At 64.1% G+C, this 57,671-nt stretch carries 57 protein-coding genes and 1 pseudogene (1 of these 58 running past the window's edge); 29 read left to right on the top strand and 29 right to left on the bottom strand.

What is annotated here, in order from left to right; genetic code table 11:
* Window positions 1–509: 509 nt before the first annotated feature.
* The 7 genes and pseudogenes from LCM4576_RS04825 to LCM4576_RS04855 all read left to right on the top strand — a co-directional run bounded on the left by LCM4576_RS04825 (window position 510) and on the right by LCM4576_RS04855 (window position 9,167).
* Window positions 510–1,271, top strand: a complete 762-nt coding sequence (locus LCM4576_RS04825) for a Stf0 family sulfotransferase (protein ID WP_071030800.1) — start codon at window positions 510–512, stop codon at window positions 1,269–1,271.
* A 381-nt stretch (window positions 1,272–1,652) separates the two neighbouring features.
* On the top strand, window positions 1,653–2,060 hold the full coding sequence (locus tag LCM4576_RS04830; protein ID WP_071030801.1) for a DOPA 4,5-dioxygenase family protein: 408 nt from the start codon (window positions 1,653–1,655) through the stop codon (window positions 2,058–2,060).
* A gap of 302 nt (window positions 2,061–2,362) precedes the next feature.
* Complete coding sequence (locus tag LCM4576_RS04835) at window positions 2,363–4,402, top strand: hypothetical protein (protein ID WP_131803212.1); 2,040 nt, start codon at window positions 2,363–2,365, stop codon at window positions 4,400–4,402.
* Window positions 4,403–4,430: 28 nt separating this feature from the next.
* Window positions 4,431–4,982 (top strand): hypothetical protein, encoded by a 552-nt coding sequence (locus tag LCM4576_RS04840; RefSeq protein ID WP_131803213.1) that lies wholly within the window; start codon window positions 4,431–4,433, stop codon window positions 4,980–4,982.
* 49 nt (window positions 4,983–5,031) lie between these two features.
* Window positions 5,032–5,343 (top strand): annotated as a pseudogene (locus LCM4576_RS04845) (DOPA 4,5-dioxygenase family protein); the annotation flags it as partial.
* Between the two features lie 246 nt (window positions 5,344–5,589).
* Window positions 5,590–6,606 carry a DUF1837 domain-containing protein gene (locus tag LCM4576_RS04850; RefSeq protein ID WP_131803214.1) on the top strand — a complete coding sequence of 339 codons (1,017 nt, stop codon included), beginning with the start codon at window positions 5,590–5,592 and terminating at the stop codon, window positions 6,604–6,606.
* Window positions 6,603–9,167, top strand: coding sequence for a DEAD/DEAH box helicase (locus LCM4576_RS04855; protein ID WP_071030804.1), 2,565 nt, complete (start codon window positions 6,603–6,605; stop codon window positions 9,165–9,167). The genes LCM4576_RS04850 and LCM4576_RS04855 overlap by 4 nt, the downstream gene beginning before the upstream one ends.
* Window positions 9,168–9,510: 343 nt before the next feature.
* Here the strand turns inward: LCM4576_RS04855 and LCM4576_RS04860 are convergent, their stop codons facing one another.
* Window positions 9,511–9,693: a hypothetical protein gene (locus tag LCM4576_RS04860; RefSeq protein ID WP_071030805.1), complete on the bottom strand. Its 183-nt coding sequence runs from the start codon at window positions 9,691–9,693 to the stop codon at window positions 9,511–9,513.
* Window positions 9,694–9,979: 286 nt separating this feature from the next.
* Window positions 9,980–10,183: a hypothetical protein gene (locus tag LCM4576_RS04865; protein WP_071030806.1), complete on the bottom strand. Its 204-nt coding sequence runs from the start codon at window positions 10,181–10,183 to the stop codon at window positions 9,980–9,982.
* 223 nt (window positions 10,184–10,406) lie between these two features.
* Here LCM4576_RS04865 and LCM4576_RS37090 point away from each other — a divergent pair, with 223 nt between their 5' ends.
* Together LCM4576_RS37090 and LCM4576_RS04875 are read left to right on the top strand one after the other, a co-directional pair.
* Entirely contained in the window at window positions 10,407–10,778 is a 372-nt protein-coding gene (locus tag LCM4576_RS37090) for a DUF768 domain-containing protein (protein ID WP_071030807.1), read from the top strand.
* Entirely contained in the window at window positions 10,775–10,999 is a 225-nt protein-coding gene (locus LCM4576_RS04875) for a DUF768 domain-containing protein (RefSeq protein ID WP_071030808.1), read from the top strand. The genes LCM4576_RS37090 and LCM4576_RS04875 overlap by 4 nt, the downstream gene beginning before the upstream one ends.
* 323 nt (window positions 11,000–11,322) lie before the next feature.
* Here the strand turns inward: LCM4576_RS04875 and LCM4576_RS04880 are convergent, their stop codons facing one another.
* The 5 genes from LCM4576_RS04880 to LCM4576_RS04900 all read right to left on the bottom strand — a co-directional run bounded on the left by LCM4576_RS04880 (window position 11,323) and on the right by LCM4576_RS04900 (window position 16,022).
* Window positions 11,323–11,568, bottom strand: a complete 246-nt coding sequence (locus tag LCM4576_RS04880; RefSeq protein WP_071030809.1) for a MoaD/ThiS family protein — start codon at window positions 11,566–11,568, stop codon at window positions 11,323–11,325.
* A gap of 60 nt (window positions 11,569–11,628) precedes the next feature.
* Window positions 11,629–13,893, bottom strand: coding sequence for a xanthine dehydrogenase family protein molybdopterin-binding subunit (locus LCM4576_RS04885; RefSeq protein ID WP_071030810.1), 2,265 nt, complete (start codon window positions 13,891–13,893; stop codon window positions 11,629–11,631).
* 3 nt (window positions 13,894–13,896) lie between these two features.
* On the bottom strand, window positions 13,897–14,373 hold the full coding sequence (locus LCM4576_RS04890; RefSeq protein WP_071030811.1) for a (2Fe-2S)-binding protein: 477 nt from the start codon (window positions 14,371–14,373) through the stop codon (window positions 13,897–13,899).
* Window positions 14,373–15,233 carry a xanthine dehydrogenase family protein subunit M gene (locus LCM4576_RS04895; RefSeq protein ID WP_071030812.1) on the bottom strand — a complete coding sequence of 287 codons (861 nt, stop codon included), beginning with the start codon at window positions 15,231–15,233 and terminating at the stop codon, window positions 14,373–14,375. Before LCM4576_RS04895 ends, LCM4576_RS04890 begins: the two co-directional genes overlap by 1 nt.
* 252 nt (window positions 15,234–15,485) lie before the next feature.
* Window positions 15,486–16,022 (bottom strand): imm11 family protein, encoded by a 537-nt coding sequence (locus LCM4576_RS04900; protein WP_071030813.1) that lies wholly within the window; start codon window positions 16,020–16,022, stop codon window positions 15,486–15,488.
* A gap of 206 nt (window positions 16,023–16,228) precedes the next feature.
* On the opposite strand from LCM4576_RS04900, the gene LCM4576_RS04905 reads away from it, so the two are divergent.
* The 7 genes from LCM4576_RS04905 to LCM4576_RS37095 all read left to right on the top strand — a co-directional run bounded on the left by LCM4576_RS04905 (window position 16,229) and on the right by LCM4576_RS37095 (window position 23,546).
* Window positions 16,229–16,576 (top strand): VanZ family protein, encoded by a 348-nt coding sequence (locus LCM4576_RS04905; protein ID WP_041009356.1) that lies wholly within the window; start codon window positions 16,229–16,231, stop codon window positions 16,574–16,576.
* Window positions 16,577–16,690: 114 nt separating this feature from the next.
* Window positions 16,691–17,668, top strand: coding sequence for a GlxA family transcriptional regulator (locus tag LCM4576_RS04910; RefSeq protein ID WP_040980430.1), 978 nt, complete (start codon window positions 16,691–16,693; stop codon window positions 17,666–17,668).
* Window positions 17,669–17,802: 134 nt separating this feature from the next.
* Entirely contained in the window at window positions 17,803–19,122 is a 1,320-nt protein-coding gene (locus LCM4576_RS04915; RefSeq protein ID WP_071030814.1) for an aspartate aminotransferase family protein, read from the top strand.
* 16 nt (window positions 19,123–19,138) lie between these two features.
* Complete coding sequence (locus LCM4576_RS04920; RefSeq protein ID WP_083361319.1) at window positions 19,139–20,290, top strand: FAD-binding oxidoreductase; 1,152 nt, start codon at window positions 19,139–19,141, stop codon at window positions 20,288–20,290.
* A 208-nt stretch (window positions 20,291–20,498) separates the two neighbouring features.
* Entirely contained in the window at window positions 20,499–20,780 is a 282-nt protein-coding gene (locus LCM4576_RS04925) for a hypothetical protein (protein WP_244508267.1), read from the top strand.
* A 104-nt stretch (window positions 20,781–20,884) separates the two neighbouring features.
* Complete coding sequence (locus tag LCM4576_RS04930) at window positions 20,885–21,841, top strand: DMT family transporter (RefSeq protein ID WP_071030817.1); 957 nt, start codon at window positions 20,885–20,887, stop codon at window positions 21,839–21,841.
* A gap of 169 nt (window positions 21,842–22,010) precedes the next feature.
* Window positions 22,011–23,546, top strand: coding sequence for an alpha/beta hydrolase (locus LCM4576_RS37095; RefSeq protein WP_244510639.1), 1,536 nt, complete (start codon window positions 22,011–22,013; stop codon window positions 23,544–23,546).
* A gap of 19 nt (window positions 23,547–23,565) precedes the next feature.
* Here LCM4576_RS37095 and LCM4576_RS04940 read toward each other — a convergent pair whose 3' ends face one another.
* From LCM4576_RS04940 to LCM4576_RS04995, 12 genes are all read right to left on the bottom strand, one after another.
* Window positions 23,566–24,039: a MaoC family dehydratase gene (locus tag LCM4576_RS04940; RefSeq protein WP_244510641.1), complete on the bottom strand. Its 474-nt coding sequence runs from the start codon at window positions 24,037–24,039 to the stop codon at window positions 23,566–23,568.
* Complete coding sequence (locus tag LCM4576_RS04945) at window positions 24,036–25,328, bottom strand: NAD(P)/FAD-dependent oxidoreductase (protein WP_071030818.1); 1,293 nt, start codon at window positions 25,326–25,328, stop codon at window positions 24,036–24,038. The genes LCM4576_RS04940 and LCM4576_RS04945 overlap by 4 nt, the downstream gene beginning before the upstream one ends.
* Window positions 25,329–25,340: 12 nt before the next feature.
* Window positions 25,341–26,567: an NAD(P)/FAD-dependent oxidoreductase gene (locus LCM4576_RS04950; RefSeq protein ID WP_071030819.1), complete on the bottom strand. Its 1,227-nt coding sequence runs from the start codon at window positions 26,565–26,567 to the stop codon at window positions 25,341–25,343.
* A 59-nt stretch (window positions 26,568–26,626) separates the two neighbouring features.
* Entirely contained in the window at window positions 26,627–27,205 is a 579-nt protein-coding gene (locus tag LCM4576_RS04955; RefSeq protein WP_071030820.1) for an OsmC family protein, read from the bottom strand.
* Window positions 27,206–27,452: 247 nt separating this feature from the next.
* Window positions 27,453–27,701 (bottom strand): DUF1127 domain-containing protein, encoded by a 249-nt coding sequence (locus LCM4576_RS04960; protein WP_157901199.1) that lies wholly within the window; start codon window positions 27,699–27,701, stop codon window positions 27,453–27,455.
* A 206-nt stretch (window positions 27,702–27,907) separates the two neighbouring features.
* A complete protein-coding gene (locus LCM4576_RS04965; protein WP_071030822.1) occupies window positions 27,908–29,065 on the bottom strand; it encodes an ABC transporter ATP-binding protein in 1,158 nt (385 codons plus the stop codon).
* Window positions 29,058–30,200 (bottom strand): ABC transporter substrate-binding protein, encoded by a 1,143-nt coding sequence (locus tag LCM4576_RS04970; protein WP_040980449.1) that lies wholly within the window; start codon window positions 30,198–30,200, stop codon window positions 29,058–29,060. Before LCM4576_RS04970 ends, LCM4576_RS04965 begins: the two co-directional genes overlap by 8 nt.
* A complete protein-coding gene (locus LCM4576_RS04975) occupies window positions 30,197–31,042 on the bottom strand; it encodes an ABC transporter permease (RefSeq protein WP_071030823.1) in 846 nt (281 codons plus the stop codon). The genes LCM4576_RS04970 and LCM4576_RS04975 overlap by 4 nt, the downstream gene beginning before the upstream one ends.
* Window positions 31,039–31,917 (bottom strand): ABC transporter permease, encoded by an 879-nt coding sequence (locus LCM4576_RS04980; protein WP_071030824.1) that lies wholly within the window; start codon window positions 31,915–31,917, stop codon window positions 31,039–31,041. Before LCM4576_RS04980 ends, LCM4576_RS04975 begins: the two co-directional genes overlap by 4 nt.
* A gap of 158 nt (window positions 31,918–32,075) precedes the next feature.
* Complete coding sequence (locus LCM4576_RS04985) at window positions 32,076–32,762, bottom strand: ABC transporter permease (protein ID WP_071030825.1); 687 nt, start codon at window positions 32,760–32,762, stop codon at window positions 32,076–32,078.
* Between the two features lies 1 nt (window position 32,763).
* Window positions 32,764–33,486, bottom strand: coding sequence for an ABC transporter permease (locus LCM4576_RS04990; protein WP_071030826.1), 723 nt, complete (start codon window positions 33,484–33,486; stop codon window positions 32,764–32,766).
* Window positions 33,487–33,557: 71 nt separating this feature from the next.
* The gene (locus LCM4576_RS04995; RefSeq protein WP_071030827.1) at window positions 33,558–34,346 is read right to left on the bottom strand and encodes a transporter substrate-binding domain-containing protein; all 789 of its coding nucleotides are present in this window, start codon (window positions 34,344–34,346) and stop codon (window positions 33,558–33,560) included.
* A 372-nt stretch (window positions 34,347–34,718) separates the two neighbouring features.
* Here LCM4576_RS04995 and LCM4576_RS05000 point away from each other — a divergent pair, with 372 nt between their 5' ends.
* Window positions 34,719–36,044, top strand: coding sequence for an amidase (locus LCM4576_RS05000; protein WP_071030828.1), 1,326 nt, complete (start codon window positions 34,719–34,721; stop codon window positions 36,042–36,044).
* 145 nt (window positions 36,045–36,189) lie between these two features.
* Entirely contained in the window at window positions 36,190–37,167 is a 978-nt protein-coding gene (locus LCM4576_RS05005) for a LysR substrate-binding domain-containing protein (RefSeq protein ID WP_071030829.1), read from the top strand.
* A 3-nt stretch (window positions 37,168–37,170) separates the two neighbouring features.
* Here the strand turns inward: LCM4576_RS05005 and LCM4576_RS05010 are convergent, their stop codons facing one another.
* Entirely contained in the window at window positions 37,171–38,313 is a 1,143-nt protein-coding gene (locus LCM4576_RS05010; protein ID WP_071030830.1) for an aminotransferase class V-fold PLP-dependent enzyme, read from the bottom strand.
* 4 nt (window positions 38,314–38,317) lie between these two features.
* A complete protein-coding gene (locus LCM4576_RS05015; RefSeq protein WP_071030831.1) occupies window positions 38,318–39,319 on the bottom strand; it encodes an ornithine cyclodeaminase family protein in 1,002 nt (333 codons plus the stop codon).
* 434 nt (window positions 39,320–39,753) lie between these two features.
* On the opposite strand from LCM4576_RS05015, the gene LCM4576_RS05020 reads away from it, so the two are divergent.
* Both LCM4576_RS05020 and LCM4576_RS05025 read left to right on the top strand, forming a co-directional pair.
* The gene (locus LCM4576_RS05020; RefSeq protein ID WP_071030832.1) at window positions 39,754–40,887 is read left to right on the top strand and encodes an FAD-binding oxidoreductase; all 1,134 of its coding nucleotides are present in this window, start codon (window positions 39,754–39,756) and stop codon (window positions 40,885–40,887) included.
* A 24-nt stretch (window positions 40,888–40,911) separates the two neighbouring features.
* Window positions 40,912–41,265, top strand: coding sequence for a RidA family protein (locus LCM4576_RS05025; protein WP_071030833.1), 354 nt, complete (start codon window positions 40,912–40,914; stop codon window positions 41,263–41,265).
* 654 nt (window positions 41,266–41,919) lie between these two features.
* Here LCM4576_RS05025 and LCM4576_RS05030 read toward each other — a convergent pair.
* The 4 genes from LCM4576_RS05030 to LCM4576_RS05045 all read right to left on the bottom strand — a co-directional run bounded on the left by LCM4576_RS05030 (window position 41,920) and on the right by LCM4576_RS05045 (window position 47,528).
* On the bottom strand, window positions 41,920–43,236 hold the full coding sequence (locus LCM4576_RS05030; protein ID WP_071030834.1) for an HlyD family type I secretion periplasmic adaptor subunit: 1,317 nt from the start codon (window positions 43,234–43,236) through the stop codon (window positions 41,920–41,922).
* A gap of 3 nt (window positions 43,237–43,239) precedes the next feature.
* Complete coding sequence (locus LCM4576_RS05035; RefSeq protein ID WP_071030835.1) at window positions 43,240–44,985, bottom strand: type I secretion system permease/ATPase; 1,746 nt, start codon at window positions 44,983–44,985, stop codon at window positions 43,240–43,242.
* A gap of 12 nt (window positions 44,986–44,997) precedes the next feature.
* Window positions 44,998–46,422: a family 16 glycosylhydrolase gene (locus LCM4576_RS05040; protein WP_071030836.1), complete on the bottom strand. Its 1,425-nt coding sequence runs from the start codon at window positions 46,420–46,422 to the stop codon at window positions 44,998–45,000.
* A gap of 314 nt (window positions 46,423–46,736) precedes the next feature.
* On the bottom strand, window positions 46,737–47,528 hold the full coding sequence (locus LCM4576_RS05045; protein ID WP_071030983.1) for a pyrroline-5-carboxylate reductase: 792 nt from the start codon (window positions 47,526–47,528) through the stop codon (window positions 46,737–46,739).
* A gap of 124 nt (window positions 47,529–47,652) precedes the next feature.
* On the opposite strand from LCM4576_RS05045, the gene LCM4576_RS05050 reads away from it, so the two are divergent.
* The gene (locus tag LCM4576_RS05050) at window positions 47,653–48,096 is read left to right on the top strand and encodes an SRPBCC family protein (RefSeq protein WP_041010693.1); all 444 of its coding nucleotides are present in this window, start codon (window positions 47,653–47,655) and stop codon (window positions 48,094–48,096) included.
* Window positions 48,097–48,185: 89 nt separating this feature from the next.
* Window positions 48,186–48,416, top strand: a complete 231-nt coding sequence (locus LCM4576_RS05055; protein ID WP_040980475.1) for a hypothetical protein — start codon at window positions 48,186–48,188, stop codon at window positions 48,414–48,416.
* A 39-nt stretch (window positions 48,417–48,455) separates the two neighbouring features.
* Here the strand turns inward: LCM4576_RS05055 and LCM4576_RS05060 are convergent, their stop codons facing one another.
* The 3 genes from LCM4576_RS05060 to LCM4576_RS05065 all read right to left on the bottom strand — a co-directional run bounded on the left by LCM4576_RS05060 (window position 48,456) and on the right by LCM4576_RS05065 (window position 50,758).
* The gene (locus tag LCM4576_RS05060; RefSeq protein ID WP_071030984.1) at window positions 48,456–49,160 is read right to left on the bottom strand and encodes an SDR family oxidoreductase; all 705 of its coding nucleotides are present in this window, start codon (window positions 49,158–49,160) and stop codon (window positions 48,456–48,458) included.
* Between the two features lie 155 nt (window positions 49,161–49,315).
* Window positions 49,316–49,693, bottom strand: coding sequence for a GFA family protein (locus tag LCM4576_RS34460; RefSeq protein WP_071070883.1), 378 nt, complete (start codon window positions 49,691–49,693; stop codon window positions 49,316–49,318).
* A gap of 165 nt (window positions 49,694–49,858) precedes the next feature.
* The gene (locus LCM4576_RS05065) at window positions 49,859–50,758 is read right to left on the bottom strand and encodes an SMP-30/gluconolactonase/LRE family protein (protein ID WP_071030837.1); all 900 of its coding nucleotides are present in this window, start codon (window positions 50,756–50,758) and stop codon (window positions 49,859–49,861) included.
* 101 nt (window positions 50,759–50,859) lie between these two features.
* Here LCM4576_RS05065 and LCM4576_RS05070 point away from each other — a divergent pair, with 101 nt between their 5' ends.
* The 7 genes from LCM4576_RS05070 to LCM4576_RS05100 all read left to right on the top strand — a co-directional run bounded on the left by LCM4576_RS05070 (window position 50,860) and on the right by LCM4576_RS05100 (window position 57,235).
* Window positions 50,860–51,579, top strand: a complete 720-nt coding sequence (locus LCM4576_RS05070) for a FadR/GntR family transcriptional regulator (protein ID WP_052457644.1) — start codon at window positions 50,860–50,862, stop codon at window positions 51,577–51,579.
* Between the two features lie 15 nt (window positions 51,580–51,594).
* Window positions 51,595–52,797: a mandelate racemase/muconate lactonizing enzyme family protein gene (locus LCM4576_RS05075; protein ID WP_071030838.1), complete on the top strand. Its 1,203-nt coding sequence runs from the start codon at window positions 51,595–51,597 to the stop codon at window positions 52,795–52,797.
* Window positions 52,798–52,820: 23 nt separating this feature from the next.
* Window positions 52,821–53,798 carry a sugar ABC transporter substrate-binding protein gene (locus tag LCM4576_RS05080; RefSeq protein WP_071030839.1) on the top strand — a complete coding sequence of 326 codons (978 nt, stop codon included), beginning with the start codon at window positions 52,821–52,823 and terminating at the stop codon, window positions 53,796–53,798.
* A gap of 80 nt (window positions 53,799–53,878) precedes the next feature.
* On the top strand, window positions 53,879–54,856 hold the full coding sequence (locus LCM4576_RS05085; protein WP_040980483.1) for an ABC transporter permease: 978 nt from the start codon (window positions 53,879–53,881) through the stop codon (window positions 54,854–54,856).
* 4 nt (window positions 54,857–54,860) lie between these two features.
* Window positions 54,861–55,592: an ATP-binding cassette domain-containing protein gene (locus LCM4576_RS05090; protein WP_071030840.1), complete on the top strand. Its 732-nt coding sequence runs from the start codon at window positions 54,861–54,863 to the stop codon at window positions 55,590–55,592.
* Between the two features lie 10 nt (window positions 55,593–55,602).
* The gene (locus LCM4576_RS05095) at window positions 55,603–56,358 is read left to right on the top strand and encodes an SDR family oxidoreductase (protein WP_071030841.1); all 756 of its coding nucleotides are present in this window, start codon (window positions 55,603–55,605) and stop codon (window positions 56,356–56,358) included.
* A gap of 4 nt (window positions 56,359–56,362) precedes the next feature.
* The gene (locus tag LCM4576_RS05100; protein WP_071030842.1) at window positions 56,363–57,235 is read left to right on the top strand and encodes an aldose 1-epimerase; all 873 of its coding nucleotides are present in this window, start codon (window positions 56,363–56,365) and stop codon (window positions 57,233–57,235) included.
* A gap of 11 nt (window positions 57,236–57,246) precedes the next feature.
* Here the strand turns inward: LCM4576_RS05100 and dinB are convergent, their stop codons facing one another.
* A protein-coding gene (dinB, locus tag LCM4576_RS05105) for a DNA polymerase IV (RefSeq protein WP_071030843.1) crosses the window boundary here: on the bottom strand, window positions 57,247–57,671 show its final stretch. It continues 841 nt past the right edge of the window; the window shows 425 of its 1,266 coding nt (coding positions 842–1,266); its start codon lies beyond the right edge, outside the window; it ends in the stop codon at window positions 57,247–57,249.

Below are 57,671 nucleotides of genomic sequence, written 5' to 3' on the forward strand. Positions count from 1 at the left end.
CCAGGCCCAATCACTTTCCGCCACGGCCTTCAGTACTTCCAATCCATCGCACGTGGCTGGAGCCTACGAGATGTGTGAATCGCCTAGACAAAGTGGGGGAGAGGTGTCTCGGCGAAGCCGAGACGGAGAGGGGGCAGCACTGCCGTCCGCGATGTGGCACAACCTCCGTGCCGACCGACAAACCTTCACGCGCCTGACCAGGCAAGAAACGTAACCCGATCTCGCAAATTTCAGGATGGGTATAAAGCGGTAGGGCCGGCGCCTTGGCATAGCTTTCCGTCCAAAATTGCGTAAAAGAAATATTTTGGCCCGGCGGTTCGATGAAACGCTGGACCGCTCCGACGGGCTGCCGGGAGYGGCAGCCGCAGAAGAGGAGCATCGAGACGGACATAGGCCGGGAGTGGCCCGTCCGCGCGGGCAAAAATGAAGAGATGGCGGGAATGGAGCGCTGAGCCCGCGCTTCCTGCGGCATTACCGGCAGCGGGCAGCAAAAAGGGAGACAGGACATATTGAAGGGCGTTGCGGTTTTAACCGAGGGAAGAAGCGGTTCGAACTGGCTGGGAAGTCTCACCAACGCGACAGGCGTCATGGGCCGTTCGGGAGAATGGCTGAAGCAGCTTCATCTCGGTCCGGAGCCGCGCAGATACGATGTGCTCGAGGAAACGGTGATCCGTGAAGCCTCGACCRCCAACGGCCGCTTCGCCGTCAAGGTGTTTCCGCGCCATCTGAGCTGGTCGAAGGGCAAGTGCGGCAAGGACTTCCTCATGGAAGTTCGAAAGAACAACGATCTGGGCTTCATCCTGCTCGAACGCCGCGATCGGCTGAGGCAGGCCATTTCGTTCTACCGCGCCAGCGTTTCGCTCTTGTGGACAAGCCGCAGCAAGGGAGCCGAGTCTCCTGTTCCCTACAGCTTCGCCGGCATCAGCCAGGCTTTCTTCCAGATCGAGCAGAGCTACGCGTTCTGGCGGGCCTATGTGGACCTTTCGCAATTGCCCCACCGGCATTTCTTCTACGAGGACCTCCTGCCGGACCCGGGGCCCTATCTCGAAGCCGTCGCCGAATTGCTCGATGTGCCGGCGCCGGCAACCGTGCCGGTCTCGCAACTCAGAATCCAGCGCGACGACCTGACCGAGGATTGGGTGGCGCGCTTTCGGCAGGAAGCGGAAAAGAAGGGCGCCATCGAGGCGATCGAGGAAGCGCCGGTGCCGCGCACGCTGGAGAATTTCGCCCGCATCGCCATGAGGCGGCCTCTGAACAGAAGGCGATTCTGAGCGCCGCCCTTGAAGCGCGGGGCCCGTCGTCCGGGCTCTTTCCTCTCCCTCCGGAGGGCAGGGCAAATCGCAGATGGTAGCGCAGGCCCCCTCTCCGACCGCTTCGCGGTCACCTCTCCCCCATTTCATGGGGGCGAGGAAAGCCAATCRCCGAAGGCGCCGCCTTGAAAGCTTGGGTTCCTCGCCCCCACAAAGTGGGTACAAAGTGGGGGAGAGGTGGCTCGGCGAAGCCGAGACGGAGAGGGGGTCTGCGCCAGCGTATGTCATCACGCGCCAACCGCCCCGATGCTGAACAGTCTGTAGAGCGGCCAGCCGTTTCCAGGAAACGAAGAACCGCCTAGAGTTCCGCTCGGCACGACCRCCGGGGAGGGGAGCATCGCGATGAAAGACGTCAGGCAACTTGCGGAGATCGCCAGCTATCACGCCCACATCTATTACGGCGACGCGGCTGAGCGCCGGCAGGYCGAGTGGCTGCGCGAGCGCATCGGCGAACGTTTCCGCGTGCGTCTCGGCAACTGGCGCGACGAGCCGGTCGGCCCGCACGCTGAGGCCATGTACCAGGTCTCCTTCGCCACCGAGATCTTCGCCGCGCTGGTCCCCTGGCTGATGCTGAACCACGGGGGCTTGAGCATCCTTATCCACCCCAACACCACCAACCCCAAGCGCGACCACCTGATCGACCCGATCTGGATCGGGAAGGCGCTGCCGGTGAAGGGCGATGTGCTGGGCGAGGAAGACGAGGCGGAAGAGGCGCTGGAGGTGAATACCGAGCCGAGGCTGGGGGCGTGAGGAGTGGCGCTTCAGCGAGCGATGCATACTGGAGAGCCCGCGGCAACCGGACCAGCCATGTATGCATAATTTCTAAATTAGAGTGTGCAGCACGGCGTCTCTGTCCAGTTCATATCGGCCCGCGCAACGGGCGGCATAGTCCAGGCCGGAAGAGAATTTGACCACGGGCCGGCCGTTACTGGTGATGTGCTGAAAACACACCCTCGATAAAGGCTGCGGCGACCGGTTCTACTGCTTGCCAAACCGATGGCCAGCACATAAGCCTGCATATCTGCGATCATCGATCCTCGGGGGAGGGGCTTGTGGCGAAACCAAGACAGCTCGCGACGAAATGCGTGGCGTTGCGCCTTGGGGCCGCGATCCTCGCCATGCCGGCCGCCGATGCGCTCGCCGACAATGTCGTCGCGGACGACCAGGTCGTGCAAGGAAGCCTGTGCATCGGGTTCGACTGCGTCGACAACGAGTCCTTCGGGTTCAACACGATCGTCTTGAAGGAAAACAACACACGCATCTACTTCAACGACACGAGCACGAACGCCGGATTTGCCGCCAATGACTGGGCGCTGATTGCGAACGATTCCGCCTCCGGCGGCGCCAACTACTTCGGCATCCAGGATGCGACGAGCAACAAGATGGTGTTCCGCGTCGATGCGGGCGCTCCCGAGAATGCGCTTTATGTCAGCAGCTCGGGCAATTTGGGCCYTGGCACGTCCAGCCCGACTCTCGGGCTGCAGATAACCCGAGGCGACACGCCGGCGATCCGCCTGGAGCAGACAAACGCCGGCGGCTTCACGGCGCAGACCTGGGATATCGGCGGCAACGAAGCGAATTTCTTCATCCGCGACTCGACGAACGGCAGYCGGCTTCCTTTCCGCATCCGTCCGGGCGCGCCCACGAGCAGCCTTGACATCGCCGCGAACGGCAATGTCGGTCTGGGCACCGCTTCTCCCGACAGCAAGCTGCATGTCTATGGGGCCGCCAACCAGGATACGTTCGAGACCATCGGCGTGTCCTCGGCGGCCAACGCGGATGCGCTGACCTTCGGCTATGGCGGCGCCAGCTTCGGCGTCGGCACCTCGCTGATCAACGCGCATTCGGCCACCGGCTCGAGCGGCMGGCTTCTGCTTGCCACCGATGGCGTGACGCGCATGACCATCGACGCAAACGGCAATGTGGGCATCGGCACGACCGCGCCGGCCGCCGGCCTGGATGTCGTCGGCACCGTTCGCTTTGCATCGCTTGCGGGCTGCACCTCCGGCATCGGTACCAATGCCGCGGGCGATCTGACCTGCATCACCGGCGGCGGYGGAAATCCGCCCTATTACGACACGACCGCCTCCGGCGCGCAGCCGAACGCCAGCGGCACCAACTCCACCGCGGCCGGCTCCGGCAGCAACGCCAGCGGCACCAATGCGCTGGCCGGCGGCACCAACAACCAGTCGCAGGGCGACAACACCACGGTCATCGGCTCGAACAACAGCGTCACAGGCGACGACAGCGGCGCCTTCGGCACCGGCAACACCGTCAGGGGCAATGGCAGCTACGCGATCGGCGACCCCAATGTCGTCAATGGCGACAAGTCCTTCGTCTATGGCGACGACAATGCCGTCAACGCCCCGAACGTCGCCGGCAACGGCAACGGCATTCAGGTCTTCGGCTCAAACAACATCGTCGCCAGCACCGCCAATTCGTCGGGATCCGTGGTGATCGGATCGGGCAGCACCGTCAACGCCACGAACGCGCTCGCGCTCGGCAATGGCACGACGGTGACCGGCGCCAACGCGATCGCCATGGGATCGGGCGCATCCTCGGCCGGCCTGAACGCGGTTGCGATCGGCCCTGGCGCCAGCGCCGCCTATGCGGGCTCCGCCGCCTACGGCTCGGGCGCGGTCGCGACAAGGCAGAACGAGCAGGTGTTCGGAACCGCGGGCAACACCTATTCGATGCCCGGCCTGACGTCGGCGCAGAGCTCGTCGGCCCAGGCCGGCGCGATCGAGATCGTCACCACCGATGCCAACGGCCATCTCGCTTCCGTGACCCCGGGCGCGCTCGGCTTTTCCGATCCCGCGCAATTCAACAGCCTCAACTCCCGCATCGACAGCGTCGGCAGCCGCGCCTATTCCGGCGTCGCCATGGCTATGGCGCTGGCCGGCGCGCCGACCGTGCTGCCGGACGAAAAATTCGTCACCACCTTGAACTGGGGCACGTTCGAGGGCGCCAACGCCTTTGCGCTCAGCGCGGGCGCCCGGCTCGGCTCGCAACTCCAGCTCAATGGCGGCATCGCCTTCGATCCCAACCGGAGTATGGCCGGCGGGCGGCTGGGCTTGAGGATGAGCTGGTAGGAAGCGCCGGCGCGCCAGGATGATCCCGATGCGAACAGTCACGATTCTCCTGGCGGCGATGCTGGCCGTGTGCGCCGCCGCGCCCGGTCTTGCCCAGACGCAGACCCAGGCGCCGGCGCCGGGTAAGAAGAAGGCAGCGCCGACAGCACCGGCGCCCACTGCGCCCGCCTGGCCGGCAAACCCCGCGCAGGCGATCTACCTTGCCCGCAGCACGATGATGGCTCTCCAGCAGGCGGTGGAGACAGGCAACTTCACCGTGCTGAGGGACATGGGCTCGCCAGGCTTTCGTGCCCAGAACACCGCCGCYGACCTTGCGATCAGGTTCCAGCCGCTGCGCCAGTCCGGCGCCGACCTGACGGCGGTTGCCGTAATCGCCCCGCAGCTCTCCACGCCGCCCTTTCTCGATCCCCAGAAGCAACTGCACCTTGTCGGCCTGTTTCCCACGCAACCGCTGGAGATCGACTTCGACCTGTCCTTCGAAAACGTCGACAACCGCTGGCGGATTTCCATCATCGGCGTGACGACCGCCCCGGCGCCGAAAGGGCAGGAGGGTGGGGATAAGGGGAAGGCGGCGAAGTAGGGCGCGGCAGGGGCRGTGGCGATGGAGGAGAGCACGCCAGCGTTATGCCCGGCTGCGCGAGCGCATCGGCGAGCGTTTTCGCGTGCGTCTCGGCAACTGGCGCGACGAGCCGGTCGGTCCGCACGAGCAGGCCATGTACCAGGTCTCCTTCGCCACCGAAATCTTCGCCACCCTGGTCCCCTGGCTGATGCTGAACCACGGCGGCCTGAGCATCCTCATCCACCCCAACACCACCAACCCCAAGCGCGACCACCTGATCGACCCGATCTGGATCGGCCGCGCGCTGCCGGTGAAGGGCGAGGTGCTGGGCGAGGAAGACGAGGCGGAAGGGGCGCTGGAGGTGAATACCGAGCCGACRCTGGGGGTGAGAGAGTGGCGTAAGGGGCGCGGTGCGGAATTTCCTGATCGTCGCGATGCAAACAAAGTGGATCGACCGTTCACTGCGGGAAGGGCTGAATGTGGATAAGGAGCTGACGCCGACGTGTGGGAGGGAGGAACAAAGTTGGTCCGTGCCGGCGTAGATTGCGACGAGGAAAAGAGGTCGTGATCGACAAAACAATTGTAGATTCTGAATTGCACTTCATTTAACCTTTTTTTGGGGGGCAAGTTGAGCAGCAGCGAATCGGTCGGCGTCGACAGGGGAAAAGTGCCAGGGGTGGATACATCCACACTGGCTGAGGCCATGGATGCTCTTCTAAAAGATCATTCCGGCCTAGGTATTCGGCTAAAGCAGGTGCCGTTCGACTGGAATTCGGGGATGCACCGGCTAACTGGGAGCTTTCACTATATAACCTTTGCCGATGGTGTCCCTACCGTTCAGGCGTTTGTAGAGTACCTTTACGATTGCTTAATTCCTTATTGCTTGCCGAAGGGCAAGATTCGCGATGCACTGAAAGGCGTTGATCTTGCTGTTGACTTTTCTCGCGTCGTTAGACTTGGCGATGACGCCAAAGGCTTATTCATAAAAGCGAAAAACCAGCTGGAGTCCGGGGGCGAGCCAGGGGAGTTAATCTTATACGCGCTTCTGGAGTGGGTGCTCAAGGCTCCTCGGCTGGTCTCTAAGATGTATTTGAAGACCAACAATAATATGCCCGTCCACGGCACGGATGGGATTCATTTAGGTTACGACGAAGCAAAAGATTTGCTGACAGTTTATTTTGGAGAATCCAAAATATATCAGAGCTTTTCCTCAGCGGCCGACGCCGCGTTCACTTCAATGGCCGAGCTTCTGGCCAATGCAGGACAGATTTCACGGGAAATTGAAATTTTAAACAATTTATCGGACTTAAATAGTTTATCACCATCGTTCCAGRCCAAAATTGCAGAGTACATTAATCCGTATTCAACGTCGAAGCTGACGCTGCAAAAGCGCATCGTCCATGCGTGTTTGCTTGGCTTTGAATACGCCGCTTATAACCGTATTCTAGCACTTGAGCCAGATAAGGTCGCTCCGTCGTTCGAGAAGCAATACAGGAAGAGGATCGGCAGCGCGTGCCGCGTAATTGAACGTCACTACGGGAAACRCCTCCCGGTCACCACAAATTTGCACCTCTTTCTTTTACCATTTCCTTCGCTGAAGGAATTTAGAGCGGCGTTCTATGGAAAACTCGGGGTAGTAGCGTGAGCTTCGTGGAGGAGCTTTGCAAAACGATAGCTAGCGATGCTCGGTTCGCGGCCGACTATGAGTCCATTCTCCGCCAATCAATCTTAAGCGGCGCGGGCTTTGATCGTGGCAACGCACTTGAAGAGGAAACTCTCAGAAGACTGCTGCAAAGCGCGACGATTTTTGCACAATCCGAAGAGGCGGAGTGGAGGCAGTTCGCGTACCGTATTTGTATTGGGTCTCTGACCTATAGCGAAACCTTAGCTGGGATTGGAGCGGCTTCCAGGCTAATTCTCGCTCGGCTCAGCAACTACCCAGCCATCAAGTTTGCTTTCCGCGGTGATCCGGAGCCGAAATCCCTTACAGAAGGTGTCTTTCTAGAGATCATCGGACGGCGACTCGACAATACTGTCCAGATTGGTCAGCGCAATGCGGTCTTCACGGACATGCAAAGGGCTGTTTGGGGTACGCTAACGTCCGGCTCCTCACTCGCGCTTTCTGCGCCGACGTCAGCCGGTAAATCATTCGTGTTCTTGGCTTATGTCGAACAGCTGAAACGCACTAATCCAAATGCCAATCTCGTATACCTCGTGCCAAGTCGGGCGCTTATAAGTCAGGTTGCGGCCGATCTGYGTACCGTTGGCGCTGATAAGACCTTTGAGGTCACRACCGTGCCGATCCCAGTGGAGCCAAGTATCCTCGGCACTCCGATCTATGTTCTCACACCCGAACGGCTTCAGGTGCTCTTTCACACTGCGCCTGAACTAGRCTTCGACGTGGCGATTATTGACGAAGCCCACCTTATCGGGGAGAGTTCTCGTGGTGTGGTTCTGCATTCGGTTTTGCAGGATCTGCAAAGGCGTCGCCCTCAAATGCAGTTCCTATTCTCGTCGCCTCAAGTGCGAGAGCCGGCCGTCTTCGGTGACGTCGTCGGGAACAAGAGTGTCAAAGTTTTTAAAACCAAGGACTCTCCAGTCGCGCAAAACATTATACTGTTGAATGGCAGCGCGGACGATAATAAGAAGATCGATGTAATACTTTGGCGAGATGGGGAAAAGACTCAAATCGCGGAAGTTGTTGCGGAGATACCGATATATAATTCGCATGATAGGTTGATATATTTGAGCTGGGCACTTGGAATAAACTCACAAAGCCTAGTGTATGCTGGGGGCCCGGCTGCATGTGAGGACGTGGCGTTTAAGATAAAAGAGCTTTGGCAGGATCCARCAACCGCGAACGCCGCGTCTCAAATCTCTCCGAGTGAAGATTCACTTCGGGTCCGCAAGGAACTGGCTTCCTTCGCAAGGGAAGCGGTCCATCCAAGCTATATTCTGGCAGAGACGGTTGAGGGCGGCGTAGGATTCCACTACGGCCGCATCCCACCCTTGTTGAGGAACGCCATTGAAAGTGCATTCGCAGATGGGCATCTCGATTACATCGTTTGCACAAGCACGCTGCTTCAAGGTGTCAATCTCCCCGCGCGCAATATTTTCATGCAGAACCCTCACAAGGGCGAAGACCATCCCATTGYTCCTGTCGATTTTTGGAACTTAGCGKGGCGCGCAGGCCGCCTCGGCAGAGATTTCCAAGGCAACGTCTTCCTGGTGGACTACGAACAGTGGGAATCTAGCCCGCTCTCAGGGCCAAAAGATGAGCCGGTTAAGCCCTCGCTGGAGGCAACACTGACAGATGAGTCTGCAGAGCTTCTGGAATATATCTCGGCTACCGATCGGCCCTCGGGAGAGAGCCCTCATCTTGAGGCCGCTTTCTCGAAGTTGTTGCGGGATCGTCGGCAAGGGCAACTCGACGAGACGCTCGATCGCGTCAGTGGCTTATCACCGCAGACGCGAACGAGTTTGGTTTCCGCGTTAGCTGTGGCGGACGAGTTGATTAGTCTGGACACGCAAACGCTCGCGGCAAGCCCTCAAATTTCCGGGTTCCGGCAGCAACAGCTGTACGACTACATGTTGGGGAAGATTGGGGAGAAAGRCCCTGATTATCTGATTCCCCTCCATCCAAGTTCCGGCTGGGCAGAGGCGCTTAACAAACTGCGACCGGTTTTCRCTCGAGTGCATAAATATCTTGAGCTCAAGAGCGGTAGACATCACCTGTATTGGGCGCCCTTAGCTTTACGTTGGATGCGCGGCGAGCCGCTTCCGGTCATTATCGAAGGGGCTATCAGGTATCACAAAGGACTGGGCAAAAATCGATCCAACCGTACTATAATCCGCGAGGTGCTTACGGATGTCGAGAGTGATCTAAGGTTTAAGTACGTAAATCTGCTCGGCTGCTATACCGCAGTTCTAAGAGAGGCACTGATCGCCAGTGGCCATGGCTCGCATGTAGCAAAAATACCTGCGCTGACGCTTTACTTGGAACTTGGTGCCGCATCGCAGACGATGATCCAGTTCATTAGCCTCGGACTCTCGCGCCACACCGCGAATCTCTTGTCAGGGTTAACGATCAATCGTGACATGGACATCGGGGCAGCGAGAAGTTTTCTATCTAGACTCAACCCCGATGGTGCGGGCCTCTCTCCTTATGTCACTAACGAACTAAGACGGATTCTTCAGACCAGCTAGCCCAGAGCTGCTTCGGGAGGCCTAGTTAATGGTGCGTAGCAGGCGCGGAGCAATCTCCTCTGTGGAGGCAAATGGACGAAACGGCTGCAAGCCGTCAGGGGAAYGGGTGCTGCATTCTGTTAGCCTATCCCACAGCGAAGCGCGGCAGCAGGAAATCTCCGCCCCCTCCCGATAAATCGCCCCGGCGTCGCCACCGCGGTGGCGCGGTGGACCCAAGGCTCTGTCCCGGGATCCGTCAGCTGGCCGGAACAGCTCCCTCGATGTCGTGCTGGGGCCTTGCGGCGACAGCGCTGGGCGAGCCCMGAGGGTGACTTCGACCAAGGCCAGCTTCCGCTTGCCGCCCTCAACCCTCATCCTCGACCACAAACGAAAGCGCGATCAGGTCGTCGACGTCGATGCCGCCGTGGCCGTTGTCCAGCACGTCGGCGACCTTCTGAAACGCCAGCATGTCATCCGTGGTGAGCTTGGCTTCCCGCAGCCTGTCCTGCAAACCCGCCACCCTGGTTTCCAACGTCGTGGTGATCATGCTTGCCTCCGTTACTGTCCAACGCCGCGTTCCAGACGCCCAGCATCAGGCATGAGAACACCACCGGGCCGATGAACAGGCTGATGGCTACGCCCACGGCCGCGACAATGCCCATCGGCTCCGGTTTCGCGGTCATCGTTCTCCGTCCGTCATCGGCCGGGATGAGACTGAGAATGGAAAGGTCGCGGTGGTGCAGCGCGCTGTTGTCGTTTGCGGCGACCGCGAGCCGCTCCCGGAAAGCGAGCCGCGCCTCGRCAAAAGGCCCGCAGGAACTCAGCCGCATGGATCACGCCCCCGCAAACGTCGCCTTGTGGTGGCGTTCGAAAAGCGCCAGCTTGGCCGAGTAGCCTAGCCTGAGCTTGGCCTTGCAGGCGTCGCAATGGAAGGTGCTCACCGCCTTGAACCATGAACCATTCTTGATGATCGGCCGGCGGCAGTTGGGGCATTCATAGCGAAGACTGACGTCCCGCAACTCATCGGAAATCGACACTGTTCACCTCTGTCCCGGTTCTTGTTCTTTGATCGGATCGCCCGCCGCCTGTGGGCGGGCGGCGGGCGATCCAGCAGCCTGACGATGAAGGGACTGATTGTTCGTCAGTGCAGCCCCAATGAAGTCGTGGGGCTTATGTTTCACGCGATGGACCAATGCGCCGGCGCATGGGACCTCAGTCCGTATCAGCGGAACCTAATGTTGCTCGCGCGCTTATGGCCAAATGAGCAGGCGCGGTCTCGACTTCTTCGACAGATGGATGGCGGAGCATCTGCCGAACGTGCTGACGGACGATCCGCTCGCGGTGAGCGATCTCGCCGACGAGATGATGAAGGCGGCCAGGCGCGAAGGCATTCCGGCCAGCGAAATCGAAGAGGAAGTCGACAGCGTTTTCGAGGTGATCTTCGAGGCGCTGCAGCACCGCGAAGGCAGTTTGGGCGAAAGCGACCAGGCTGTCTTCGAATTGCTTTCAGGGCGCCTGGCAAAAGAAGCCGGCATCACCCAGGATCAGGCCGGCGCGCTGATCGAAACGATCGGGACCGACTGGGATGCGCTCCTCCGTGAGGCCMATTTTCTGAAAGAGCAGGGCGAATGAGCGAGCGTGGCGCGGAGTTCTTTGGCCGATGGATCACCGACAATGTGATGCGCGGCAAGGTGGGCGCGGACATTCTCTCGGTGGCTGAACTGACGACCAAGCTGTTTGCCGACGCCAAGGCGGCAGGAATTTCGGAGGAGGAGATCGAAGAGGAGGTCGGAAGCGCGTACGAAGCGATCCTGGCGGCAATAGTCGGCTCCARGGATGCCGGCAAACCCTAAAGCGCGTCGCAATCTTTCAGATTCRCGCCATGCGCTTTAGATTCTTGATTTAACGCATGTCTTTATCCCGAAACCGGTTCCCACTTCCGGGAGACATGCTTTAACGGCGGTCCGCGCTCGCCGGTCAACCGCCCGACGGAACATTAGTGAACGCTAATTATTATTCCTCCCATAGGAGGACCTGACATGAACAGCATCATCTATATCGTYGGACTCGTCGTTGTCATTCTCGTCGTGCTGAGCTTTTTCGGGCTTAGATGATAGCCCCGGGAGATCTGCGGGGGGATCCGCGGAATTAGCGACGGCGGCGGGCCGCTTGCTCTCTAGCCTCCAGCCAGCCGTGGCAGCAGGAAAATCTCCGCTCCCGGTGGCAGCTCTTTACTCCACGTATCGCGATAGATCGTCCCGTCGATCGCCACCGCGATGCCGCGATCGATCCACGGCTCGATCCCGGGATACTGTTCCGCCAGCTTGCGGAACAGCTCCCTGATGTCCTTGGCCTCGATGTCGTGCTTGGCCTTGCCTCCGGCGACGGTGCTGAGCGAGCCCCAGAGGGTGACCTCGACCATTATCTCCAGATCCTCATCGGGAGGTAGYGCGAGCCGAAAACCGACTCGCGCTTTTCAGCATCAGCCTTCCCGTTCCGCATCCAGCGCCGCCAGTATGCGCGGCGGGGACATCGGGATGTGGGTCATGYGCACGCCCACCGCGTTCGACACCGCGTTGGCGATCGCCGCCAGCGGCGGCACGATCGAGGTTTCGCCAACGCCGCGCACGCCATAGGGGTGGTTGGGGTTGGGGATTTCCAGGATCTGCGTGTCGATCATCGGCAGGTCGGAGCAGACCGGGATGCGGTAGTCGAGGAAGCCCGCATTCTGCAGCCGCCCGTCCTTGCCGTAGATATACTCCTCGTTGAGCGCCCAGCCGATGCCTTGCGCCGCGCCGCCCTGGTACTGGCCCTCGACATAGGTCGGGTGCACCGCCTTGCCGGCATCCTGCACCACCGTGTAGCGGATCACCCGGGTCGAGCCGGTCTCGGGGTCGACCTCGACGTCGCAGATATGGGTGGCGAAGGAGACGCCGGCGCCGTCGGCGACGAGCTCGCTATGGCCGGCGATCGGGCCGCCAGTCTTGCCGGAAGCGGCGGCGATCTCCTTCAGCGACAGCGGCGACAGGTTGCCGTATTTCTCGCCCTTGGCGATCGCATGGCCCTTTTCCCAGACCACGTCTTCCACCGGGATATCCCACATCTGCGCGGCGCGCTCGCGCAGGATCTTGATCGCGTTGCGCGCGGCCGAGATCGTCGCCATCGAGGAGGAGAAGGTGCCGCGGCTGCCRTCGGTCATGTCGTTGTAGCCCAGCGAAGACGTGTCGGCGACGATCGCCTTCACGTGGCTGTAGTCGATGCCGAGCTCCTCCGCCGCCACCAGCGACAGCGAGGCGCGGGACCCGCCCACGTCCACCGTGCCCACTGCCAGCGACACCGAGCCGTCCATGCCGATGTTCAGGTCCGTGCAGGTCTGGCCGCCGAAGTTGAACCAGAAGCCGCAGGCCATGCCGCGCCCCTGGTTGGCTTTCAGCGGCGCCTTCATGTGCGGATGGTTCTTCACCGCCTCCAGCGTCGGCCCGATGCCGATCGGCCCGTAGACGGGGCCGTAGGACGAGCGCGTGCCTTCCTGCGCGGCGTTCTTGATGCGGAACTCCACCGCATCCATGCCGAGCTCCTTGGCGAGCTCGTCCACCACGCTTTCCACGGCGAAGGCAGCCATGGGCGCCGAGGGCGCGCGATAGGCCGCCGTCTTCGGCCGGTTGACCAGCACTTCGTAGCCGACGGTCTTGACGTTCTCCAGCTTGTAGCAGGCAAACGCCGTCATCGCCCCGATCTCGGCCCAGGAACCGGCATAGGGGCCGCAGCTATAGCGCAGCGTCGCTTCCGCGGCGGTGATGGTGCCGTCCTTCCTGGCGCCGATCTTCACGTCGATCGAGGTGGCGCTGGTCGGGCCCGAGGCGCGGAACACCTCGTCGCGGGTCATCACCAGCTTCACCGGGCGGCCGGCCTTTCGGGAGAGCGCCAGCGCCACCGGCTCGGCCCAGACATGGGTCTTGCCGCCGAAACCGCCGCCGATTTCCGACGAGGTCACGCGCAGCTTCGAGGCTTCGAGCCCAAGCAACTGGGCGCAATGCTGGCGGTAGACGAAATGGCCTTGCGTGCAGACCCAAAGGTCGGCCGTGCCGTCGGCATTGACGCTCGCCACGCAGGCATGCGGCTCGATATAGCCCTGGTGCGTCTGCTCGGTCTTGAACGAGCGTTCGATCACGAAATCGGCCTCGGCGAAGCCCTTATGGACATCGCCATGGCCGAACTGCGTGCGCTTGGTGATGTTGGAGGGCTTGGCCGGCTTTTCCTCCAGCCCCTCGGTGAAGACCTGGTCGTTGATCAGCRGCGCATGGTGCTGCGCGGCCTCGTCGACATCGGTGACATGCGGCAGCACCTCGTAGTCGACCTCGATCAGCTTCAGCGCCTGGCGGGCGGTGCGGGCATCGATCGCCRCCACCGCGGCCACCGCATGGCCGTCATAGAGCGCCTTCTTGCGCGCCATCGAGTTGTCGAGGATGTCGTACATGGCGGCGTCGCCGTCGGTCAGGTCCGGCAGGTCCTTCGCCGTGATCACCGCCTTCACGCCGGCGAGCTTTTCCGCCTTGGACGTGTCGATGCTTTTGATCACCGCATGCGCGTGYGGGCTGCGCAGGATCCGGCCCACCAGCTGTCCGGCCATGTTGAAGTCGGCGCCGTAGCGGGCGCGCCCGGTCACCTTGTCGATGCCGTCGGGGCGGATCGGCCGCGTGCCGACGGAAGCGAATTTGCGTCCTGAAAAGCGCGGATCGAAATTCATGGATTACGCTCCCTTCATCACGTTGGCCGCGTCCTGGACGGCGCGCACGATCTTGTCATAGCCGGTGCAGCGGCAGAGATTGCCGGCCAGCCCAAAGCGGATTTCCTCCTCGGTGGGCGAGGGGTTCTTGGCCAAGAGGTCCTTCGCCRCAATCAGGAAACCTGGCGTGCAGATGCCGCATTGCAAGGCCGCGTGCTCCAGGAATTTCTGCTGCAGCGGGTGCAGCTGGTCGCCATGCGCCATGCCTTCGATGGTCTCGACCTTGCGGCCTTCGGCTTCCGCGCCCAGCACCAGGCAGGAGCAGACGAGGCGGCCGTCGACGATGACGCTGCAGGCGCCGCAGTCGCCGGTGCCGCAGCCTTCCTTGGCGCCGGTCAGGCCCAGCCGGTCGCGCAGCACTTCAAGCAGCGTCTCGTCGGGCTGGCAGAGATATTCGACGGCATCGCCGTTGATCGTGGTTGATACAGCTACACCGGCCATTATTTGCCTCCCGCACGCTTGTAGGCGATTGCCGCGACGCGCCTTGCCAGCACGCCCGCGACCTTTCGTCTGAATTCGATGGTGCCGCGCTTGTCGTCGATCGGACGGCAGGCGCCGGCGCAGATCTTGGCCAGCCGCTCCAGCGTTGCTTCGTCGAGCCTGGAGCCGATCAGCACCTGGCCCGCTTCCTCGACCAGAAGCACGGTGGGCGCGGCGGCGCCCAGCGCCACGCGGGCGGTCTTGATCGCGCCGTGATCGTCCAGCGTCAGGTTCACGCCGGCGCTCACCACCGCGATGTCCATCTCGGTGCGCGGAATGAAGCGCAGATAGGCGTCGCCCGCATGGTCAGGGCGCTTGTCGAGCAGGATCGCCTCGATGATCTCGCCCTTGGCGAGCGACGTGCGGCCCGGCCCGGTAGGCACGGTCTCAACCGCAATGGTGCGCTTRCCCGAAGGCCCGGCGACGACTGCCTTGGCGCCTGCAGCCACCAGCGCCGGCACGCTGTCGGCGGYGGGCGAGGCGTTGCAGAGGTTRCCGGTGATGGTGCAGCGGCCCTGAACCTGCTTGGAGCCGATCAGGTTCGCGGCCTCGACCACGCCCGGCCATGCCTGCTTCAGCGCCTTGTTCTCGCCCAGCACGGCGCAGGGCACGGCGGCGCCGATCCGGAAACCTTCCGCCGTCTCGGTCACGTCGCTCAGGCCGCCTATGCGCTTGATGTCGACGATCAGCTCGGGCTCGACGAAGCCGCCCTTCATCCTCACCAGCAAGTCGCTGCCTCCGGCCAGGATGGCGGCCGGTCCTACCGCCTTGGCGAGCTCGCCGACGGCATCTTCGATTGAAAGCGGACGTATGTAACGCATCGTCTCCCCTTGGTGATCGCTTTGTCAGCGACCGTTATAAAGCCTCTGGTTATAATGGCCATCCCGTTCGTGCATGTCCGGGTTGGGCCAGAGCCCTGTTCCAGATGCGCCCAGAGGCCGGGCCAGGGCAGCGCAGCCTCTTCCTTCTCCCCGTCACTATACGGGGAGAAGGTGCCCGGAGGGCGGATGAGGGGCGGCGCCGGCGTTGGTCATTGGCCGTCTCYGCCACAAACCGCAAAACTGTTATTCGCCTCAAGCAACCGCCGTTCCCGATGTCCATACCGGCTCGAACGAGACGTTGCGCAACCCGGCCTTGCGCACCCGCTCGACGAACACGTCGTCGACGAAGACCGGGGAAGCCCGCATCGGCAGCTTGAACACTTCCGCTGTCCCGATCTTCTCCGCGTCGAAGGCATAGCGCTCGATCGCCAGGATGTCGCCGTCGTAGAACCGCACGATCTGCGAGCGCGCCTCGTCCAGCGCGTCGATCACATGGGTGACGTTGAGCAGCCAGACCTCCTCGCCGCGCAGCGCCACCAACTCGCCGTAAGGGCGCAACGCATCCGCCAGCGCATCGACGGCCGGCCGGCGCAACAGCGGCGCATGTTCGCCAAGCCAGGGGAAATCGGAAGAGAGCCGCTCGCCTCCCTCGACGCGCCGCATCACCGGCGGCTGCCGGCCTTCCAGCGAGCGTCCGTCGAGGCCGAAGAACGCCTCGTAAGCATCGTCATCGACCGGCAGCACCCATTCCTGTCCTTCCGACACAGCGAATTGATGGATGGTCGTCATCGCCCGATGGCTCCGCCGTTCGACTGAAAATTGCGGCGCCCGGCGATCGCCGAAAGCGCGCTGGGAGCATGCACCGGCCCTGCGCGGCGTTCAAGGAAGCTCAGCCTGATTGCAGAGCAACGTCGGCTTCGGGCACCGCGCGGAACCAATCCGCGGYCKGGCGCCGGCAATATTGTTATCACGGCCAGYGGCCTGTAAGAGCGGGCATGACCTCCATTTCCCGTCTCGCCGCGTTCGTCCTGCTGGCTCTCATCACCTTCGCCACGCTGTCGCCCATCGAACTGCGGCCACACCTGAGCGACCCCAACATGGAGCGCGCTTTGGCTTACATCCTGCTGGGGCTGGCCCTGGCGCTCGGGTTTCCGTCCCGCGTGACGCAGACCGTGCTGTTCGTTTGCGCGGTGGCCGGCGTTCTCGAAGTCCTGCAGCTGTTCGACCCTGGCCGGCATGCGCGGGTTGTCGATGGCCTGCTCAAGGCGGCGGCGGGTATCGCGGGGATTGTCCTGGGGCGCTTCGTCATCGCGTTGGCGAGCCGGGCCGCCGAGCGGCGCTAGTCCCCGAGGTCGCGGCTCGATGATGTTTCGACCGGATGAAGGTCGGATTCAGAAGGCCCGGCCCAGCGATTTTCGCATAATGTCCGGTTAAACGATCGACGATCCCGGAAGCCGATGGCCAAGAAGTTCGCATTTCTTTTGGTGCGCGATTTCACCTTGTCGCCGCTGTCCCTGTTCATCGACACGCTGAGGCTGGCCGGCGACGAGGGCGACCGCAGCCGCAGGATCGAGTTCGACTGGGAGATCGTCGGCGAGCGCGGCCTGCCGATCCGGGCAAGCTGCGGCGTCGAATTGCTGCCGACCCGGGCGATGGGCAATCCCGAGGATTTCGACAATGTCGTGGTGGTCGGCGGCCTGCTCGACACCAACCGCAAGCTGAGTTCGGAAAAAGAGGCGTTTCTGCTGCGCGCCGCGCAGAAGGGTGTGCCGCTCACCGCGCTCTGCACCGGCAGCTTCGTGCTCGCGCGCTACGGTCTGCTCGACGGCTACAGCGCCGCCGTCAGCTGGTTCCACATCAAGGATTTTCGCGCCGAGTTTCCTGACGTGAACGCCCATGCCGACAGCCTCTATTCCGTCGACCGTGGCCGGGCGACCTGCGCCGGCGGCACCGGCGCCGCCGACCTCGCCGGCTATTTCGTCTCGCAGTTCATCGGCCAGAAGGCGGCGGAGAAGGCGGCCAAGATCCTGGTGCTCGACCGCATCCGCTCCAGCCGCGACGTGCAGCCGGTCGGCGACCTTTTTCCCGCGGCCGCGAGCCGCGCGGTGAAGCGGGCGCTGCTCCTGATGGAAAGCAATCTGCAGGAGACGCTCTCGGTCGCCGAGATCGCCGCCAGGCAGAACTGCTCGCGCCGCCAGCTCGAGCGCCTGTTCGGCGCCGAGCTCGGCATCGGCCCGATGGCCGCTTATCTCGCGCTGCGGCTGCATTACGCCAAGTCGCTGCTGGAAGGCAGCGACCTTGCCATCGGCGAGATCGCCTATCGCTGCGGCTTTCCCAATGCCGGCCATTTCAGCCGCGTCTTCCGCCAGCAGACCGGCATCACGCCGACCCATCTGAGGCACCCGAACCGCGCGGTCGCGGCGGCCGCAAAATGATGTGGACTTGCCATGACCCTGGTCGGGTCGCATGCCCGGTCTGGCTGATTGCGCCGGCGCGGAAACGAACCGTAGCTTCGTGACGAGCGGCGGTTGCGTCGCTGTTTCATTGGTCGAAGTCGCCTCGGAGAGCCATGCCGCAATATCCCGACGCCATGCCCGGATCGAAAGCCCTGTTCGAGCGCGCCAGGAAGGTGATGCCGGGCGGCAACACGCGCACCACGGTCTTCGTCGATCCGTTTCCGATCTATGCCGAACGCGGCGAGGGCTGCAGGGTCTGGGATGTCGACGGCAATGCCTATTACGACTGCATCAACAATTTCACCGCCATGATCCATGGCTATGCCCATCCCGACGTCACCGCGGCCGTGGCCGATCAGCTGCCCCTTGGCACGGCCTTCGGCGCCCCGACCCTGAGCGAGATCGAGCTTGCCGAGCTGCTGGTCGAGCGGCTGCCCTCCGTCGACCAGATCCRCTTCACCAACTCGGGCACCGAGGGCGTGATGATGGCGATCAAGGCCGCGCGCGCCTTCACCGGCCGGCCGAAGATCGTCAAGATCGAAGGCGCCTATCACGGCTCCTACGATTTCGCCGAAGTGAGCCTGGACTCCTCGCCCGCCAATTGGGGCGACCTGCCGAGGTCCACGCCCTATGCCAGGGGCACGCCGCGCGGCGTGCTGGACGACGTGATCGCCGTGCCCTTCAACGACACCGAGGCGCTGCGCGCCGTCTTCGCCGCCGAGGGGGAGACCATCGCGGCCGTGCTGATCGACCCGATGCCCAACCGCGCCGGGMTGATCCCGGCGCGCCGGGATTACCTCCAAGCCATGGTCGAGATCGCCCATGCGGCGGGTGCGCTGGTCATCTTCGACGAGGTCATCTCGTTTCGCCTGGGATGGTCTGGCGCGCAAGGCCTATGGGGCATCGAGCCCGACCTGACGGCGCTGGGCAAGATCATCGGCGGCGGCTTTCCGGTGGGCGCCGTTGGCGGGCGCGCCGATATCATGGCGGTGTTCGATCCGACCGCGGGCAAGCCCGCGCTTCCGCATGGCGGCACCTTCACCGCCAATCCCGTCACCATGCGCGCCGGCCTTGCCTCGATGCGGGCGCTGACGAAAGAAAGCTTCGTCCATCTCGATCATCTTGGCTCGTTCCTGCGCGACGGCGTCAGCGCTTCATTCGAAAGGCGCGGGCTTGCCGGCCAATGCGTCGGCCTCGGCTCGCTGTTCAAGGTTCATTTCACGTCGCATCCCGTCACGGATTACCGCTCCATCTATCCCGGCCAGGCCGAGCGCAAGAAATTCGACGCCTTCCACAAGGGCCTGCTCGGCCGTGGCGTGCTCYCCGCCAGCTACGGCCTGTTCGCGCTGTCGACGCCGATGACCGAGGCGGATGCCGGTGCCATCCTTCATGCGATCGACGAGACCTTGGGCGAGATCGCCGCGCAATCCTGATCGAGGAGAACCGTGAATGACAGCTTCTCCTCATGTCGTTGTGATCGGCGCGGGCACACTGGGCATGTGCACGGCGCTCAATCTCGTCGAACAGGGCGCTCGCGTCACCGTGCTCGAAGCCCAGTCGATCGCTTCGGGGTCGAGTGGCCGGTCGGTCGGCGTCGTCGGGTCGCAATTGACCGACCCGTTCGAGATCATGCTGCGCGTCCATTCGCTGCRCCGGTTCCGCCAATGGGAAGGCGAGGGGCTTCGCTTCAACCATATCGGCTATCTGCGGCTGGCCCGTACGCCGGCGCAGATGGCGCTCTTCGCGAGATCGGTCGAGATCCAGGCCGAAGCAGGGCTGAGGTCGCGCCTGATCCATGCCAACGAACTCAGGGATCTCGTTCCGCATATCAATCCGGATGGGCTCGAAGGCGGATTGTTCGGACCCGACAACGGCTTCCTCGACCCGCACGAGATGTGCAATTTCCTGGCGGGCATCGTCCGCGCCAAGGGCGGYGAGATCCGCCAGTACCGCAAGCTGCTCGGYGTTGAACGGCGGCCGGGCGGCTATACGCTGGAAACCAGCGGCGGCTCGATGGATTGCTATGCCGTGGTCAATGYGGCTGGCGCCTGGGCGCCGCAGGTCGCAGCACTTTTCGGCCAGCGCGTGCACATCTGGCCCGAGCGCCACGAGGCCGTCGTCATCCATCTCGACGAGCCGCTCGGCTACACCATGCCGATGGTGATGGACCTGGTGAACGGCGAGGGCAGCGGCCTCAATTTCCGCCACGAAAAGCCGGGCGAGCTGATCGCCGAGATCCACAAGGTGAACTCGATCGCTCCGGAAGATCCMRACAATTACAACGAACAGTGCGAAGAGCAGTCCAAGGTCGATCTGGCGGAGCTGCTTTTAGAACGTGTTCCCGACCTGCCGGGCGCACGACTCGGCCGGGGCTGGGCGGGTCTTTATCCGGTCACCGCCGACCATCGCCCCTTCGTCGGGCCGCTCGACGCCTCGGAACCAACGTTGATCACCGCCGCCGGCGCCGGCGGCTACGGCATCCAGCTTGCCCCGGTGATCGGCCAGATCGCGGCAGACTGGGTGCTTCGAGGCGCGCCGGTTTCGGTACCCGGTTCGCRGAGCCTCGCGCCATCGGCCGAGCGCAATGTCCTCGGTCACTGACCGATGCRCCAAGCCGGTCGGGACGCATAAGATGCGATCGTTCCCGTTAACCATCAATTAACTATCCGGTCGCCTTAAATACGGTTCTGGAGGATACTGATTTTGGTCGTGAGCGATGAGCGCGGCTGTCGAAATCAGCAAAGAAGCGGCGGATAATCGCCGCCGTCTGCCGGGGAGGCGCCCAGCATCTTTGATGAGGAGCGCCGGCATGAATATCGAGGAAGCAGTTACTGCAGCGACGGCAGAGTCGGGCGCGCTTCTGTCCTGTCTCGGCCAGCCTGTCGTGGCCTATCACGTCACTGCCATCATGCGCGAAACGGACAAAGGCCACGCACGGCAGATGCAGCTCGCCCTGCTGCGGCGAAGCATCGAGGCGCTTGTCGACGACGGCCTCGAAGACACCGAAGCCGAACGCTTTGCGTCGCAGCTCCACGGTCGCGTTGGCTCGGCCTGGGACCTGCTGCATCCCGCTAGCGGCACGCCGCACTGATCTTTGGACCATGGCTCTCCATCGGCGGCCATATGTAACAACCCGGGAATGAGGTAGACTGCCGCTCACGTCTGGGCCGGCGTTCATCGAACGGGGGGCATGCGATGCAGGCGATACCGATAGCGCATCCGGCAGAGCAACCTGCCGCAATCTCGCTACCTTCCCTGGGCGGTTATCCCGCTGCCGTGCTGTGCTGGCTGCTGTCGGCCGGCGTCTATATCGCGGCCAAATGGGTGGCGCCGGAAATGCCGCCCTGGGGGCTGTGCTTCTGGCGGCTCTTGCTCGCCTGCGCCATCCTGTTGCCGATCGTGCACCGCCATCACGGCGCGATGATTGCGCTCCTCAAATCCCGGCCGCTGGAGGTCGTCGCTGTCGGAGCGATCGGCCTGACRCTCTGCCAGGGCATGATCTACCATGGCTTGAACGACACCGACGCCACCACGGCGGGCATCATCATGGCAATGTCGCCGATCATGACCATGGTGCTGGCGCGCCTCGTGCTGGGCGAGCCGCTCGGCCTCTGGAAGTCGCTCGGCGCGATTGCCGCACTTGCCGGCATGCTGGTCATCGTCGCGCATGGCAAGCTGGACGCGCTGGTGCACCTGCGCCTCAACATCGGCGAGTTGTGGATCGTCGGCAGCGCCTTCTGCTGGGCGCTCTACACCGTGCTGCTGCGCCGCTCCAAATTCGGCCTCCAACTCCTGCCGCTGGTGGTCCTCTTGCTCGGCGCCGGGGCGCTGGTGGCGCTGCCGTTCCATCTCTGGGAAATCTTCAACGACGAACGCTCCGCCCTGAACGGCAATGGCCTGCTCGCGCTCGCCTATCTGGCCGGTCCCGGCGGCGCGCTGATGTATTATCTCTACAACAAAAGCGTCGAGACGCTGGGCGCGAGCCGGGCAAGCATGCTGCTCTATCTGCAGACATTGTTCGTCGCCATCCTCGCCTATCTCCTGCTCGGCGAGAGCCTGCACGACTATGATCTGGTAGGCTCGGCCTTCATCGTGGTCGGGGTTGTGCTGGCGACGGTCATCAAGCCGAGGGCGGTTGCGGCAAAGGCATGACGGAGCGGCGAGCAGCGTCATTTCAGGTCCATGTACGCTGGGTGCCATGCGCAACGCTTTCCTAAATTAGCCAATTTTGCTATTGGCTGCCCCTTCGCGGCGCCGGCCAGGGCCGAAGGGGGATCATGGCTATCGACAAGCGCGTGAACGCATGAACGGCGGCCAGCAGATGCTTCAACTGCGCGTGCTTGGYGATTTGCAGGTCACGCGCGACGGCGCGCCGCTTGACCTGCCGCCGTCGCGCAAGACGCGGGCGTTGCTCGCTTACCTCGCCGTCACCGCCAGGCAGCACCAGCGCGAGCGGTTGTGCGAGATATTCTGGGACATTCCCGACGATCCGCGCGGCGCCTTGCGCTGGAGCCTGTCCAAGATCCGCCAGGTGCTGGACGGCGGCGAATCCTCCCTCATCGCCGATCGCAACGCCGTAGCGCTCAACCTCGAGACGGACTATGCGCGGCTGGCGCCGTTGGTGAAGGCCGACCTGTCGACCCACTCGACCGAGGAGCTCGAAGCCGTCCTTGCCTCGATCCGCGGCGGCTTTCTCGCCGATCTCTCGCTCGAACGATGCTTCGAATACGAGTCCTKGCGGCAGGCGATCGCCAGCGAAGTGGAGATCGTCGAGCTCGGCATCCTGCGCGAGCTGGTCGAGCGCCTGACGGATCAGCCCCGGCGGGCGCTGCCGCTTGCGCAGCGCCTGCGCCGCCTCGTCCCCGACGACGCCGGCCTCGCCGCCGAGATCCAGGCGCTGGAGGGCCAGGTCCGGTCGGCCGCCGCTCAAGCCACGAGCCGCGCGCCCCAGTCGGGCGCCGCGCGACCGGCGCAGGCGCCGTCGAAACCCGCCGCGCCGGCACAGGATCCCGGCCGCGCCGTGCAATTCTGCCGGGCTCTCGACGGCACCAGGCTCGCCTATGCCAGCACCGGCAGCGGCGCGGCGATCCTGCGCGCCGCGCACTGGATGTCGCATCTCACCTTCGACTGGGACAGCCCGATCTGGCGGCACTGGATGGGGGAACTGTCGCGCCACAACCGGCTGGTGCGCTATGACCAGCGCTGCAACGGCTTGTCGCAGCGGCACGTCGTCGACATCTCGTTCGAGACGATGGTGTCGGACCTCGAATGCGTGGTCGAGGCGGCAGGGCTCGACCGCTTCACCTTGCTCGGCCTGTCGCAGAGCTGCGCGGTTTCCATCGCCTATGCCATCCGCCACCCCGAGAAAGTGTCGGGCATGATCCTTTACGGCGGCTATGTCAAAGGCTGGCGGGCGCGCGGCGACGCCRGCGAGATCGCGACGCGCGAAGCTGCCGCGACGCTGATGCGCGAGAACTGGGGCAAGCCGAACCCGATGTTCCGTCAGGCCTTCTGCTCGATGTTTATCCCCGGCGCCACGCACGAGCATTTCGCCTGGATGGACGACCTGATGCTGCGCACCGTCTCACCCGACGATGCCTGGCGGCTGCAGAGCGCCTCTTCGGTGATCGATGTCAGYGACTTGTTGGAAAAGGTGCGCGTGCCGACACTGGTGTTGCATGCGCGGGACGATAACGTGGCACCGGTGGAGTCCGGCCRCACGATGGCAGCGGGCATTCCCGGCGCGCGCTTTATCGAGCTCGAGAGTCAGAACCACATCCTCCTCGAAGGTGAGCCGGCCTTCGAGGAGTTCATCGATCACGTCCGCGCCTTCATCGCCGAGACGGCTGGCGGATAATTGGGTGCTCGCGAAGCCCTCAGCCCTTGGCCAAAGGCACGGTGAACACCGTCGCGGTGCCRGTGAGGCACAGCTCGCCGGCTTCGTTGCGCACCGATGTCTCCAGCTTGGTGATCGGCTTGTCGGCGCGCACCTCCTTGACCTCGACCCGGCCGGTGATCAGTTCGCCGACGCCGACCGCCTTGACGAATTTCCACGCCACTTCAAGGAACACCGAGCCGGGGCCGGGAAGGTCCTCCGCCACCACCGCATTCAGGATGCCGGAGGTGACGCCGCCCTGCACGATGAGCTTGCCGAACACCGAAGCCTCGGCCAGCGCTTTGTCGTAGTGCAATGGGTTACGGTCGCCGGTCATCTCGGCGAAAGCATCGATATCCTGAGGCTGCGTGCGCCGCGAGCGCTCGGCGAAAGCACCCACCTTTGGCCGGCCCTTGATGACGCCGACCCAGCCGTCCTTCATCACATGCCCATCCTTTATCGAATGCAAAGTCATGATCTTGCTCCGGTTCGGTTGCGATTGAGGTTCGAGCCGGCCGAAGCCGGCRGCTCGTCCTGATTGGCTGGCGCCCGGTGGGCTGACGGCCGCGATGCAGAGGAAGGGGCGCGGCGGGCCGGCATGGGGTGCCCGGCCAGCGCCTGCACTTCGGCCTTGAGCACGGCGCTGAAGCGGCGGTGCCGCTCGCCGAGATCGTCGAGCGTCCAGTCGAAGCCGGCGACGGCGTCGGTGGTGTCGAGGATCTGATTGGCGATCATGTCGCGCTGCCGCTGCCAGACCGAAAATGCCGCCTCAGAGCCGTCGAGGATCGCCCGCGCGAGGCTCTCGGCGTCGCGCAGCGCGTCCGAAATGCCGTGCGAGGTGATCGGGTCGCGGAAGAACCCGGCATCACCCACCAGCGCCCAACCCGGACCGTGCGCCTGGCGGATATAGCCAGGCACGCCCCGGAACGCCTGCAGGCGAGCATCCTTCGGCGCGTTGGCCGCCTGTGCGGCCAGYGCCGGCGAAAGCGCTTCGAGCACATCCATGCGGGCGCGGGCGTGGCCGAGGCGGAAGCGTTGGTCGAACAGGCTCGTCGGCACCGAGGCGACGATGCAGGCGAGGCCGTCATTGGTCGGGATGAAGGAGCCGGCGATCCCGTCGCGGAAATACCAGTGGTAGCCGGCGCCCGGCTCGATCGGTGCATAGCCATAGACGTGGGCAGCCGACACTGCGCCGCGCCGCAAGGTCTGGGCGTCGACGCATTTTGCCACCAGCGAGCCGACGCCGTCCGCGCCGACCACGATATCGGCGCTGACCCGCACGGCAGCACGGCCGGCGGCGCGGATCTCGATGCCGCGCACGCGGCCACGCGTGTCGGCGAAGAGATCGCCGACCGCCATTTCGTGCAGGATCTCCGCGCCGGCCTTGCGCGCCGCGTCGACCAGGATGCGGTCGAGCACGGTGCGCCGCGGCGCGATCAGGCCAGGAAGATCCGAGCCGGCGGAGGCGAGGGGGATGGCGATCTCCTCGTCGCCATAGTGGAAGGTCGTTGTCTCGATCAGCGGCGTGCCGGCCTTAAGCACCGGCTCGAGCAAACCCCAGCGCCACAATTGCAGCACCGCGGGCCGCATCAGCGCATGCGTCGACAGCGTGTCGGAGCCATAGGGCTTGCGGTCGATCGCCAGCACCTTGAGGCCGGCGCGGGCGAGCAGCATCGCGGTCGCCGCGCCCGCGCAGCGCGCGCCGACGATGATGGCGTCGTAATGGCCACGCTTGGGGGAGGCCATGAGGGAGATGGTTGCCATGGTCGTAGATCCTCAGGCCGCCTTGCGGCCATTGCAGTCGAGATAACGCGAGATTTCGGCGGCGATCGCCTCGGCATCCGCGCCGACGCCGCCGATGAAGTTGGAATCGCGCTTGCGCAGGAAGCGGAAGCCGAGCGCATAGAGGCCAGGCACGCTGGTGACGCCGCCCTGATGCGCCAGCTCGCCATCGGCGCCAAGCGCCAGCGGCTCCAGCCAGTCGAACGAGCGCGCATAGCCGGTCGCCCAGACGATGCTGCGGATCGATCCGTCCGTCAGCGACACCCGCTCTACGCAGGTCGATGGCAGCGCCACCGGCTCGGGCCGGTACGGTGTCGCCACACCCGCGAAGCGGTCGATCTGGTCGAGCAGGCGCGCCTGCTTCGCTTCGGCCGCTGCGACGTGCTGGCCGAGATCGCCGGCGAAGCCGATCACGCGATCGCCGACGCGCCGCACCCGCCCGGTGAGTTCCACGCCGAGCGCCTGCAGCGTGGCGAGATCGACATCGGCCTTGTCCGGCCGGCCGGCGAGCTGCAGCGATGGCTGGCGCCGGGCGGCTTCCGGATTGGCGAGGTCTTCCGGTCGCTGCGCCATCAGGCCCATTGCGCGGAGCCAGAAGAAGATATCCTGGCCGCGCCATGTTCTGGGCAGCCGCGTATGCTTGCCGACCGAAAGCACCACGCGCCGCCCGGCGCGGGCGAGCTCGTCGGCGATCTGCACGCCGGAGGACGAGGCGCCGACGACCAGCACGCCACCGCTCGGCAGCTCGCCAGGCGAGCGATATTGCGATGCGTGAATGCTGAGCGGTCCGCGAAGGGTCTCGGCCGAAAAAGGGATGACCGGGCGGTCGCAATGTCCCGTCGCCACGACGACCGCGCGCGCCGACCAGTCGCCGGCGCTGGTGCGCAGGGCAAAGCCGTCGCCGGTCCGCTTGGCGGATGTGACCTCGACATTGGTCTCGACTGGCGCATGCCATTGCCAGGCGTAGCGCTCCAGGCTTTCCACGAAAGCCCCTTTGCTCATGAAGCCGTCGGGATCGCCGCCCCCATAGGGCGAGCCGGGGAGCGCATTCAGCCAATTCGGCGTGAGCAGCCGAAGCGAGCGCCAGCTCTGCGAGCGCCAGCGCTCGCCGATGCGGCCGCGCTCAAGCACGGCATGATCGATGCCGGCCTGGCCAAGGCAATGGCTGAGTGCGAGGCCGGCCTGGCCCGCGCCGATGATGACGACGTCCGAGCGTCTCATGGTTCATTCCGTCGATAGGAGGGGAGGCGGCCCGGATCAGGCCCGAGCCGCCTGCGGGCTTACTGGATGGTCTTGATGCCGACGGTGACCGGCACCCCCTTGGTCAGCACGTCGAACACCGCCGAACGGGCGCGCGACTGCTCGACCAGCTGCTGCAGTTTCTCGGCCGGCGCGTCGCCCTCGATCTCGAACGACACATGGATGTTCTGGAAACCGTTGCGGACCTCGTCCGAGATGCCGAGGATGCCGCGCAGGTCGATGTCGCCGTCGACCGAGCACTTCACCTTGGTGAGCTTGATGCCGCGCGCGGCGGCGATGTTGGCGACGCCCGCCATCAGGCAGCCGGCCAGGCCGTGCAGCAGCCACTCGACCGGCGTCGGCGCATTGTCGGCGCCRCACAGGATCGCCGGATGGTCGGCGTCGGCATAGTGCGGCTTCTCGTGCTTCTRCTCGTTGCCGGCGCCGAAGAAGCCGTTCATGACGGTCTTGCTGTGCGTGCCCTCGATCCACTCATTGTGGGCGCGGAACTGGAACTTGGCGAGCTCCGGCTGCCCGGCGACGAAATTGATCGTCGCCATCAGGTTCGGCGTGTCGACGCCATTGAGCGGAAGCCGTGCAGGTTTGGTGTTGGGTTGCATCTTTCATCTCCAAAGGTTCGTTTGCGGCTTGGTTGCCGTGACGGCCTCTGTTTGCCGATGGAGCGTTTGAACGAGAGTGGATGCGACCGTGGAATTTTTCATACGCCTACCGTGGAAATTGCCGTTTGACGTATCGTTTGAAACGGMATGGCCTACGCATGAAGCGAATACGCCGAAGCGCAAAAATCCCGGGAGGTGGGAAGCGCCCGGAGCATGTCGGCGGCACAGCCACGCTCGTCATGGGCGGTCATCTGACGTTGCCGATATCCATCCGGTCGGTGTCGGACGCCGCGTAGCGCATCGAGGTGTAATGGTCGATTTCCGAACGGGCGACACCCATGTCCTTGAGCAGATAATCGGGCATGGCCTGCATGGCGGCGCGGTCGCTGCGCATCCTCATCGCGCGATAGAAATGCCAGAGCGCGCGGCTGRCAAAGTCGACCAGGCCGCGGCCCGATCGGCCGGTTTCACAAGCGGTGTGTTCCAAACTCGTCATCGTCGTCTCCATCCTTTGCGGCGCGACCGTTCGCGTCGTCGATGGCAGGACTTGTGGCTTACGACCGGGGGAGCCAGCGTTGGAACGGACGTCGAATTTGCCGTGGAAATCGAGGTTTTGCGACCGGCGCCCTGCCGGTCGAGTGTCGATTAGAACCGGACCTGAATCGAGGGTTGCCGCCGAGGCTTGCGCAGCGTGGCCCGACCTCAGGAAATCCGCCGTCCGTTCTCGTCCAGCAAGACGCAATCGTCCGGGTCGAAGCTGAGCTCGACCGCTTCGCCTTCGCGCAGAACGCGGCCGTTGATCGCGGCGTTGGCGCGGATGCTCGTCTTGCCGCCGATGTCGACCTCGTAGATGGCGCTGCCGCCGAGATAGGAAGTCGAGGCGACGCGGCCGGGGAGGCGGTTGGCGTTCGCTCCGCCGACCGCCAGTTTCTGCGGCCGCACCACCACCGTGACGGCGCTGCCGGTCGCCAGCGGCTTGGGCGACAGCACATTAACCGACTGGCCGCTGGCCAGGGTGACAATTGTCGGCCCGTCGGATCGGCTCACGGTGCCCGAAAGCATGTTGGCCTTGCCGAGGAAGTCGGCGACGAAGGCGGTGGCCGGGCGCTCATAGACTTCTTCCGGCGTGCCGATCTGCTCGGCCGAGCCGGAATTCATCACCACGATGCGGTCCGACATGGACAGCGCTTCTTCCTGGTCGTGCGTGACGAAGATGGCGGTGATGCCGGTTTCCTTCTGGATCTTCTTGATCTCGACGCGCATTTCCTCGCGCATGTTGGCGTCGAGCGCCGAGAGCGGTTCGTCGAGCAAAAGCACCTGCGGTTCGAAAACGATGGCGCGCGCCAGCGCGATGCGCTGCTGCTGGCCGCCCGACAATTGCGAGGGCAGTTTCTTCTCGCTGCCCGGCAGCCGCACCATGTCGAGCGCCTGGCCGACCTTGCGCTTGATCTCGGGCTTCGCCACGTTGCGGTATTTCAGGCCGAAGGCGACATTGTCGAACACGCTCTTGTGGGGAAAGAGCGCATAGCTCTGGAACACCAGGCCGATATTGCGCTTGTAGATCGGCACGTCGTCGACCCGCCGGCCGCCGATCATGATCTGGCCGGCCGAAATGTCGACCAGCCCGGCGATCGAGCGCAGGATCGTCGTCTTGCCGCAGCCTGATGGCCCGAGCAGCGTGACGAAGCTGCCCTTGCGGATCGACAAAGAGAAATCGCGCACCGCGACGAACTTGCCGTAGGCGATGTCGATGTTGCGGAACTCGACTGCCGGGCTGTTCGCCCCGGCGGCCGCGCCCGCGCCTTGTGCCCCGGCCGAGGCCGGCCGGGGATGGATTTTCGTGTCCTGGCTGTCAGGCACCTTTCGAGATCCTGTTCCACTGCTTGGTCCAGGCGTCCTCATTGGTCGCCCAGTAGACCGGATCGGCGAAGGTCAGCGCCTTCATCGTGCCCGTCGGGTCGAAGGCCGGCAGCTTCGCGATCTTGTCGGTGAGCTTGACCTTGGTCGGGTCGAGCGACGGCGGGTAGCTCTGCCCTTCGGCCACCGCGATCGAGGTCGCCGGGTCGAGCATGAAGTTGATCAGCTCCTCGCACTCGGTCATCGGCGAGCCCTTCAGGATGAGCATGTCCTCCATCCAGGCATAGGAGCCGGCCGGATCGAGATAGCCGATCGGATGACCCTGATCCTGCAGCGCCGCGACGCGGCCCGACCAGGCGTCGGTCACCACGATCTCGCCCTTGGAAAGCAGGTCCATCAACTCCGCGCCGGAGCTCCAGAACTTCTTGGCGAGGTCGCGCGTCTCGCGCACCTTGGCCCAGATCGTGTCCATGTCCTTGAGGTTGTTGGGATCCTGTCCGGTGGCCAAGGCCGCGTACCAGACGCGCGTCGTCATGTCGGAATAGCCGCCGACCTTGCCGGCATATTTCTTGTCGAGCAGGAGTGCCGCGCCCTTTTCCTTGGCTTCTTCGGGCGAGATCACCTTGGTGTTGTAGGCAATGCCGGTCGTGCCGTAGTCGTAAGGCACGGCCGACAGCTTCGGCGTCAGCTTGCGGAACGGCTCGATCATCGGCTGCAGCACATTCGCCATGTTGGGAATGTTGGCCTCGTTGATCTCCGAGGTCAGGCCGCCATTGACGTATTTGATGTAGTAGTTGACGCCCGAGGAATGGATGACCTGGTAATCGCCGGGCTTAGCGGTCTTGATCTTGGTGATGATCTCGTCCTCGTCGCCGAACGTGCCTTGCACCACCTTGATCTTGGTCTTGGCCGTGTAGGGCTGGAAGGCGAACTTGTCGATCGCGTCCTGCACCGTGCCGCCCCAGCCGTCGAAGCGGACTTCCTCGACCGCGGCGAGCGCCCGGCCCATCCACGGCATGGAAAGCCCCGCCGACGCGGCGGCCGCCGCCGTCAGCGTCAGGAAAGTGCGGCGGCTCAGATCGCCGTTGGCATACCGGTCGTGCAGCCGTTCCAGCCGCTTGGTCGTCGTCAGTTTCATCGTACTTCCTCCTTTGGTTCGCCGCGTCTTTTCAGTCTGGTCAAGCTCTGCAGGATCAGGCCGCCGATCAACGGGATGCCCACGGTCACCAGGATCATCACGGTGCCGAGCGCGTTGATCTCTGGGCTGATCGAAATCTTGAGCATGGAAAGGATCTGGGTGGGCATGGTCTCGACGCCGGCCGGCCGCCAGAACAGGCTGGCCGAGGTGTTGTCGAACGAAATGGTGAAGGCGAGCAGCGCGCCGCCGACCACCGCCGGGATGAGCAGCGGCAGCGTGATCTCGCGGAAGGACGAAAAGCGCGAGGCGCCGAGCGAGAGCGCCGCCTCCTCATAGACGCGCCGGATCCCCATCATCCGTGCCTGCGCGATCAGCACCACATAGGGCACCGCTAAGAGGATATGGCCAAGCACGAGAAGCAGCATCGTGCGCGGCTGGTCGACCGCCTTGATCAGCACCAGCAGGCCGACGCCGAGGATGGTTTCCRGCACCAGCGCCGGCAGGATCACCAGCGTGCTCAGCGCCTGCTTGCCGCGGAACTCGAAACGCACCAGCGCGAAAGCCGTGACGACGCCGATGGCCGTGGTGACGGCAGCAGTGACCAGCGCGATCCACAGCGAGGTGCGGAAGGCCGTCAGCACCGCGTCATTGTTCATCAGCTTGGCGTACCACTGCAGCGAAAAGCCGGTCATCGGGAAGCCGCCGAACATCGAGGCGTTGAAAGACAGGATGACGGTCGCCACGATCGGCGCGAACATGAAGATGTAGACGCAGAGCGTGACGAAGCCGGTCAGCCGCCAGGCCCATCTGCCTTCCTCCTTGCGCCGCGCAGCCTTCGTCATCCGCCAAGCCCCTTGACGATCTGCGACATGCCCATGTAGCGGGTGTAGATGGCGGCGAAGAAGCCGAGCACTAGGAACAGCACGATCGACAGCGTGGCGCCCATCGGCCAGTTCAATTCGCCCATGATGGTGTCGTAGATCAGATTGCCGAACAGCGCGTCTCGGCCCGAGCCCAGCAATTGCGGCGTCACATAGCTGCCGGCCGCCAGCACGAAGCAGAGCARCAGCCCGGCCGCGAGACCCGGCAGCGACAGCGGCAAGGTCACCTCGCGGAACRCCTGCGCGCTGGTGCAGCCCATCGAGCGGGCCGCCGCAATCAGCGTGCGGTCGATGCCCTCGAGGCTGACATAGACGTTGAGGATCATGTAGGGCAGGAGGAAGTGCAGCAGCCCCAGGATCACCGCCCCCTCGTTGTAGAGCATCGGCAGCGGCTCGCTGATGATGCCCATCCTGAGCAGCGCGACATTGATGACGCCCTGTTCGCCCAGGATGTTGATCCAGGAAAAGGTGCGGATGGTGAAGCTGATCCAGAACGGCACGATGAGCAGGAGCAAGAGCAGCCATTTGTGCCTGAAGCTCGTCGCCCAGATGAAATAGGCCGGGAAATAGCCGAGCACGCCGCACAGCAGCGCGGTGATCGCGCCGACGCGCAGCGTCTTCAGAAGGAAGCCGGAATAGTAGCTGTCGGTGAAGAATTCCTGCCAGTTGGCGGCGGTCAACGCGCTGGTTTCGACGCCGGCGGTGACGAAGGTGAAGAACGTATAGGCCGCCATCACCGCGATCGGCAGCACCAGGAAGAAGATCAGCAGCAGAAGCACCGGTGCAACCAGCATCCAGGCCAGGCGTGGATCGTACAAGGTCCAGCGATTGTTCATGCGCACCCGAAGGTAAGGCGCCTTCTTCGAGGCGCTTATGTTCCCGCAGTGAAGATTGTTTCATTGCCGCYGCGATGTCTACAGGCGGTGGCCCAAATTCGATTCAGCCAGGGGAGGGGGCGACGGTCTCGTGAGACCGGGGCGGCTTCTCGCGCCCCTCAATACCTTCGGGCCAACCGACGTTCGAAGAAACCGAAGCCAGCCGTCACCAACGATGCCAGCAGGAAATATCCGAGCGCTGCGGCAAACAGCGGCTCATAGACCCGGAAGGTTTGCGCGCGGACGAGGTTCGCCGCGCCCATGAGCTCGAACACCGTGATCGTCGAAGCGAGCGCCGTGCCCTTCAGCAGCAGGATATTCTGCCCGCCGATCGCCGGCAGCGCCAACCGGAAGGCCTGGGGCAAAAGCACGGAAATCATGATGCGCGTCTTCGACAGGCCAAGCGACTGTCCGGCCTCGCGCTGCCCGTCCGGTATCGCCTGGATCGCGCCCCGCCATATTTCGCCGCAATAGGCCGCGGTGTTGAGCGACAGGGTGAGGAATGCATAGCAGTAAGCGCCCCGCAACATCGGCCACAACGGGCTGTACCTTATCGAAGGCACGCCGGCGAGGAGCTGGCCGACGCCGAAGTAGCAAAGATAGAGCTGGACGAGCAGTGGCGTGCCCCRGAAGGCCAGGATGAAGGCGACCGCCGGATAGCGCAGCCATGGCCTTGCCGACAGCTTGGCAAGCGCGACCGGGATGGCCAGCAGATTGCCGACGAGCGCGCAGCCGACGAAGAGGATGACGGTGGTCTGGATGCCAGCCAGGAGCTGACTGGCGAGATAGTGCCCGAACTCAGTCACGCTATCTGCGCCTCCCGGGATTGGCGGTAGATGTTTCCAAGGCGTGGAAGAGCATCGCCGACAGGCCGGACATCACCAGGAACACGAATGCGATCGCGCAGTAGAACAGGAAATAATCGCGTGTCGCGCCGGCAGCCATCTTGCCGGCGAGAACCAGCTCGGTGAAACCGATGAGGCTGACCAGCGAGCTTTCCTTCAGGACGACCAGCCACAAATTGCCGAGCCCCGGCAGCGCCAGCGGGATCATCTGCGGCAGGGTCACCAGGAAGAAGGTCTGGCGGCGGGTCAGGCCTAGCGCATGCGCCGCCTCGGCCTGGCCGCGCGGGATGGCCGCGATCGCGCCGCGAAGCACTTCCGTGCTGTAGCCGCCCTGCACGATCCCGAGCGACAGCGTCGCCGCGACGAAGCCGTTGATCTGAAATTCGGAAGCGAGCCCCGTGAAAGTCACGGCCGAGCGCAATGCGTCCGTCGSGGTGTAGTAGATGAGGAAGATGATGAGGATGTCCGGGATGGAGCGGATGATCGTCGTGTAGGCGACGGCGACGAAGACGGCCGTGCGACGCTTCGAAAGCTTGGCCAATGCGCCGGCGAGGCCGAGCGCCAGGCCGACGACATAGGCGCTGATCGACATTTCGAGGCTCAGCCAGGCGCCGCGAAGCAATTCGTCGCCCCAGCCCTTGTCGCCGAAGCCGAGCAGGGTCAGCCAAGACACCATCGAATCCATGCGGCAAGTTCCAATGACGATGGTGCCGGCCGATCGGCCGGCACCGGAGCATGATGCCGAAAAGCGGCAGGTCAATCGCCGTAGATGTCGAAATCGAAATAGCGCTTCGTGATCGTATCGTACTCGCCGCTGGCCTTCACGGCCTTAAGCGCCGCGTTGAGACGGTCCCTGAGCGCCGTGTCTTCCTTGCGCACGCCGCCGCCGTCTCCGTAGCCGAACATCTTCTCGTGCGGCAGGGTCACCTTGACCTCATAGGCCTGGCCTTCCGGCTTCTTCAGGAAATCCTGGATCTGGATGCCCGCCGCCGCCATCAGGTCGACGCGGCCGGCCTGCATGTCGGCGATCTCGTCGTCGAGCGTCGGGTAGATCTTCACGTCGGCGATGCCGTTGAACTTGTCCTGCATGTAGGTCGCCTGCAGGCTCGCATTCTGCGCCGCCACGGCCACGCCCTTGAACGTTTCGGGCTTGGTGACGTCGAATTTGCGCGTGTCGGCCTTGGCGCCGACGAGCACGTTGGGCGAGTAATAGTACTTGTCGGTGAAGTCAATGACCTCCTTGCGCTTGTCGGTGATCGACATCGAGCTCCAGATCACGTCGAACTTCTTGTCGAGCAGCGCGGGGATGATGCCGTCCCAGGCGATATCGACGATCTCGCATTTCGCCTTCATCTCGGTRCACACGGCATTCATCAGGTCGATCTCCCAACCCTGCCACTTGCCGCTGGCGTCCTTGACCGAGAAGGGCGCGTATGGCTCGGCCGCGACGCCGAAGCGGATGAYGTCGTCGGCGGCTGCCGAGGGAGCGCTGGCGGCGCCAAGGGCCGCCGCGATCAGCGATGCGATGAGTGCAAGCTTCTTCATGGTTATTCCCCTTTTTGTTTGTGCTGAATTATCTTTTCGCGCTGATGATTTTCAGCCGATGTCCGAAAACGCTAACAGGTCAAATCAAGCCGATCTAATGCCCTCCGCGGCGCGGTTCATCACCAATAGTTATGACAGCCGCAAGGCTTTGGATGGTGCAGTCGGGCTCGTGCTGCGGTGGGCAAAATGCATCGTCCGTCGGGCCAGGTCGCTGTGCCTGAACCGCCATGCCGACCCGGGCTATGAGTTTTCCCCGTTAGCCTCAACCCGAAGGCAATAGGCTCGRCACTGTCCGCCAAATCCCGCTTGTGYCATCGTCGATCCAGTCCTTGGATGCTGATAGCGAGGTCTCGTGCGACTTGAGTTTGCCGAATGAAAACCGATCCCTGCGGGTCCATCGAGGCGCTGGATGAAGAAATCGCTTCCGGCCTCTCGCTGGTAAGGATCGTGGAGACCTGTCTCGAGCGGATCCACGCGCTGAACGGAGAGATCAGGGCGATGATCTWCGTGAGCGAAGCCGAAGCCCTTGATGCCGCGCTTCAGGCAGAGCGCGAAATCCGATCGGGCCGCAGGCGCGGTTCGCTGCACGGTGTGCCCATCGCGATCAAAGACATTATCGATGTGAAGAACTGGCCGACGACCGGCGGGTCCCGATTGTTCGGCAACCAGGTCGCGCAAGATACGGCAGCCTGTATCGCCAACCTTCAGCGGGCGGGCGCGATCATCATCGGCAAGACCAACCTGCACGAGCTCTGTGCCGGCGGGCATGACAACCCGTGGTTCGGCAAGGTCGCCAATCCGCTGGATGGAAGCCGTGGAACGGGCGGCACCAGCAGCGGATCGGCGGCTGCGGTTGCAGCAGGTTTCTGCGCAGCGGCGATCGGCACTGACACCGGCGGCTCAAACCGTTCCCCGGYCGCCGCAACGGGATTGTTTGGCTTCAAGCCCAGCAACGGCCTGATCGATACGAAGGGCGTGATGGGCATCGCGCCTTCGCTGGATTGCGTCGGCGTGCTGGCGCGCTCGACACGGGATGTTCGCCTGGTGACCGAGGCTATGGCCGGAAAACCGCTCGGCGCGCAGGGCGGGGCAAGCGCATCGAGAACCGGGTTGACCATAGGCATCTGCCCGGAGCTGACCGGCGCTCCTGTCGACGGCGCTGTCGAAACCGCATTGGCCGCGCTGCTCGATCAGCCGATGGTTCGCACGGTGGAAATCGCCTTCGACGGCAGGGAGGAGTTCGTCTCTGCGGGTCTGACGATCCTGCAATACGAATTTGCGCAGATCTACCGGGAGTCGATCGAGAAGAACCCGGATCTGGTCGGCGACGCGGTTCGCACCTTCCTGCGGGACGGCACCGGCATCGGCGCGGACGCCTACGACAGGGCCATCGCGATCCGAGCGGAAGCGCGCGCACGGTTCATGGCAAGGATGGCAGACCTGGATGCGCTGGCCGTCCCGACTGCTCCGGGTGCGGCGCCCCGGCTGTCGGACGAGCTCACGCTGGTGAACGGGGAAATGGTGTCGTGGGGGATGGCCGGCGGCCGATTCCGCCGTTGGGCGAATATGCTCGGCATGCCTGCCTTGGCCGTCCCCCTGGGCGTGCCGGACGGCCTGCCGGTATCGGTGYAGCTTGCCGCTCTTCCAGGCCGCGATGCAGCCTTGCTCGACCTTRCCGAAACCCTTGTTGGCGGCTGACGAGCATCCCAGCCTTTGCGGCGCTTCATAACCTATAGGAATAAACTTCATTCGTTTGGCTATTGGAACACCCGGCGTGGCCCGTTAACATCGCCCGGCCGCGACTTGCTTCGACGGCGCAGCGATTTGTCGGCGGGCAGGGTCTATGAAGTTCAGTGAAAAGGACACGATCGCGAAAGACGCGGAGTTCACGCCCCGCGAGAYCGAGATCTTCGCGTCCGTGATGCTGCACGGGACGACGACGAAGGCGGCCGACGCGCTGGACATCACGCAGCCCGCCGTCAGCAAGATGCTGCAGCAGCTCACCGAGAAAGCGGAATTCCAGCTGTTCAGGAAAAGCCGGCAGCGGCTGATCCCGACTCCCGAAGCRCACATGCTCTATGCCGAGGTGCAGCGGGTCTTCGAATCCGCGCGCGGCATCTCGCGCGCCGCACGGGAAATCCGCGAGCTGCGCAGCGGCAGGCTGAACATCTGCGCGCTGCCGGCTTTCGGCTCCACGCTGCTGCCGTCCATCATAACCAGCTTCTCGAGCCAGCATCCGTCCGTGTCCATCTCGCTCGACATCCGCAGCTCCGCGACGGTGGTGCAGCGGGCAAGCCGCAACCAACTCGACATTGGCATCGGGGTGACCGCGTCGGACGAGAATCCTTCTATCGTCAGGCGCGCGCTGACCGCGACACCGCCMGTATGCGTCATGCCGGTGGATCATCGTCTGTCTGAGCTCGATGTCATCCAGGCCGACGATCTCGACGGCCTCGATTTCATCTCGATGGGCTCGGCYGATCCGATGCGGCGCCAGCTCGACGCGCTTTGYGAGGAACGCGGTGTCAAGCGTGTGCTGAAGGTGGAGGCGAGCCTCTCCAGCGCCTGCATCGCGCTGGTGGCGGCGGGGGCGGGCGTGACGGTCGTGGACCGACTTTCCGCGTGGCTCGCGCGCGATTTGCCGATCGAGATCAGGGACTTCCGACCGCATCTCGATCTCAATCTCAGCGTCTACCGTCCATGGGGCGTTATCGCCTCGACCGCGGCGGACGCCTTCACCGAGCACCTCATCCAGACCACGCGCAGCTTCATGAACAGCGTGGACGCCGGGATAAGCGCCTTGAGGGCGAAGCAGGGTTAGGCGCTAGCGGAGCGGCAGGCTTAGGAACAGGCGGTCGATATCGGCTTCGTCATTGTAGACGTGCGGCGACACGCGCATCTTGGTGCCGCGGAGCGTGACGTGCACATTGGCGCGCTTCAATTCCTGCGCCGCATTCGGTGACAGGCGATCGCCGGTATCGAGGATCGAGATATGCGGCGTCGGGAAGCGCGGCCGCACGGCCGGCAGGCCGCGATTTTCCGCCTCGGCCCAGACAAGCTCGTTGAKGTGGCGAAGGCGCTCGAACACCCGGTCGACGGTCCAATCGCGGATGAGCGTCATGGCGGCGATCGCCATCGGCAGCACCGCGAAGTCGGAGCGCTCGCCCATGTCGAACCGGCGCGCGCCCGGCAGGAACTCCGCCACCGTAACGTTGTAGAAGTCGGACCGGTCGCCCCCCAGGCGGTTCCATGAATGATGCTCCAGCGTGCGGCCCTCCTCGTGCCAGCGCGGATCGGCGTAGAGGAAGGCCAGGCGATAGGGGCCGAGCAGGAATTTATAGGTGGCAAAGGCCAGGAAATCCGGCCGCACGCGACGCACGTCGAAGGGCACCGCGCCCACCCACTGGGTGCCGTCGACGACAAGCGCCGCGCCTGCCGCACGTGCAGCTTCCGCCACGGCCTCGAGGTCGATGGCCATTCCTTCGAACCAGTGGACGAGAGTGCCGGCAACGACCGCGACGGGACGGATGGAGCTGCGGATTGCCGATACGATCGCGCCGGTCCAGTCGCCGTCGGCCGGTTGCGCAACGATGTCGACATGGGCGCCCGAGCGCTGCGCCAGATCGTACCAGACATACCGGTGCGAGGTGTGCTCGTTCTCCATGAGAAGGATCGCCGAACCCGCCGGAACCGCCACGTTGGCGGCCGCGATCGCCATGCCGTAGCTGGTGGCGGCGACGATGGCGATGTCGTCGGTGGCGGCGCCGATCATCGAGGCGGCGAGCTGCCGCGCCTGCTCCACCTCGTCGTAATAGGATGCGATGGTCATCTTCCAGGGCTCGGCCTTCACCCTCACGCCGGCCTCTCCGGCCGCGGCCGCGGCATTCGGGATCGGGGACATGTAGGCGGCGTCGAGATAGGCCGTCTCGCGGGGTATGGAAAAGAGATCGCGCTGGCAGCTCAACATGGCGTCACAACCTGAAATCGATCGAAGTGCCCAGTCCCGCGTCGCGGGCGCGGGCATAGACAAGATTGGCGAGCTCGATGTCTTGGGCGGGAACGCCGAGGGACCGATAGAGGGTGATGTCGACATCGCCGGCGCGGCCGGGCTTCGCGCCCGCCAGCACCTCGCCGATCTCGCCGCGAACATGGTCGCGGCCGATCTCGCCTCTCTCGATCGCCTCGATCAGCTCGCCCGCGGCCGCAAGTGCCATGGGCAGGTAATCGACCCAAATCTTCGATCTGCGCACGCATTCGAGGTCAATCTCGCGACATGAGGCGACGCTCGCGCCGACCGCGTTGACATGGACCCCGGGCGGTAGCCATTTGCCGAACAGCACCGGCTGCTCGGACGATGTCGTCGTGCAGATGATGTCGGCCCCGCGAACGGCTTCGGCGGCGTCGGGATGCGCACCAGCTCCGAAGCCGGCGGTCGACAGGCTCTCCGCGAAGCGCTGCGCCTTGGCGGGGTCGCGGCCCCAGACATGGACCGCCCGGATCGGCCGCACCTGTGAAATGGCCTCGACGTGCCGGCGGGCCTGCTCGCCATAGCCGAAGACGGTCAGCGTGGAGCTGTCCGGGCGCGATAGCGCTTTTGTCGCGACCGCGCTGGCCGCCGCAGTCCGCCACGCCGTCAGCTCTCCGCCGTCGATCAGGGCCACGGGCCGCCCGTGATCCTTGTCGAACAGGAAGACACCGCCGCGATGGGAGCCAAGCCCATGCGCGAAATTGCCGGGAAACACCGACAGCACCTTCGCGCCGAACAGCGGCCGGTCGTCCAGTGCCGCATACATCAGCGATAGGCAGCTGCCGACCGCCCCCGGCAGGTCCAGCGTGCGCCTGATCTGCTGGCGTGCCGTGCCGTTTGAGGTCTTGAGCAGCRCCGCCTCGGTCGCTTCAAGCGCCAGGGGAAGCGTCAAGGCCTGCCGGATCGCGTTCTTGTCGATCAATAGGAATTCGCTTTCGGCATTCACCTTGYGGTCTCTTCCATTGCAAAACCTTTGGGCGCCTGGGCGTGCGCCCGGCTCGCCAAGCCTAACACTGCCATCCCGAGCTCCTGCTTACGACTTTCATAACTTCGCGCGGGAAGTTGCCCATGCCGGATCATGCGCGACGGATCGCGGCACGCGCCGGTTCATAACTTTTGGCCATCAACGGCAGCGGCCAGTTCAATTGACCGTGATTGCCCGCCCGTTGCACTGTTTTTCAGCAAACTCGAATGCTCTTCCGGAATATCTGTGGCAAATCATCTGGCGATGTAGAAAATATAGTCTATTTAGTCGACAGTATCTCAATGAAATACGTGCCATATTCCGATTGATTGGCTGTCGGGATGAAATGAAATTTCTGACCAATATTAAAACAAAGGATTGGCGAGAAGAGTAACGGATTGTTGGAGGTTATTCTTATGCGCGTCGTGGTTATCGGTTCCGGCATCGTCGGCAGCTCCGCCGCTTATGAATGCGCCAAGGCGGGAGCAAGTGTCGTCGTGCTCGAGGCCGGCAGGATAGCGGGAGGCACATCAGCGGTAAGCTTCGCCTGGACGAATGYGACGACCAAGCGGCCGCGGCCCTATTTCGATCTCAACGTTGCGGGCATGCGCGCTCATCTAGAGCTGAAGCGCGACTTCGGCGCCGCGCCCTGGTTCACRCAAACCGGCAGTTTCGATTGGCGGACCGTGCCGGAGTCGATGGACGACTATTTCGAGAATTTTCGGCAGATGAAGGAATGGGGCTACGGCGTCGAGTGGATCGACAGGAAACTGGTTGCCGAGATGGAGCCCGATATCGACATCCGGGCCATTGGCGATTGTCCGGTCTCCTATTATCCGGAGGAGGGCTGGATCGATCCGGTCCTCTATTCTGCTTGGCTTTTGCGGGCGGCGAGAGAGCGCTGGGGCGCGCAGGTGAAGGTCAGTGCGCGCGTGACCGAGATCGAAACCGAAGGCGGCCGCGTCCGTGCGGCGCGCACCGCGGATGGCGAGCGCTACGCTGCCGATGCCGTCATCAACTGCACCGGCGGCTGGTCGAGCCAAAGGCTAGGCGATGCCCAAGGCATCCCGCTGTCCTCGACGATCGGCGTTCTCGCCTTCACCCCGCCGGTGGCGCTGACGCTGCRCAGCCAGTTACATGCCGACGATCTGGATATACGGCCCGACGGCGCCGGCCGCATCATGATCCATAAGGTTTCGGTGGACTTGACCTTCAAGAAACCGGAGACACTGAGCCCCGCCGGTGACGAGGCGGCGACGCTGCTTGAGGCGGCGAGCAAGGTCCTGCCTGCGCTCCGCTCCGCAGGCGTGGAAGCCATCCGCACCACGGTTCGGCCTTTTCCGGAGGACGGCTACACCTGCGCCGGCGCGATGCCGGACATCGTCGGTCACTATATGGCGGTGACGCATAGCGGGGTCACCATCGCGCCGCAATTGGGCAGGGTGGTCGCCGACGAGGTCGTGCGCGGCAAGGTCCATGAAGAGATGGAGACGTTCCGTCCCCAGCGCTTTTTCCAGGCGAGCGCGAAACGCGCCGGCGCGCACGCATGATCTCTCTTCGGACACAGGTTCACGATGGCGAAAATTGAACGGCACCAGAAGGACGAGAAGCTCAGCCGGATCGTCGTCCACAAGGGCACGATCTATCTTTCGGGCCTGACGGCAGACGACAGAAAAGCCGACACGGCCGGCCAGACCAGGCAGATATTGCAGAAGGCCGACGCGCTTCTAAAGAGCGTTGGCGCCGATCGGTCGCGGCTGCTGTGCGCGCAAATCTGGCTGAAGGACGTCGCGGATTTCGACGCGATGAACAAGGCTTGGGTYGTCTGGCTCGACGGCGCGGAGCCGCCGGCGCGCGCTACGGTCGGAGCAAGCTTCGYGTTGCCCGATATCCGTGTCGAAATCCAGCTTACCGCCGCAGGCTCCTAATCTCGGGCGTGCGCTGAGCCGTTCCGCAGTTGCGTCAATGTTCTGTTCTCGCTCGCCAGGTTCTAATATCAAGAATCGTCGTCCGACGAACTGCTTGGCGAGCAACGCTGTTTTGTCCGCGTTGTGGTGGTCGACCCGTCATCGCTCGTGGTCGTGGTGGTTTGCGTGTCACAATTCATAGGCTGTTGAGGTTGCGCAGGACCATTCGCATTTTTCGGCAGTTCCCTGCCCGACGTGCTGGCTTGGCGGTTCATGCAATTGTCGAAATCTGACGTTCCGGGACTGAAGCCCGCGCCCGAGCAGGCCCGTTGATAAGAGGCGCGGTTGCCCGCGGYGATCTCGTCAATGGTCTGAGACTGGCAGGCGGAAAGAACAACTGAAGCAAGTACTGCCGCTGAAAAAGCGGTTATGCGACTGTCCATATTTCATCCCTCTCCAATGTTGTCGGGGCTGGCAAGCTATCGCTCTTGAATTACTAAAAAACGTCTTGATCTCGTCGGAATATACCTTCGCGATCCGCAGCGTTCCAGCCATCCGAATCGATCCGTTGCACGCATCCCGTATCTCGATTAGCGGCACCGGGAGTCCTGTTCCCGCGAATTGCCTCGAGGTCGCGGCGACCGAAATGATCGGGAGGGCCCCGCTTCCGCCCGCCTACCGCTCCCTGAACGCCCGCGCGAAAGAATCCACCATCGGACGGACCAGATACTCGAAGAAAGTCCGGTCGCCGGTGCTGATGAAAGCGTCGACCGGGGTGCCGGGGTAGAGCTGCTCGGCCTTCACGCCGGCGGGCAGGGCTTCGGTGATCTTCAGCCTAGCGCGGAAATAGGGTTCGTGCGTGGCCTGGTCGATCAGCCTGTCAGCGGAAATTTCGCTTACCGTGGCCGGAACTTCCGGCGTGAGCCGCGTGTTGAGCGCGGAGAGCCTGAGCTTTGCCGGCTGGCCMACATGCACCTGGTCGATGTCCTTCGGCCGCAGCCTCGCGTCGACCACCAGGCCCGAGGCCGTGGGCAGGATCTCCATGATCTTTTCGCCGGGCGCCACCACGCTGCCTTGCGAATTATAGGTCGAGGACACGACGATGCCTGCCGCCGGCGCGGTGATCGTCGTGCGCTTGAGCACCGCTCGCGCCGCGCGCATCCGCTCCTCGATGTCGGCGAGGTTGGTGCGCACATCGTCGAGCTTGGTCAGTGCTTCCTCGACGCGCTGCGTGGTGGCGCGCTCTGTCTGCGCCTGCGCCTCCACGATCTGCGTGTTGGCAGAGGCAAGATCGGCCTCCAGCGCGCCTGCCTGGCCGACAAGGTCGGCCTCGGAGCGCAAGAGCTGCGAATATTCGGTGCGATTGGTGAGGCCCTTGTCGAGCAGGTCGGTCTTGATGCCGAGCTCCTTCTTCACCACTTCAGCCTGCTGTTCGATGGCCGTTTTCTGCGCGTTCAGCCCTTTGACCGACTCGCGGTGCATGGCGACGCGCTGCGCCAGGATCGATTGCTCCGAGCGGAACCGCGCCAGCCTGGCGTCGAACTCCTTCTGCTGTTCGCGGATCAGATTTTCGAAGTCCTGCTGGAACGGCGCCGGGGCGGGCTCGGCGATCGGCGCCAGCGTGGCGAGCCCGTCGCGCTCGGCCTCCAGCCGCGCCGCACTTGCCTTGAGCGCGATCCATTGTCTTGTCAGCCGGTTGAGATCGRCCTCTGCAGCGGTCCGGTCGAGCAGGATGAGATCCTGGCCTTCGCGCACGCGGTCGCCTTCATGCACCAGCAATTGCTTGATGATGCCGCCCTCGCGATGCTGGATGAGGATGTTGCCGCCGGTCGCCGCGATCGTACCTTGCGTGATCACCGCGCCTGCCAACGGCGCGCTCGCTGCCCAATAGCCGAAGCCGCCGATAAGAAGCGCGATTGCCGCGTAGCCGGCCAAGGCGGTGCGGCGGAAATCCGTGCGCGGGCGGCCATCGAAGGCGAGGCTCTGCGTCATCGTTCAGGACCCGTGGCGGACGGTCGGCGCGGCGCGGATGGTCGGCGTGAACGATCCGGTCACCACCGTGCTCCGCTGCGCGGCTTTAGCCGGCTGGCGCAGCACCTCGGCGCTTGGCCCGAACGCCTCGATGACACCACCGCGCAAGACCATCACGCGATCGCAAGCCGTGGCGATCGAAGGGCGATGCGTGATGACGATCGTGGTGACGCCAGCGGCGCGGGCGGCGGCAAGCACCGCTTCCAGCGCGGTCTCTCCGGCGCCGTCGAGATGCGTGCTCGGCTCATCCAGCACCAGGATGCGGGGGTTGCCGTAGAAGGCGCGCGCCAGCCCGATCCGCTGCCGCTCGCCGCCCGACAGCGTCCCGGCCACTCTCGTCTGATAGCCGTCGCGCATGGTCAGGATCAGCTCATGCGCCTCGGCGCGCTTTGCCGCCTCGACGATTGCCGCGTCGTCGGCCTTCGCGTCGAAGCGCGCGATGTTGTCGGCGATCGAGCCGGGGAAAAGCTCCACCTCCTGCGCCAGATAGCCGATGTGCCGGCCGAGTTGGTTTTCGTCCCAGGTCCTGAGCTCGGCGCCGTCGATCCTGACCGAGCCGCCGGTCGGCGGCGCGGCGCCGACGAGCAGTCGCGCCAGCGTCGATTTGCCGGCGCCGCTCGGGCCGACGATCGCCACCGCTTCGCCGGCGGCTATCGCGAAGCTCAACCGCTTCAGGACCGGCTCGGCGCCGAAGGTGGCATTCGGCGCGATGAAGAAAAGATCCTGCGCCAAGATGGCGCCGGTCGGCTCGGGCAGGATGAGCTTGCTCGCCTCTACCGGCTGCGCCGAAAGCGCGCTCTCAAGCCGCGTCCAGGCGCGCCTGGCCTCGCCCAGTTGCCGCCAGGAACCGATCAACTGGTCGAGCGGCTGCAGCGCGCGCGACGACACCAGTGACGAGGCGAAGATCATGCCGGCCGTCATTTCGCTCTTGAGCACCAGCCAGGCGCCGGTGCCGAGGATCGCCAGCTGCAGCATCATGCGCAGCGCCCTGGAAGCGCCGCTGAAGACGGCGTTGGCGCCGGCCGAGCGGTCATGCAGGACAAGCGCCTCGGCAACATGCCGCCCCCATGCGCGCGCGGCGTTTTCCACCATGCCCATGGCGCGCAGCGTGTCGGCGTTGCGGGCAAAGGCCTGCTCGGCCCGGCTGGCCAGAGCCGAACGCTCCGCCGAAAGCGCATCGTTCCTGCCGATGGCAAGCTGGTTGGCGAAGACCAGCACGACCAGCAGCGCCGCGCCGCCGAGCGTGACCCAGAATAGCAGCGGATGGATCAGGTAGAGCAATGCGAGGAAGACCGGCGCGAAGGGCAGGTCGAACAGCACCGAAACACCGCGCGAGCGGATGAAGGCGCAGACCGAGGCAAGGTCGGTGAGCGGCGACGGCGCATTGCCGGAGCCGAGCGAAGCGGCGAATGTTCTGGCGCCCAGACTGTCATTGACCGTTGCGGCGACGCGCTGCGTGTAGACGGCGCGGATGGCGTCGAGGAAGCCGAGGAAACCAAGCGCYGCGACCGCGATGACCGACAGATAGACAAGCGTCTCGACGCTGGAGGAGGGCAGCACCCGGTCATAGACCTGGAGTAGGTAAAGCGGGATCACCAGCAGCAGAAGGTTGATGAGCAGCGAGAACAGGCCRACATCGGTTACGGCGCGCAGGAAGATCGGCCGCRGGCCGGCCTGCCTGATCGCACCCGGAGCGCTCTCCCGTGACATTGGCTTGACCGCCTAGGCTGTGTGCTCGCCTGTGACGTTCAAATGGCTCTGCTGCACTTCGTCCAACGTATAGGCGCGGATATAGTCGATCTTCATCTCGGCCGGCGTGGCCAGATGATCCGGCGGCGCCCCGGCCTGGCCGCCGATCGCAAGGTCCACCAGCATGTACATCGGCTTGTTCATGTCGGATGGCGTCGCCGCTTCGGCGACCTGCACGCCGTCATAGGTCCACACCAGCTTGTCCGGCGTCCACAGCAGGCCATAGGTATGGAAGCCGGCGGTATCCATGACGTTCACCGTCGATCCCACCGTCGTGTGCTGGCCGGTTTCGTTGGTATGGGCGGTCATCAGCAGCGAATTCGGCTTCTGGCCATACATTTCCATCACGTCGAGTTCCGGCGGCCAGGAGCCATCTTCCGGCAGCAGCCAGAAGGCCGGCCAGGCGCCGGCGTTTTCCGGCAGGTCTGCCTTCATTTCGAAATAACCGTAGGTCTGCGAGAAGGTGTCGTGAGTGGTCAGGATGCCGGAGGTGTATTCGTAATTGTTGATCAGCGGCTTGATGTCGGCAGGCGCCTGCGCCGCGGTGATGGTGAGGACCCCATCCTGCACGCTGAACGGATGCACCGAACTGGTCGGGCCGTAATTGGCGTCTATGTACCACTGCAGCTCGCCGTTGCGGGTGAGCGTGCTGCCGTTCGGCGCGCCCCACCAGAAATTGGTGTCCCAGGTGCCGCCCTGGGCGTTGTGAAGATTGAGCGAGTTGAATTCGTCGCTGAAGGACAGCGTCATGCCGGACTTGTCGATCGGCAGCTGAAAATTGTTGGGCTGCAGTTTGTCGATCGTGGTGTTCTTGAATTCGAGGATCTCGCCCGATCCGAGGTTCAGCACCACATTGGGTCCCGCCTGGATCATGCTGTCGTGGATGGCGGCAAACGACGTGAATCCGTAGCCATCGAGCCGCACGGCATCGTTCGAGGCGAAATTGACGATCGAGTCGCTGCCGTTGCCCTTGGCGATGATGAAAATATCGGCGCCGCCGCCGCCGTCGATCAGCACGTCGTTGCCCGCGCCGCCGTCGATCGTCTGGCCGCCCGCGGTGGCGGTGATGATGTTGTCCAGCGCATTGCCGAAGGCGTAGTTGTGGGCATTGGTGACGACGAGGTTTTCGACATTGTCCGGCAGCGTATAGCTCATCCATGTGTTGATGGTGTCGACGCCCTGGCCAGCGTTTTCGACCACCTTGTTGCCCGCCGAATAAAGGTAATAGATATCGTCACCGGCGCCGCCATACATGGTGACGTTGACGCCGCTGGAGGCCCAGATTGAGTCATTGCCGCTGCTGCCGTTGAACGTCGGTCCGGACGTCGCCGAAAACCAATGATTGGAAGCGCCGCTATAGTAAAGAGGAACGCCTACCGCGTTGACGACGAAGCTCATCGGACACTCCTTCCGCGCTGCCCCGCCCGGATGGCTCATTGCAGGTTCGAGCGCCTGCATCGAACCAATTTGCAACACGGATTATCGTTCCCGAAAATAAGCAAATAGTACAGAGAAAATCGGCAGTATTTTTATCGATATTTTTGCAAAGATAGAATAAGTGATACCTAATACAATTATGGCGAGAGTTGTTCTCAATTTTACTTAATTTTGCAAGGTTTTCTGCCAAAAGATCGTGCAGATAGCCGCGAATGGATGCATTCGTCGCAGCGGGCGGTCGATTGAGTTTTGACCTTCTGGATTGGATCCTCGGCTCATGCCTCGCCCATCGCGATCGACTTCTCGAACGCCGCCGTCAGTCCCTCGGCGACAGCCTCATCGAACCCGGTTTTGCGCATCGTCTCAATCGCCGCGGCGGTGGTGCCGCGATAGCCCAGGAAGGCTTTTACCGTGTCGGCCGGGGAAGCGTCCTTCAAGTCGAGCATGCGGCCACTGCCGATGAGCACCGTGTTGACGGCGCGCTGAGCCACGGCGGGCTCGAGGCCGAAGGCAATGGCGTGGCGCATCATGGCGTCTGCCAGCAGGGCGGGGAAGGCAGGGCCGGAGCCGGTCAGGCCGGTGAGATAATCGATGTCGCGCTCGCTGCCGACCTCGTCTTGGCAGCCGCAGGCGGAAAAGATCGCGCGCACGATGGCGCGGTCTTCTCCGGTCGCGTCGCTGCTCGCGATCCATGGCGTGTAGGATTTGGCGACCTCGGCGGCGGCGTTGGGCAGCGTGCGCACCACGCGGCGCGTGCCGTGCTTCTCGCCGATTTCGGCAAGGCGGATGCCGGCCATCACCGAGATCACCAGCTTGCCCTTCGCGTCGATGGCGAGCGCGGACCAGTCCTGCGGCCGCACCGAAAGCACGACCACGTCCGAGCGGTCGGCGAGCGCCTGGTTGTCGTCGGTCCAGAATGCACCGGCGAAACGATCCGGCCTCGCGCTCCGGTAGGAGAGGGCGAGGTCCTGCGCGCTGACGACGCTGGCCTGGAGCGCGGCGCTCGCGATGGCGCCGCCCAGCCAGCCCGCGCCGCCGACGATGCCCAGCCTGATTGCGGTGCCCATGTCCATTGCCTCCGTTGCAGGCCGATACGGTAGCCGCGGGTCAAAAAATTTGACAGCCTCTGTCGGATCGGCTGGGGCGCGCCCGTCCTTGGGGCATCGATCAACAAAGGAAGGATATCGAGATATGCCGAGCACCATCCAACTGCACCGCGTTCTGGCGACCAAGCCGGAGAAGGTCTACCGCGCATTCATCGAGGCGGATGCGTTGGCGAAGTGGCTGCCCCCGAACGGCTTCACCTGCACGGTGCACGAGTTCGAGGGCAAGGTCGGCGGAACCTACAAGATGTCTTTCCGCAACTTCACCACCGGCGACAGCCATTCCTTCGGCGGCGAATTTGTCGAGCTCGTCCCGGGCGAGCGCCTGCGCTACACCGACCGCTTCGACGATCCCAATTTGCCAGGCCAGATCGAGGTGACCGTGATCCTGAAGAAAGTGTCGGTCGGCACCGAGATCAACATCACCCAGGCCGGCATCCCGGACGCCATCCCCGCCGAGGCCTGCTATCTCGGCTGGCAGGAATCGTTGCGCAACCTGGCCAAGCTCGTCGAGCCGGAGATCAACCAGTAGGTCCGCGAAGCGCACGGCGGCCGTTGCAACGGCCGCCGCCTCACCCAAGGTAAGCAATATTTCACCAAGCGCTGATAAAAGCCGCTGCCATGGATCGCAACAAGAACAACGACCTTTTTGTCCTGATGGCGGCGCTCGCCGCCATCGCGATCTACAACATTGCCTGCGGCATCAGGACAGGCGAGGTCCGGGGCAAGTTGCATTGGGTCGCCCTGGCGGACGATCCGACACGGTTCTGGAACATCGTGATCGGCAATTCGATTGTCCTGGTGGCTTCGATAGCCTTTCTGTGGGTCCTCAATTCACGCAGGCCCGGATGATCCGAAGCGACGCCTCTTTGTCTCGCGCCGCCCCTGATCTCACAGAGCTCTTGTGATGCCGCCGTCGACCCGGATGTTCTGTCCGGTGATGTAGGCAGCCCCGTCCGAAGCCAGGAACGAGATCGTCGCGGCGATCTCTTCCGACGTGCCGTAGCGCTTCAGCGRCACGCTGTCGCGACGCTCGTTCGTGGCCGGCAGGCTGTCGATCCAGCCGGGCAGCACATTGTTCATGCGGATGTTGTCGGCCGCGTAGGTGTCGGCGAAGATCTTGGTGAAGGCGGCAAGTCCGGCGCGCGCCACGGCCGAGGTCGGGAACATCGCGCTTGGCTCGAACGCCCAGGCGGTCGAGATGTTGATGATGACGCCGCCCTTCTGTTTCTGCATCACCGGCGTCACCAGCCTGGTCGGGCGCACGGCATTGAGGAAATAGGTGTCGATGCCCTTGTGCCAGTCCTCGTCGCTGRTCTCGACGATCTGCGCGCGCGGTCCGTGGCCGGCGCTGTTGACAAGCACGTCGATGCGCCCCCAACGCTCCAGCGCGCCATCGGTGAGGCGCTTCAGGTCCTCGTTCGACTGGTTGGAGCCGGTGACGCCGAAGCCRCCAAGTTCCTTGCCCAGAGCCTCGCCCTTGCCGGAGGAGGAGAGCACGCCGACCTTGAAGCCATCCGCCGCCAGGCGCTTGGCCGCCGCGGCCCCCATGCCGCTGCCGCCCGYCGTCACCAGAGCTACTTTTTCGCCTGCCATGTCGCTGTCCATTCGTTGGAATTGTTGAAAGCGCTTTTGTTAGCATGGACCGGGCGGGGCACGAACCGGAATGGATTGCACCAAGGCGATTGGCGAAGCCGCGGAGCGCCTAATTTCCCACACAAGGGGGCGGCGGCTTCGGCGCCGGCATCAAGCTATTTCGCGCCCGGATTGCCTACCCACGCATGCCTTCTCTCCTCCCATGCAATGCGCGTCGGCGAGGGAAAGTCCGGATCGGCAAAGCATCCGACCGCCACCGCGATCGCGTCCGGCTTGCGCTCCGGCTCCCAGAAGACACTGGAGCCGCAATGCGGGCAGAAATGGAAGGTGACCGCATGGCCGCCGTCGGACAACCGCCTGTAGGTGCTGGCAGTCCCTTCGGCCCTGACCGCGGTGCGCGCAAAGAAAGCGGCAATGCCGTAAGTGCTGCCGGTCCGCCTCTGGCAGTCGAGGCAGTGGCACAGCGCCACCAGTCTCGGCTCGCCGTCACAAGAGATCTTCAGTTGCCCGCAGGCACAGGATGCGGCTCGCATGGGTTGCCTCATGTTGATATGAATGCTTCGCGCGCCTCGCCGCGCCCGGCAATCAATATTTCGAGGCGCCTTGGCGCGGCGGCTATTTCGCATTGCCTGGAGATTGGCGGTTCGCGCGCCTCGCTCAGACCTTGAATGCACTCATCGGCGCCCTTCGGTGGGGGATCATCCGAAGCGGTTGGCGGGCGTGCCGCGCACCCCGGGCTTGAGCGCGAACAGGCCGCCCTCGAAGGGGTTGGCGGCAAGATGCTCCGCGCTCATCGTGAAGCGCGCGGAGGTCACGAACAGCATGTCGAGGTCCGCRCCGCCGAAAGCGCAGCTCGTCGGCCAACTGCAAGGCAGCTCGACGATCCGGTCGAGCCTGCCGTCGGGCGCGATACGGGCGAGRCAGCTTCCGCCAACCACCCTGCAGTTCCAGACATAGCCCTCGGCGTCGAGGCATGAGCCGTCCGGCAGGCCGCGCTCGARGCCGGTGAAGAAGGGGAGCGCTTCGCCGAGCCGTCCAGCCTTCCGGTCCCAATCATAGCTGTAAAGCGCGTTCTTCATCGTGTCCGCGGTGATGAAGCGTCCGTCGGGCAGCCATACCATCGTGTTGGTGATGCCGAACCGGTCTTCGCTGAGGCGCCTCACGTCGCCGCTTGAGCCGACCCGGTAGAGCCGGCCCTCATCGCTTGTGATCGCCATCGGCGCGTCGTCCGGCCCGATATTGTTGGCCATGGTGCCGACCCAGAAAGAGCCGTCCGGCGCGACCACGCCTTCATTGAGCCGCGAGTCCGGCAGGCTGGCCTCGATCGCCGCGAATGCCCGGAACGGTCCGCCGAAATCCCAGAGCGCGATGTTCTTGCGCAACCCGACTATGGCGCCGCCATCGGCGCGCAGGCCGACCGAGGTAACGAGGTCGGCTGTCGGCCAGCTTTCATGCGCTCCTGTCGAAGGGTCCAGCCGATGGATCCGGCGGCCGATGATGTCGACCCAGACCAGCCTGCCGCGGCGGTCGTCCCACACCAGGCTCTCGCCGACCACGTCGCGCGCGTCGAAGATCAGGGTGGCATCGGTTTCGGGCATGTGGCTCCTCCGTCTCTCGGAAATGCACTTGACATATATCTTTCGTTTGAATTATGAGCAATTTAATAACAACCTGTCATACAGGTTTTTGAGGGAACGGAATGCAGGAGCAGACAGATCCACCGGGCGAACCGAATCCCGGACTGGTCAGCACGGCGATCCAGGCCATCACCCAGCACATCCGCTCGGAAGGCCTTGCGCCGGGCGATCCGCTGCCTAGCGAAGCTGCCATGACGCGCCAGCTCAACGTCTCGCGTACCGTCGTGCGCGAGGCCTTCCGCTCACTGTCGGCGATGCGCCTCATCGACATGAGCGCGGGGCGCCGCGCCACTGTCGCCAAGCTCGATACCGGCGCCATGTCGATGGTGATCGAGCACGGCATCACCACCCAGCAGATCAGCGTGCAGCAGGTCTATGACGTCAGGCGCACCATCGAGATGCGCACGGTTGCGCTTGCCGCATTGCGCCGCACCGACCAGGAGGCCGCGGCGATTGCCCAGTCGGCCCGGCAGATGCGCGAGAATTTCAGGAACCCCGAGGCGGTCATGGAGCACGACATCGCCTTCCACGAGGCGATCGCGGCGGCTTCGCACAATCCTGTTTTTTCGCTGATCGTCACCGCCTTCAGCGGGGTCACGCGGCGCACCTGGGTGATTGGCTGGCGGACCCGCTCGTCCGACGAGGCCCAACTCAAGATGATCAAGGGCCACGAGGACATCGCCGACGCCATCCTGAAGGGCGATCCACGGCTGGCGGCCGAGCACATGGCCGAGCATTTCGACAAGAGCGTCAAGGCGCTCATCGACGCGGGGATCGCCTAGCATGGGGGYAGCCCGATGAAGATCACCGCCATCGAAACCATCCGCATCGAGGAGCGGCCGAACCTGCTCTGGGTCGAAGTCCATACCGACGAGGGCATCACCGGGCTCGGCGAGACCTTCTTCCTGTCGCGCACTGTCGAGGAGTATCTGCACGAATATGTCGCGCCCAGGGTGATTGGCCGCGATCCGCTGCAGATCGACCTGCTCGCCGCCGATCTCGTCGGTTATCTCGGCTTCCGCTCCAGCGGCGCCGAAGTGCGCGGCAACTCGGCCTTCGACATCGCGCTGTGGGACATCTTCGGCAAGGCTACCGGCCAGCCGGTCGCGCAATTGCTCGGCGGCTTCAGTCGCCGTTCCATCCGCACCTACAACACCTGCGCCGRCACCGAATACATCAAGGACGACAAGGGCCAGACGACGGCCAATTACGGCATCGGCGCCGGCCGCGACTAWGACGACCTCAACAGCTTCCTCACCCGCGCCGGCGAGCTGGCCGAGGAATTGCTGGACGACGGCATCACGRCCATGAAGATCTGGCCGTTCGACCACGCGGCGGAAAAGACGCGCGGCAACGACATTTCAGCCGCCGACCTGAAGGCGGCGCTCGAACCGTTTGAAAAGATTCGCAAAGCCGTCGGCGACAAGATGGACGTCATGGTCGAGTTCCACTCCATGTGGCAGCTCTTGCCGGCCATGAAGATCGCGCGCGCTCTGCAACCTTACGCCACCTACTGGCACGAGGACCCGATCCGCATGGACAGCCTCGGCGACCTGAAGCGCTACGCAGCGGCCAGCCCGGCGCCGATCTCAGCCTCGGAGACGCTGGGCAGCCGCTGGGCTTTCCGCGACCTCTTGGAGACGGGAGCGGCCGGCATCGTCATGCTCGACATCTCCTGGTGCGGCGGCCTGTCGGAAGCGCGCAAGATCGCCTCGATGGCCGAGGCGTGGCGGCTGCCGGTGGCGCCGCATGACTGCACCGGTCCGGTCGTGCTCGCCGCCTCGACGCATCTTTCGCTCAATGCGCCCAACGCGTTGGTCCAGGAAAGCGTGCGCGCCTTCTACCGCACCTGGTACCGCGATCTGGTCACCGCGCTGCCGGAAGTGAAGGACGGCATGATCACCGTGCCGCCCGGGCCGGGGTTAGGCTTGGCGCTCAACCCGGAACTCGGCCGCGCCTACACCGTCCGCCGTCGCGTCAGCGACGGGACAGGCATCTGAAAAATCCAAAGGGAGGAACAGACATGAAGAAACTCACCGCAATGTTATTGCTCGGCGTCGCCCTGATCGGCGGCCAGTCCGTTGCCCGCGCCGACGGGCTCAACATCGTCTTCACCCATCACTCGTCGGCCTCGAACACCTTCTGGCAGGCGGTGAAGAAGGGGTTCGACGACGCGTGCGCCAAGGTCGAGGCGAACTGCAACATGGTCTTCACCCAGACCGAGGGCTCGGTCGAGCAGCAGGTCGCGAACATGCGCGCAGCCCTTGCCGCCAAGCCCGACGCGCTGTTGACCTCCATCGTCGACGATCACGCCTTGGACGACGTCATCAAGGAGGCGCGCGACGCCGGCGTGCTGGTGATCGCCGTCAATGTCGACGACACCGAGGGCGCCAAGGGCAATGCGCGGCAGGCTTTCGTCGGCCAGGGCTTCAAGCCGGCCGGCTATTCGCTCGCCAAGGCGATTTCCGAGAGCTTCCCGAAGGACGGCCCGATCAAGGTGCTGGTCGGCATTTCGGCTCCCGGCCAGAACTGGTCGGAAAGCCGCGGCGCCGGCATCATGCAGTTCCTCGAAGAGTACAAGGCCGCGCATAAGGACCGCGACGTGTCGTGGGAGCGCATCGACAGCGGCACCGATCTCGCCATCACCTCCGACCGCGTCGGCGCCTATCTGAACGCCCATCCCGAGACCACGGCCTATTTCGACACCGGCTTCTGGTGCGCCGGCGTGGCGCGCGTGCTGGCCGATCGCGGCGTGGCGCCGGGCAAGGTGCTGCTGGGTGGCTTCGACCTCGTTCCCGAGGTRCTGCAGCAGATGCAAAAGGGCTACGTCCAGGCCCTGGTCGACCAGCAGCCCTACATGCAGGGCTTCATGCCGGWGATGGAGGCCTATCTCAACAAGAAGATCGGCCTTGCCCCGTCCGACATCGACACCGGCCAGGGCATCGTGAGGCCGAAGGAAGCCGACAGTATCATGGCGCTGTCCGCGCAGGGACTGAGGTAAGCTCCTCAAATAGCGAGACCCGCATCGGCGACGCCTACCGTCGCCGATGCGCCTGAATCCCGAACCTCCGGAGCCTTGCGTTGAAGCGCCTGTTCAAGACCTATCTCGAAAAACCGGAGCTGGCCGGGTTGATCCTTCTGGTGCTGCTCATCGTCCTGTTCCAGGTGCGCTCGCATGGCGTGTTCCTGAACGCCGACAACCTGCGCGGCATTCTCGGCATCCTGCCCGAGGCTGGCCTCGTCGCCATCGGTGTCACCATCCTGATGATCAGCGGCGAGTTCGACCTCTCGGTCGGCTCGGTCTTCGCGCTGATGCCGATGTCGATGGCGGTGCTGATGGTGCATGGCTGGCCGTTCCCCCTGGCGCTGCTCGCCGGACTGCTGGTCGCGGCGGCGATCGGCTTCATCAACGGCTACGTCACCATCCGCTTCGCGATTCCGAGCTTCATCACCACGCTCGGCATGCTGTTCATGGCGCGCTCGCTCACGGTCGTGGTCTCGGGCGGCTTCCCGCCGCTGTTGCCCGCCGACCTGCCCAACTGGCTGTTCACCTCCTTCGTCGGCCCCGGCAACATGTTCCGCATGTCTTTCCTGTGGTTCGTGGCGGTCGCGGTGCTGACCTCACTGATGCTGTCGCGCACCAATTTCGGCAATTGGATCAAGGCCACCGGCGGCTTCCTGCCGGCCGCCGCCTCGATGGGCATCCCGACCGCCAGGGTCAAGATCGTCTGCTTCATGCTGTGCTCGGTCCTGTCCGGCTTTGCCGGCATGCTGCAAGTGCTGCGGCTGGGCTCGCCCCTGCCTTCGATCGGCGAAGGGCTGGAACTGCAGGCGGTTGCCGCCGCGGTCATCGGCGGCGCCTCGCTCACCGGCGGCATCGGCACGGTGATGGGCGGCATCATCGGCACGACGCTGATCCGCGTCATCGACAACGGGCTTGTGCTCAGCCATGTCGACGCCAACTGGTTCAAGTTCGCCATCGGCTTCCTCACCATCTTCGCCGTCGTCGCCAATGCCTGGATGCGCAAGCGCGCCAAGGCCATCAAGATGGAGGGCTGAAGCGGTGAGCGACGCGATCATCTCGGTGCGTGACCTGCACAAATGGTATTCCGGCGTGCATGCGCTGAAAGGCGTCTCGCTCGACTTCCGGCGCGGCGAGGCGCTCGGCCTGGTCGGCGACAACGGCGCCGGCAAGTCCACGCTGATCAACATCCTGTCGGGCGTCCACCGCGCCGACCAGGGCGAGATCCAGGTCGAGGGCAGGGCGGTCAGCATCGCCACGCCGCGCGACGCCATGGATCTCGGCATCGAGACCATCTACCAGTACAACTCCATGGTCCCCACCATGTCGATCGCCCGAAACCTGTTCATCGGCCGCGAGCCGACCCGGTTCTCGATCCTCGGCGTCGGCATCCTCGACCAGAAGAAGATGGCCGAGGAGAGCATCCGCGCCATCGCCAATGTCGACCTGCATCTGCGCTCGCCCGACGCGCTCGTCGGCGAGCTGTCCGGCGGCCAGCGCCAGGGCGTCGCCATCGCGCGCGCCATGCATTTCAAGTCCAAGGTGATGATCCTCGACGAGCCGACCAATCATCTGTCGGTCAAGGAGACCAACAAGGTGATCGGCTTCGTGCGCGGGCTCAAGGAGCAGGGGGTGACCGGCGTCTTCATCAGCCACAACATGCACCACGTCTTCGACTGCTGCGACCGCATCGTGGCGATGGCGCGCGGCGAGGTGGTGCTGGACAAGCGTGTCGCGGACACCTCGATCGACGAAGTCCATTCTGTGCTGTGAGGAATAGGCAATGAAGGTGCTCGCTGGTCGTAACGTGCTGCTGACAGGCGGCCTCGGCTCGCTCGGCCGCGCCCAGGCGGTGACGCTGGCGCGGGCCGGCGCGCGCGTAATGGTGCTCGACCGTCCTGATGCCGCGAACGCGGTGGAGATCGTCGCCGGGTTGGCCGGCCAGGCTTCGGGCGATATCGCCTTCGTCGGCTGCGATCTCAACCGGCTGGCCGAGGCCGAAGCGGCGGTTGCGGCGCTGGCGGCGAGGGAAGGCGGCATCGACATATTGATCAACAACGCGGCGCTGATCATCAATCGGCCGTTCGAGGAATTCTCGCTCGCCGAGTATGAGGACCAGATCCGCGTCAATTCCTCGGCCGCCTTCGCGCTCGCGCGGGCCTGCGCTCCAGGCATGAAGGCCAAGGGCTATGGCAAGATCGTCAACTTCTGCTCGATCACCCTGAACGGCCGCTGGGACGGCTATGTGCCCTATGTCGCGTCGAAAGGCGCCATGCTTGGCCTCACCAAGTCGCTGGCGCGCGAGCTCGGGCCGCATGGCATCAGGGTGAATGCCGTGTCGCCGGGCGCGGTGGTCTCGGAGGCGGAAGAGCGCGTCTTCGGCGATCGGTTGAAGGAGTACAATGACTGGATCCTCGCGAACCAGAGCCTGAAGAAGCGCATCGAGCCGGACAACGTCGCCGATCTCGTGCTGTTCCTGGTCTCGCCCGCCTCCGACATGATCAGCGGCCAGAACATCGCCGTCGACGGCGGCTGGTGAGGGCATGGCCGGCGCGATCGAGCTGAACGACGGGCAGTCGAGATTGGTCTTGGCGCCTGAGAAGGGCGCTGCGATCGCCCGCTATGACGCTCTGGTCGTCGGCACCGCGCCAGTTCCCGTGCTGAAGCCTGGCGATGGCACCGGCGCGTCTGGTTGCCAGCTCCTCGTGCCGTGGTCGAACCGCATCTCCGGCGGGGGCTTCACCTTCGACGGCCGCTTTCATGCCGTCGAGCCGAATGTGCCTGGCGAAGCTTTCCCGATCCATGGCGACGGTTTCCAGAAGCCGTGGCGGCTTGTCCGCCATACCGACAGGGAAGCCGAACTCGCCCTCGATGACGGCGCGATCGGCCCTTATCGCTACAGGGCCTCGGTGGCCTACGCGCTGCGGAACGGAGCGCTGGAGGCGCGCCTCACGGTGGAGAACCGCGCCGGTATGCGCCTGCCTTACGGCCTCGGTTTCCATCCCTGGTTCCCGCGCGGCGACACAACCCTGCTGAAGGCGAAGGCGAAACGAGTCTGGCTTGAGGACGAGCGCCATTTGCCTGCCGGCGTCGTGCCGGTGAGCCAGCATCCGGGCTGGGATTTCGCGCAGGCCACGCCGCTGCCGCCGGAGTGGGTGAACAACGCCTTCGACGGATGGGACCGTCGCGCCTCGATCTCGCAGATCGAGGACGGGATCAAGGTCACGCTCATCGCTTCGCCGGAACTCGACGTCTACATCCTCTATTCGCCGTCGCGCGATGCCGACTTCTTCTGCTTCGAGCCGGTCTCGCACCCGGTCGACGCGCATCATGGCGAGGGGCTGACTGTGCTCGAAGATGGGGAGGCGATGAGCGCGACCATGCGGCTGGATTGGGCGGTCGTGGAGACGGATTGAGCACCCGCCCTCTACAACTCCTTCTCCGCCAGCTCCCTGAACCCGTCCGGCACCGAGCGCGTGCCTTCCAGCGCCACCGTGCCATAGCCCACTGCCTCCTTGCCGAAGCGCTGGCGAATCTTGTCGACGGCGCGGTCGGCGCCGAAGCGGGCAAGGCCCTTGCGGCTGCCGGGCCTGAGCTTCTCGTCGGCGAGGCCGAGCGGCAGTTCGAGCTGCAGCTCGGCATGCTCCTCCAGATGCGAGACGGAGATAGCGAGCAGCGAGATATCCCGCTCGCCCGGATGGGCGGCGAGCACGCCGCGAACCAGCTCCTCGGCGATCTCGGCGAGCATGGTGGTGGCCTGGATCGGCTGCTCCAGCGTGACGGAGCGGGTGACGGCGCGCATATCGGCGAAGCGTACACGCACGGTGACCGTGCGCCCGGGCCGGTCCTTGG

The organism is Mesorhizobium sp. LCM 4576, from assembly GCF_001854815.1.
GTDB classification, from domain to species: Bacteria; Pseudomonadota; Alphaproteobacteria; order Rhizobiales; family Rhizobiaceae; genus Mesorhizobium; species Mesorhizobium plurifarium.

What these genes read in the sequence shown, in the direction of transcription:
- LCM4576_RS04860 (WP_071030805.1), bottom strand. Translation starts at nt 9,693, where the DNA reads ATGATCACCACGACGTTGGAAACCAGGGTGGCGGGTTTGCAGGACAGG.
- LCM4576_RS04880 (WP_071030809.1), bottom strand. Translation starts at nt 11,568, where the DNA reads ATGGTCGAGGTCACCCTCTGGGGCTCGCTCAGCACCGTCGCCGGAGGC.
- LCM4576_RS04900 (WP_071030813.1), bottom strand. Translation starts at nt 16,022, where the DNA reads ATGACGACCATCCATCAATTCGCTGTGTCGGAAGGACAGGAATGGGTG.
- LCM4576_RS04905 (WP_041009356.1), top strand. Translation starts at nt 16,229, where the DNA reads ATGACCTCCATTTCCCGTCTCGCCGCGTTCGTCCTGCTGGCTCTCATC.
- LCM4576_RS04910 (WP_040980430.1), top strand. Translation starts at nt 16,691, where the DNA reads ATGGCCAAGAAGTTCGCATTTCTTTTGGTGCGCGATTTCACCTTGTCG.
- LCM4576_RS04925 (WP_244508267.1), top strand. Translation starts at nt 20,499, where the DNA reads ATGAATATCGAGGAAGCAGTTACTGCAGCGACGGCAGAGTCGGGCGCG.
- LCM4576_RS04950 (WP_071030819.1), bottom strand. Translation starts at nt 26,567, where the DNA reads ATGAGACGCTCGGACGTCGTCATCATCGGCGCGGGCCAGGCCGGCCTC.
- LCM4576_RS04970 (WP_040980449.1), bottom strand. Translation starts at nt 30,200, where the DNA reads ATGAAACTGACGACGACCAAGCGGCTGGAACGGCTGCACGACCGGTAT.
- LCM4576_RS05040 (WP_071030836.1), bottom strand. Translation starts at nt 46,422, where the DNA reads ATGAGCTTCGTCGTCAACGCGGTAGGCGTTCCTCTTTACTATAGCGGC.
- LCM4576_RS05045 (WP_071030983.1), bottom strand. Translation starts at nt 47,528, where the DNA reads ATGGGCACCGCAATCAGGCTGGGCATCGTCGGCGGCGCGGGCTGGCTG.
- LCM4576_RS05050 (WP_041010693.1), top strand. Translation starts at nt 47,653, where the DNA reads ATGCCGAGCACCATCCAACTGCACCGCGTTCTGGCGACCAAGCCGGAG.
- LCM4576_RS05055 (WP_040980475.1), top strand. Translation starts at nt 48,186, where the DNA reads ATGGATCGCAACAAGAACAACGACCTTTTTGTCCTGATGGCGGCGCTC.
- LCM4576_RS34460 (WP_071070883.1), bottom strand. Translation starts at nt 49,693, where the DNA reads ATGCGAGCCGCATCCTGTGCCTGCGGGCAACTGAAGATCTCTTGTGAC.
- LCM4576_RS05070 (WP_052457644.1), top strand. Translation starts at nt 50,860, where the DNA reads ATGCAGGAGCAGACAGATCCACCGGGCGAACCGAATCCCGGACTGGTC.
- LCM4576_RS05095 (WP_071030841.1), top strand. Translation starts at nt 55,603, where the DNA reads ATGAAGGTGCTCGCTGGTCGTAACGTGCTGCTGACAGGCGGCCTCGGC.
- LCM4576_RS05100 (WP_071030842.1), top strand. Translation starts at nt 56,363, where the DNA reads ATGGCCGGCGCGATCGAGCTGAACGACGGGCAGTCGAGATTGGTCTTG.